The organism is Bowmanella denitrificans (assembly GCF_039522935.1).
Taxonomy (GTDB): domain Bacteria; phylum Pseudomonadota; class Gammaproteobacteria; order Enterobacterales; family Alteromonadaceae; genus Bowmanella; species Bowmanella denitrificans.
Genome location: NZ_BAAAEI010000010.1, coordinates 103,187 through 160,857 on the forward strand (window position 1 = coordinate 103,187; position 57,671 = coordinate 160,857).

Annotated in this window: 49 protein-coding genes and 2 pseudogenes (1 of these 51 cut by a window edge); 29 read left to right on the top strand and 22 right to left on the bottom strand. The window is 50.1% G+C overall.

The features are described 5' to 3' along the window. Nucleotides 1-9: 9 nt before the first annotated feature. Both ABD028_RS10015 and ABD028_RS10020 read right to left on the bottom strand, forming a co-directional pair. Nucleotides 10-501: a TIGR00645 family protein gene (locus ABD028_RS10015; RefSeq protein WP_102795541.1), complete on the bottom strand. Its 492-nt coding sequence runs from the start codon at nucleotides 499-501 to the stop codon at nucleotides 10-12. A gap of 192 nt (nucleotides 502-693) precedes the next feature. Continuing rightward, on the bottom strand, nucleotides 694-3,237 hold the full coding sequence (locus tag ABD028_RS10020; RefSeq protein ID WP_343844613.1) for an EAL domain-containing protein: 2,544 nt from the start codon (nucleotides 3,235-3,237) through the stop codon (nucleotides 694-696). A 252-nt stretch (nucleotides 3,238-3,489) separates the two neighbouring features. Between ABD028_RS10020 and ABD028_RS10025 the strand changes: the two genes are divergently transcribed. From ABD028_RS10025 to ABD028_RS10040, 4 genes are all read left to right on the top strand, one after another. After that, entirely contained in the window at nucleotides 3,490-5,898 is a 2,409-nt protein-coding gene (locus ABD028_RS10025; protein ID WP_343844615.1) for a TonB-dependent receptor, read from the top strand. Nucleotides 5,899-5,924: 26 nt separating this feature from the next. Next, a complete protein-coding gene (locus ABD028_RS10030) occupies nucleotides 5,925-7,262 on the top strand; it encodes a YncE family protein (protein ID WP_343844617.1) in 1,338 nt (445 codons plus the stop codon). 82 nt (nucleotides 7,263-7,344) lie between these two features. Next, complete coding sequence (locus tag ABD028_RS10035; protein ID WP_343844619.1) at nucleotides 7,345-8,361, top strand: CobW family GTP-binding protein; 1,017 nt, start codon at nucleotides 7,345-7,347, stop codon at nucleotides 8,359-8,361. Further along, nucleotides 8,361-8,606, top strand: a complete 246-nt coding sequence (locus ABD028_RS10040; RefSeq protein ID WP_102795536.1) for a DUF3955 domain-containing protein — start codon at nucleotides 8,361-8,363, stop codon at nucleotides 8,604-8,606. Before ABD028_RS10035 ends, ABD028_RS10040 begins: the two co-directional genes overlap by 1 nt. On the opposite strand, the pseudogene ABD028_RS23260 reads toward ABD028_RS10040, so the two are convergent. Next, nucleotides 8,569-8,753: pseudogene (locus tag ABD028_RS23260) on the bottom strand (hypothetical protein); the annotation flags it as partial. The gene ABD028_RS10040 and the pseudogene ABD028_RS23260 overlap by 38 nt on opposite strands. 25 nt (nucleotides 8,754-8,778) lie before the next feature. After that, nucleotides 8,779-9,297, bottom strand: coding sequence for an SRPBCC family protein (locus ABD028_RS10045; RefSeq protein WP_343844623.1), 519 nt, complete (start codon nucleotides 9,295-9,297; stop codon nucleotides 8,779-8,781). Nucleotides 9,298-9,486: 189 nt separating this feature from the next. Between ABD028_RS10045 and ABD028_RS10050 the strand changes: the two genes are divergently transcribed. Further along, the gene (locus ABD028_RS10050; RefSeq protein ID WP_343844625.1) at nucleotides 9,487-11,874 is read left to right on the top strand and encodes a Lon protease family protein; all 2,388 of its coding nucleotides are present in this window, start codon (nucleotides 9,487-9,489) and stop codon (nucleotides 11,872-11,874) included. On the opposite strand, the gene ABD028_RS10055 is transcribed toward ABD028_RS10050, so the two are convergent. The 4 genes from ABD028_RS10055 to ABD028_RS10070 all read right to left on the bottom strand — a co-directional run bounded on the left by ABD028_RS10055 (nucleotide 11,852) and on the right by ABD028_RS10070 (nucleotide 16,750). Further along, the gene (locus tag ABD028_RS10055) at nucleotides 11,852-12,688 is read right to left on the bottom strand and encodes a hypothetical protein (protein WP_343844627.1); all 837 of its coding nucleotides are present in this window, start codon (nucleotides 12,686-12,688) and stop codon (nucleotides 11,852-11,854) included. The two genes, ABD028_RS10050 and ABD028_RS10055, sit on opposite strands and share 23 nt — an antisense overlap. A 4-nt stretch (nucleotides 12,689-12,692) precedes the next feature. Further along, entirely contained in the window at nucleotides 12,693-14,408 is a 1,716-nt protein-coding gene (locus tag ABD028_RS10060) for an amidohydrolase (protein ID WP_343844629.1), read from the bottom strand. Nucleotides 14,409-14,498: 90 nt separating this feature from the next. Beyond that, nucleotides 14,499-15,131 carry an HvfX family Cu-binding RiPP maturation protein gene (locus tag ABD028_RS10065; RefSeq protein WP_343844631.1) on the bottom strand — a complete coding sequence of 211 codons (633 nt, stop codon included), beginning with the start codon at nucleotides 15,129-15,131 and terminating at the stop codon, nucleotides 14,499-14,501. 98 nt (nucleotides 15,132-15,229) lie between these two features. Then, complete coding sequence (locus tag ABD028_RS10070) at nucleotides 15,230-16,750, bottom strand: SpoVR family protein (RefSeq protein ID WP_102795531.1); 1,521 nt, start codon at nucleotides 16,748-16,750, stop codon at nucleotides 15,230-15,232. A gap of 211 nt (nucleotides 16,751-16,961) precedes the next feature. Here ABD028_RS10070 and ABD028_RS10075 point away from each other — a divergent pair, with 211 nt between their 5' ends. From ABD028_RS10075 to ABD028_RS10095, 5 genes are all read left to right on the top strand, one after another. Further along, complete coding sequence (locus ABD028_RS10075; RefSeq protein ID WP_343844634.1) at nucleotides 16,962-17,876, top strand: pirin family protein; 915 nt, start codon at nucleotides 16,962-16,964, stop codon at nucleotides 17,874-17,876. Nucleotides 17,877-17,940: 64 nt separating this feature from the next. Next, a complete protein-coding gene (locus ABD028_RS10080) occupies nucleotides 17,941-19,677 on the top strand; it encodes a DUF4153 domain-containing protein (protein ID WP_343844636.1) in 1,737 nt (578 codons plus the stop codon). Nucleotides 19,678-19,769: 92 nt separating this feature from the next. Further along, nucleotides 19,770-21,848, top strand: coding sequence for a M13 family metallopeptidase (locus ABD028_RS10085; RefSeq protein WP_343844638.1), 2,079 nt, complete (start codon nucleotides 19,770-19,772; stop codon nucleotides 21,846-21,848). Nucleotides 21,849-21,987: 139 nt separating this feature from the next. Then, complete coding sequence (gene ushA / locus ABD028_RS10090; RefSeq protein WP_343844640.1) at nucleotides 21,988-23,568, top strand: bifunctional UDP-sugar hydrolase/5'-nucleotidase UshA; 1,581 nt, start codon at nucleotides 21,988-21,990, stop codon at nucleotides 23,566-23,568. 129 nt (nucleotides 23,569-23,697) lie between these two features. After that, nucleotides 23,698-24,267: a YkvA family protein gene (locus ABD028_RS10095; protein ID WP_343844642.1), complete on the top strand. Its 570-nt coding sequence runs from the start codon at nucleotides 23,698-23,700 to the stop codon at nucleotides 24,265-24,267. Between the two features lie 63 nt (nucleotides 24,268-24,330). On the opposite strand, the gene ABD028_RS10100 is transcribed toward ABD028_RS10095, so the two are convergent. From ABD028_RS10100 to ABD028_RS10110, 3 genes are all read right to left on the bottom strand, one after another. Further along, nucleotides 24,331-24,597 carry a putative periplasmic lipoprotein gene (locus tag ABD028_RS10100; protein ID WP_102795525.1) on the bottom strand — a complete coding sequence of 89 codons (267 nt, stop codon included), beginning with the start codon at nucleotides 24,595-24,597 and terminating at the stop codon, nucleotides 24,331-24,333. A 127-nt stretch (nucleotides 24,598-24,724) separates the two neighbouring features. Then, on the bottom strand, nucleotides 24,725-25,993 hold the full coding sequence (locus ABD028_RS10105) for a YeaH/YhbH family protein (RefSeq protein WP_102795524.1): 1,269 nt from the start codon (nucleotides 25,991-25,993) through the stop codon (nucleotides 24,725-24,727). A 16-nt stretch (nucleotides 25,994-26,009) separates the two neighbouring features. Then, nucleotides 26,010-27,932, bottom strand: coding sequence for a PrkA family serine protein kinase (locus tag ABD028_RS10110; protein ID WP_102795523.1), 1,923 nt, complete (start codon nucleotides 27,930-27,932; stop codon nucleotides 26,010-26,012). A gap of 303 nt (nucleotides 27,933-28,235) precedes the next feature. Between ABD028_RS10110 and ABD028_RS10115 the strand changes: the two genes are divergently transcribed. Further along, nucleotides 28,236-30,416: a M3 family metallopeptidase gene (locus ABD028_RS10115; RefSeq protein WP_343844644.1), complete on the top strand. Its 2,181-nt coding sequence runs from the start codon at nucleotides 28,236-28,238 to the stop codon at nucleotides 30,414-30,416. A gap of 74 nt (nucleotides 30,417-30,490) precedes the next feature. Here the strand turns inward: ABD028_RS10115 and ABD028_RS10120 are convergent, their stop codons facing one another. Next, a complete protein-coding gene (locus ABD028_RS10120) occupies nucleotides 30,491-30,829 on the bottom strand; it encodes a DUF805 domain-containing protein (protein ID WP_343844646.1) in 339 nt (112 codons plus the stop codon). A 79-nt stretch (nucleotides 30,830-30,908) separates the two neighbouring features. Between ABD028_RS10120 and zapE the strand changes: the two genes are divergently transcribed. The 10 genes from zapE to ABD028_RS10170 all read left to right on the top strand — a co-directional run bounded on the left by zapE (nucleotide 30,909) and on the right by ABD028_RS10170 (nucleotide 39,912). Further along, nucleotides 30,909-32,045 carry a cell division protein ZapE gene (gene zapE / locus ABD028_RS10125; RefSeq protein ID WP_343844648.1) on the top strand — a complete coding sequence of 379 codons (1,137 nt, stop codon included), beginning with the start codon at nucleotides 30,909-30,911 and terminating at the stop codon, nucleotides 32,043-32,045. Nucleotides 32,046-32,100: 55 nt separating this feature from the next. Then, nucleotides 32,101-32,763 (top strand): glutathione S-transferase family protein, encoded by a 663-nt coding sequence (locus ABD028_RS10130; RefSeq protein WP_343844650.1) that lies wholly within the window; start codon nucleotides 32,101-32,103, stop codon nucleotides 32,761-32,763. A gap of 785 nt (nucleotides 32,764-33,548) precedes the next feature. Next, nucleotides 33,549-33,821 carry a hypothetical protein gene (locus ABD028_RS10135; protein WP_343844652.1) on the top strand — a complete coding sequence of 91 codons (273 nt, stop codon included), beginning with the start codon at nucleotides 33,549-33,551 and terminating at the stop codon, nucleotides 33,819-33,821. A gap of 98 nt (nucleotides 33,822-33,919) precedes the next feature. Beyond that, on the top strand, nucleotides 33,920-34,438 hold the full coding sequence (locus tag ABD028_RS10140) for a hypothetical protein (RefSeq protein ID WP_343844654.1): 519 nt from the start codon (nucleotides 33,920-33,922) through the stop codon (nucleotides 34,436-34,438). 125 nt (nucleotides 34,439-34,563) lie between these two features. Then, the gene (locus ABD028_RS10145) at nucleotides 34,564-34,962 is read left to right on the top strand and encodes a GNAT family N-acetyltransferase (RefSeq protein ID WP_343844656.1); all 399 of its coding nucleotides are present in this window, start codon (nucleotides 34,564-34,566) and stop codon (nucleotides 34,960-34,962) included. Between the two features lie 97 nt (nucleotides 34,963-35,059). After that, nucleotides 35,060-36,082: a DUF2971 domain-containing protein gene (locus ABD028_RS10150; RefSeq protein ID WP_343844658.1), complete on the top strand. Its 1,023-nt coding sequence runs from the start codon at nucleotides 35,060-35,062 to the stop codon at nucleotides 36,080-36,082. Nucleotides 36,083-37,094: 1,012 nt separating this feature from the next. Next, entirely contained in the window at nucleotides 37,095-37,487 is a 393-nt protein-coding gene (locus tag ABD028_RS10155; protein ID WP_343844659.1) for a hypothetical protein, read from the top strand. 102 nt (nucleotides 37,488-37,589) lie between these two features. After that, nucleotides 37,590-37,976, top strand: a complete 387-nt coding sequence (locus tag ABD028_RS10160; protein ID WP_343844661.1) for a hypothetical protein — start codon at nucleotides 37,590-37,592, stop codon at nucleotides 37,974-37,976. 557 nt (nucleotides 37,977-38,533) lie between these two features. Continuing rightward, the gene (locus tag ABD028_RS10165) at nucleotides 38,534-39,559 is read left to right on the top strand and encodes a hypothetical protein (protein ID WP_343844663.1); all 1,026 of its coding nucleotides are present in this window, start codon (nucleotides 38,534-38,536) and stop codon (nucleotides 39,557-39,559) included. Between the two features lie 2 nt (nucleotides 39,560-39,561). Beyond that, a complete protein-coding gene (locus ABD028_RS10170) occupies nucleotides 39,562-39,912 on the top strand; it encodes a hypothetical protein (protein ID WP_343844665.1) in 351 nt (116 codons plus the stop codon). Nucleotides 39,913-40,115: 203 nt separating this feature from the next. On the opposite strand, the pseudogene ABD028_RS10175 reads toward ABD028_RS10170, so the two are convergent. Beyond that, a pseudogene (locus tag ABD028_RS10175) lies at nucleotides 40,116-40,199 on the bottom strand (GNAT family N-acetyltransferase); the annotation flags it as partial. Between the two features lie 704 nt (nucleotides 40,200-40,903). Between ABD028_RS10175 and ABD028_RS10180 the strand changes: the two are divergent. Continuing rightward, complete coding sequence (locus ABD028_RS10180; RefSeq protein WP_343844666.1) at nucleotides 40,904-41,953, top strand: serine hydrolase domain-containing protein; 1,050 nt, start codon at nucleotides 40,904-40,906, stop codon at nucleotides 41,951-41,953. A 165-nt stretch (nucleotides 41,954-42,118) separates the two neighbouring features. On the opposite strand, the gene ABD028_RS10185 is transcribed toward ABD028_RS10180, so the two are convergent. Then, nucleotides 42,119-43,558 (bottom strand): aminotransferase-like domain-containing protein, encoded by a 1,440-nt coding sequence (locus ABD028_RS10185; protein WP_343844667.1) that lies wholly within the window; start codon nucleotides 43,556-43,558, stop codon nucleotides 42,119-42,121. A 91-nt stretch (nucleotides 43,559-43,649) separates the two neighbouring features. Between ABD028_RS10185 and ABD028_RS10190 the strand changes: the two genes are divergently transcribed. Beyond that, nucleotides 43,650-44,573: a DMT family transporter gene (locus ABD028_RS10190; protein ID WP_343844668.1), complete on the top strand. Its 924-nt coding sequence runs from the start codon at nucleotides 43,650-43,652 to the stop codon at nucleotides 44,571-44,573. Here ABD028_RS10190 and ABD028_RS10195 read toward each other — a convergent pair whose 3' ends face one another. Both ABD028_RS10195 and ABD028_RS10200 read right to left on the bottom strand, forming a co-directional pair. Continuing rightward, a complete protein-coding gene (locus ABD028_RS10195; protein WP_102798401.1) occupies nucleotides 44,574-45,254 on the bottom strand; it encodes a Fe2+-dependent dioxygenase in 681 nt (226 codons plus the stop codon). A gap of 66 nt (nucleotides 45,255-45,320) precedes the next feature. Then, nucleotides 45,321-47,474 (bottom strand): TonB-dependent receptor, encoded by a 2,154-nt coding sequence (locus tag ABD028_RS10200; RefSeq protein WP_343844670.1) that lies wholly within the window; start codon nucleotides 47,472-47,474, stop codon nucleotides 45,321-45,323. A 215-nt stretch (nucleotides 47,475-47,689) separates the two neighbouring features. Here ABD028_RS10200 and ABD028_RS10205 point away from each other — a divergent pair, with 215 nt between their 5' ends. The 6 genes from ABD028_RS10205 to ABD028_RS10230 are packed head-to-tail and all read left to right on the top strand — an operon-like array spanning nucleotide 47,690 to nucleotide 52,491. Further along, nucleotides 47,690-48,409, top strand: coding sequence for a DUF3450 family protein (locus ABD028_RS10205; protein WP_343844671.1), 720 nt, complete (start codon nucleotides 47,690-47,692; stop codon nucleotides 48,407-48,409). Beyond that, the gene (locus ABD028_RS10210; protein WP_343844672.1) at nucleotides 48,406-49,710 is read left to right on the top strand and encodes a MotA/TolQ/ExbB proton channel family protein; all 1,305 of its coding nucleotides are present in this window, start codon (nucleotides 48,406-48,408) and stop codon (nucleotides 49,708-49,710) included. The genes ABD028_RS10205 and ABD028_RS10210 overlap by 4 nt, the downstream gene beginning before the upstream one ends. After that, entirely contained in the window at nucleotides 49,707-50,081 is a 375-nt protein-coding gene (locus ABD028_RS10215) for a MotA/TolQ/ExbB proton channel family protein (protein WP_102798405.1), read from the top strand. Before ABD028_RS10210 ends, ABD028_RS10215 begins: the two co-directional genes overlap by 4 nt. Before the next feature lie 2 nt (nucleotides 50,082-50,083). Beyond that, nucleotides 50,084-50,488: an ExbD/TolR family protein gene (locus ABD028_RS10220; RefSeq protein WP_102798406.1), complete on the top strand. Its 405-nt coding sequence runs from the start codon at nucleotides 50,084-50,086 to the stop codon at nucleotides 50,486-50,488. A 2-nt stretch (nucleotides 50,489-50,490) separates the two neighbouring features. Beyond that, on the top strand, nucleotides 50,491-51,123 hold the full coding sequence (locus ABD028_RS10225; RefSeq protein WP_343844674.1) for an energy transducer TonB: 633 nt from the start codon (nucleotides 50,491-50,493) through the stop codon (nucleotides 51,121-51,123). Beyond that, nucleotides 51,124-52,491, top strand: coding sequence for a tetratricopeptide repeat protein (locus ABD028_RS10230; protein WP_343844675.1), 1,368 nt, complete (start codon nucleotides 51,124-51,126; stop codon nucleotides 52,489-52,491). 22 nt (nucleotides 52,492-52,513) lie between these two features. Here the strand turns inward: ABD028_RS10230 and ABD028_RS10235 are convergent, their stop codons facing one another. From ABD028_RS10235 to miaB, 6 genes are all read right to left on the bottom strand, one after another. Continuing rightward, a complete protein-coding gene (locus ABD028_RS10235; protein ID WP_343844677.1) occupies nucleotides 52,514-53,143 on the bottom strand; it encodes a DUF2490 domain-containing protein in 630 nt (209 codons plus the stop codon). A 106-nt stretch (nucleotides 53,144-53,249) separates the two neighbouring features. After that, nucleotides 53,250-54,806, bottom strand: coding sequence for an apolipoprotein N-acyltransferase (lnt, locus tag ABD028_RS10240; protein ID WP_343844679.1), 1,557 nt, complete (start codon nucleotides 54,804-54,806; stop codon nucleotides 53,250-53,252). Next, nucleotides 54,781-55,659: a CNNM family magnesium/cobalt transport protein CorC gene (gene corC / locus ABD028_RS10245; RefSeq protein WP_102798411.1), complete on the bottom strand. Its 879-nt coding sequence runs from the start codon at nucleotides 55,657-55,659 to the stop codon at nucleotides 54,781-54,783. Before corC ends, lnt begins: the two co-directional genes overlap by 26 nt. A gap of 32 nt (nucleotides 55,660-55,691) precedes the next feature. Beyond that, entirely contained in the window at nucleotides 55,692-56,153 is a 462-nt protein-coding gene (gene ybeY, locus ABD028_RS10250) for an rRNA maturation RNase YbeY (RefSeq protein ID WP_343844681.1), read from the bottom strand. Then, nucleotides 56,150-57,196: a PhoH family protein gene (locus tag ABD028_RS10255; RefSeq protein WP_343844683.1), complete on the bottom strand. Its 1,047-nt coding sequence runs from the start codon at nucleotides 57,194-57,196 to the stop codon at nucleotides 56,150-56,152. Before ABD028_RS10255 ends, ybeY begins: the two co-directional genes overlap by 4 nt. A 14-nt stretch (nucleotides 57,197-57,210) precedes the next feature. Further along, on the bottom strand, nucleotides 57,211-57,671 hold the 3' end of the coding sequence (gene miaB / locus ABD028_RS10260) for a tRNA (N6-isopentenyl adenosine(37)-C2)-methylthiotransferase MiaB (protein ID WP_343844685.1). The gene runs 979 nt beyond the window's last position; the window shows 461 of its 1,440 coding nt (coding positions 980-1,440); its start codon lies off the right edge, out of view — the gene reads right to left on this strand; its stop codon occupies nucleotides 57,211-57,213.

Sequence of the window (57,671 nt, forward strand, 5' to 3'; positions counted from 1 at the left end):
CCTCGCGCACTAAGCTTTGCGTGTGAGTTTGTCCAGATAACCCATGGCAAAGGCCGACAGCACAAAGGTCAGGTGAATAATCACGTACCAAAACAGTTTGTCGTTATGGATATTCTGCGCATTCATAAAAATCTTAAGCAGGTGGATAGAAGAGATAGCGACGATAGAAGCAGCCACTTTGTTTTTTAGCGAACCTGAATCCAGTTTGCCCAACCAGTCCAGTTTCTCTCCGTCACCATCAATATCCAGGCGTGATACAAAGTTTTCATAGCCGGAAAACATCACCATCACGATTAAGCCGCCCACCAATACCAAATCGATCAATGACAGTACCACCAGTATCAGATCGGCTTCTTTCATTGACAGGATAATCGGCAGGATATGCAGCACTTCTTGGAAGAACTTAATGCCAAGCGCCAGCAGCGCCAAACTCAGACCAAGATAAATAGGTGCCATAATCCAGCGCGAAGAGTAGATCAGTTTTTCAACCAGCTTTTCCATGATGCCATCCCGTAACTTAGATGGCGCACATTATGGCGATAGTTTGGCGCATTGCAACGGCTAAGCGCAGCAGCTCTTAATTGATTCAACAAATGCCTGTTCCATAGATGTGCCGAGGTCTGGGCTCAGCGTAAATCCTTCACGGCACACATCGAGGTTTAAAATGCTGTGTCATAACAATGTCGTCTCCTGTCAAAGTGGCTTTTGAAGTGAAATATTGACCAAATCCGGCAACCAATCATTTAACTTATCTGGTGCCAATGCTTCACTATAGAGAAAGCCCTGACCAGTATGGCAGCCAGCTTGTAACAGAAACGCACGCTGCGCCGGGGTTTCTATGCCCTCAGCAATAACCTCCAGCTTTAGAGCCTTGGCCATGGCGATAATGGCCAGAGTAATCTGATTATCCTCGTTGTTGTGGGGTAATTCTCGGATAAAGCTGCGATCTATCTTAAGCGCATTAATAGGTAAACGTCGCAAGTAGGATAAGGATGAATAGCCTGTACCAAAATCATCAATAGACAAGCGAAATCCCAATGATCTCAATTTGGTTAACAGATTCAATGTGGCGTCTGCTTGCTCCGGGATAAGGCAACTTTCGGTTAATTCCAGCTCGATGGACTGCGGGGAAACAGCATACTGTCGCAAGGTGGCCAACAGCTTGTGACTGAAATCCGGTGCGGCTAACTGCAGAGCAGAAATATTGATAGAAACAGGCACCTGCGGCAAGCTACCTTGTTGTATGTCCTGACTGACAGTTTGCAGTACCTGTTCACTGAGGGTACCAATTAAACCGAGTTTTTCAGCCAGCGGAATAAAATCTTTGGGGGATACCTGACCTAATTCAGCATCCCGCCATCTTACCAGCGCTTCAAGACCAATCAGCCGGCCTGATAGCAACTCCACCTTAGGCTGGTAGAACACCTTGAGTACCTGATTTTGCAATGCATGACGCAAACCTTGTTCCAGTCGCAATTCGTCAGCCGTTTGTTGCCCGGCGCTGGCTTGGTAGAAGCAATACTGGTTACGACCAGCACTTTTGGCCTGGTACATGGCCAGATCCGCATGCTTAATCAATTGTTCGCTGCCCTGGCCGTCTTTAGGATAGAGGCTGATACCAATACTGGTGGTCAGGAAAAAATCCTGTCCTTTAATTCGAAAAGGCAAGTCAAACTGTTCAATCAGACGTTTAGCCAGGCATTCCAATGACCCGGCCTGATCCACCTCAGGGATCAGAATAGTGAATTCATCTCCACCAATGCGCGCCACTGACTCGCCTTCTCTGACGGTCGAGGTTAGGCGTCTGGCCACTTCTTTAAGGGCCTGATCACCGGCCTGATGGCCCAGGGTGTCGTTGATCCGTTTAAACAGGTCAAGATCGAGAAACAGCACCGCCATTTTATGATGATGTCGATGGGCATTGGCAATCCCCAGATGCAGCCTGTCCATAAACAATCTTCTGTTGGCCAGGCCGGTCAACTCGTCAATATAGGCAAGCTGATGGATCTGCTTTTCCTGTCGTTTTCGTTCACTGATGTCGCTGAAAATGCCAGCAAACTGGCAGATCTCGCCTTGTTCGCCGCGAATGGCTGTTATAGACAACCACTGCGGATAAATCTCGCCATTTTTACGTTTATTCCAAATTTCCCCTTGCCACAGTCCCTGTGACAATAAGGTTTCCCACATTTCCTGATAGAAACGTTCATCGTGTAGCCCTGAGCTGAGCAAATCGGGCTTCTGGCCCACGGCTTCTTCGGCGCTATAGCCGGTCAGAATGGAAAAGCTTGGATTAACGGATTCTATCACCCCATCCACATTGGTAATCATAATGCCATCCAGAGAGGCATCGATGACCTTTTGCGCCAGTCGCAAATAATCGGTAGAAGTGCGAAGTGCAGCGTCCCTGGCCCGCAGCGCCTGCTTGAGCTGCTCAACATAAGTGTGTTCTACATTCAGTAAAATATCGGAAAAGGATAACAAACCACAGAGTTGTTCCAGCTCATCACATACCGCCAGATGCCTGAAGTTTTGTTTTTTAAGCAGCTCCACGGCCTGCAATAAGGTGCAGCTTTTACTCACGGTTAGTAATGGCTTGGCGGCCACGTTACCCAGATTCAACCCTGTTTTGCCATCCGCAATAATGTGAATCAAATCGCGTTCTGAAACGATGCCGGCCGGCCCATCTGCAAACATAACAATGGCGGCATCCAGGCCTTGCTGGCGCATGGCTGCCACGCCGTCGGCCAGGGGCAGTGCTGCATTCAGTATCAAAGGTGGACGATTCAGACTGGAGCCCACATCCCGCAAGCTCAGATAAAATTCAATACGTTGCTGGCGGACAATATCGGTTTGGGTCAGGATCCCCAATGGGCGCTGCAGTTTGTCCAGGACCAACAGGCGTCGAATACGCTTCTGTAGCATTAAACTCGCCGCGTCGTTCAGCATCATGTCGCAGTTAACCTGAATGACCGGACAACTCATCAGCTCAGCCACAGGTGTTTGGTAAATGCCTGGTGATTGAAAATCAATGACTTTGGCATCTGATTCTGTCCAGATACCGACAATGCGTTCCTCTTCCATGACCAATACACAACTGACGGAGTGGGTTTGCATTAACCTGGCTACGTCGCAAATTGGCGTGTGGGGTGGGCAACTAATGATATTGCGGCTGGCCAGCTCACCCACGGTGGGCTCTGTTTGACCAAGGTTTAGCAATGGGCCGAGTACATCCTGCATAAGCGCTCATCGATACTGCTTTAAACCTTCATACTAACCCATTCTGGTGGATGAGATATTGATCCACCGCAAGCGCAGTCAATGCTGGTGCAGTGACTAAGTGTTGCATTGTTGTAATGATACAATGTATCATTTTGTGGGTTTTATATTTGAGAATCAACAGAGAACCCTTTCTTTATGGCAGAGAACCAGGGATTACATTGGACTCAGATGTGATATTTAATTGGTATGATATAACATTTAGAGGTGAGTATGATAAAGCGGACCTTGGTGGCTGTAAGCCTATCAAGTTTGTTCAGCGCCATGGCCATTGCCCAGTCCTTGCAGGGACAAGTGGTAGACGAGCAGGGACAACCTGTCAGTCACGCCAAAGTGCAGTTGCATGGGCGATATCAGGCCTTGAAAGCCGACGAACAGGGACGATTTCAATATAACGCTTTGCAACAAGGCGAAGTCGAACTGCATGTGTCGGCGCCGGGCTTTGCCCATAAAAGCCTGCATGTGCAGATACCAGAGCAGGGGCTGAACAATCTGCGCATCGTTATGCTAACCACCAGTATTGAAGTGGTGGATGTGACGGCCAGCCCTTTTCATGCCTCGGCCATTGAATCGGCATTGCCGGTGACGGTATTAAGTGGCGACAAATTGCGTAACGTCCAGGCTGCCACCCTGGGCGATACATTAGCCAAAGAAGTCGGCGTGCACAGTAATTCCCATGGTGGGGTGGCCAGTACCCCTATTATCCGCGGTCTGGATGGCCCCAGAGTGTTGATTAGCCAAAATGGTCTGGATGCAGGGGATGCATCCAGAGTCGGGCCGGATCATGCTGTTTCTGCTGAAGCCAGCACGGCCACACAAATTGAAGTATTGCGCGGTCCGGCCACCTTGTTCTACGGCAGTGGTGCCATAGGTGGGGTGGTCAACGTGGTGGATAATCGCGTGCCAACAGATAACCAAACCCGCGGTGAATGGACACTGGAACATGCGTCGGTAAATAACCAGAAGCTGGCGTCGTTTAACTTTAACGGCGGTTTGGAGCGTGTCGCGTTGCATCTGGATGGCTACTGGCGGGAAAGCGATGATTATAAAGTACCAGGGCTGGCGGACCCGGATGACGAGGATAGTGTCGACAAGGTCAAGAGCTCCTTCGCCGAATCTCAGGGCGTTACTCTGGGCAGCAGTTACTTGCTCGACAACGGCTATATCGGTATCAGCTACGGACGTTTAAACCGGGAATACGGTATTCCCGGCCACAGTCATGGGGATGAGGATATTGCCGTCACGGCAGATATGCAGCAGGACAGAGTGCAGCTACTCAGCGAACTGCGCTTTGAGCAGGGTTTTATCAGCGCGCTAAACACGAAGCTGTCCTATACCGATTATGAACATTCTGAAATCGAGTTGGGACAGGTTGGCACCACTTTTAGCAACGAAAGCAAAGAAGCCCGTATGGAGTTTTTGCACAACGAAGTGCTGGGCTGGCACGGTGGACTGAGTCTGCATTACAAGCGTAGTGACTTTGCTGCAGTGGGGCAAGAAGCCTTTACCCCGCCTTCTGTGACCGACAGTCTGGCACTGGCCTTGATGGAAGAGCGGCATTTTGGCCCGGTACTGGCCCAGCTTGGTGCGCGCATCGAACGGGTGACCCTGAAGGCCGATAATCTGTTGTTCCCTGATTCAGCGGTGCATGGTCATGACGACCACGACCACGACCACGACCACGACCACGACCACGACCACGACCACGACCATGGGGATCAGGTGACCCGGCGTTTTAGTGCCGAGCATGAATTTGAGCCATACAGTCTGTCGGCTGGGTTGGTCTGGGATTTTACCCTGGGCTACAACCTGGGGATCTCTGTGTCCCACTCCCAGCGCGCACCTTCGGCTGCTGAGTTGTTGTCTTTTGGTCCGCACATTGGCACCGGCAGTTTTGAAGTGGGAGCCTTGTTTAAACTGTATCAGGATGCCCACGGCGATGCCTATCTGGGATTGACCGACCAGGCCATCGATTTGGAGTCGGCCAATAATCTGGACCTGACCCTGCGCAAATTCAGCGGCAATCTGGGCTTTATCCTCAATGCTTTCTACAACCGGGTGGACAACTACTACTACCAGCAGAATACCGGCTTATTTGCTGAATCTGGACACGACCATGATCACGGCGACGAACATCAGCATGGTGACGAGCACGCTCACGACCACGGGGAATTACCTGTTTATCTGTTTGCTCAGGATGATGTGGTATTGCATGGTTTTGAATCTCAGCTGTTCTGGCAGTTTATGCCGCAGTGGAAGCTCACCTTGCAGGGGGATTATGTGCGCGCCAGACTGCAGGACGGTGGCGATCTACCGCGCACCCCACCTTTGCGCCTGGGCGCCAACCTGGCTTATGAAGATCAGAGCATCAGCGCTGATCTGGGTTTAACCCGCTACTTCGAGCAGGACCGCACGGCTGTCCTTGAGAGTGAGAGCGCGGGTTATACCTTGCTCGATCTTAACCTGGCTTACCACCTGGGGTTAGGCGGACATGAGCTGGCATTTTATCTCAAAGGTCACAACCTGACCGACGAGGAAGCCCGGCCACACACTTCATTTCTTAAACATTTAGCTCCTTTACCCGGCCGCTCTGTCGCGGTGGGGATCCGCGGCTACTTCTGATACAAGATACACAACAAGGATTCACTATGACTTTGCAAACTCAATTAAAACACCTGAGCCTGATTATCGGTGCCACTATGCTGGCTGCTTGTGGCGATGCCACCACACAGATTATTGAGAAAGAGCCCATTGTGGTGCCCGGGGATGGTGATGATCACGATCATGGTGACGTGAGCAGCGCAGGGCGACTGCTGGTTACCAGTAAAGGCAGCAACCAGGTCACTCTGTTTGAGCTCGAAGATAACAGCCTGTTGGCCAGTATCGGTCTGACCTTTGAACCCGCTTATCTGTATGCCTCTCCGTCCAAGCGCTATGCCATGCTGGTGCAGCGCAATGACAATCAAGTGGAGTTTATTGATGGCGGTTTGTGGCAGGAAGATCATGGCGATCATTTACACCCCTACCAACAAGCACCGGCTTTGATGGATTTCAGCTTAAACGGTAGTCGTCCCACTCATGTCACTGTGGGGGCCAGTCAGGTGGCGGTATTCTTTGATGGCGATGGTCAAAACGGTGTCAACGCCTCTGCGGCCATGTTTGACGAGATGCATATTGGCAGCGACAACAATGACTATCCCATCCAGGAGTTTGACACCCATATGCACGGCGCGGCCCAAGCCCGCGGTGAGAACCTGTTCGCGACCCTGAGGGATGCAAACAGCGCTACGACATTGCCTGATCGCATTGCCCGTTTTCATGCCCACGGTGACCACTTCCATCAGGAAGAAACCTATGAAGTGATTTGTCCTGTGCTACACGGCAGTGCCCAAAATCACGATGCTGTTGCCTTTGCCTGCGGCGACGGTGTCGTGGTGATTGAGGAGCAGGATGGTCAGTTCAGTGCCAGTAAAATAGTCAACAGCGCAGATTTTACTGAAGGTATGCGTATTGGTAGCTTACGCGCCCATCTTGCAGGGGAGCAGTTTTTTGGCATTGCCGGCAGTCAGGTGTTTGTTATCAATCCTGAGGCCGGTGAGATGGAAAAGCTTGACTGGCAGCCTCATGAAGGGGCCGCTTTACTGGCGATGGAACTGAGTCTGGATGGCGAAACCTTAGTGATCCTGGACAGTCAGGGCTATTTGTCGCTGTTACAGGCCCATGCCCATGACAATGAACTGCACTGGGAATTAGCGCATAAGCTGGACATCAGCGAAGCAGACGTGGCAGATATGCCCGAGGGCAGTCGCTTTGAAATGACCTTATCCGGCGAACAGGTGTTTGTCGCCAGCCCCATTGAAAAGCATATTCTGAGTGTGGATTTACACGACGCTACCATCAGCACTGAACTGGAACTGGACTTTGTGCCACAAAAGTTAACCTGGCTGGGGATTGTTGGTGAGGTGGCTGACGCCCACGACCATTGATACAGCAGGGATTCAGTTTCATGCTGTAATATTGACATTCAGCCCGCTGTTGCGGGCTTTTTATTACCAGGAAAGGGCCACAATGCACTTTAAAGCCGCCATACCCACCAACATCATTACCGGTTTTCTCGGTGTGGGAAAGACCACCGCCATAAGCTATCTGCTTAAACATAAGCCTGCCGATGAAACCTGGGCGGTGCTGGTCAATGAGTTTGGTGAAGTGGGCATTGATGGCGCGCTGCTCGGGGCTAATAAGCAGAAGGTCGTTATTCGCGAGGTAGCAGGGGGGTGTATGTGCTGTGCATCCGGCCTGCCCATGCAAATTGCCCTGAATATGCTGATTGCACGCAGCAAGCCCGACCGATTATTAATAGAGCCTACCGGGCTTGGTCATCCGGTGGAGGTATTAGCTGCGTTGTCATCAGAACATTATCGCGGTGTGTTATCTTTGCGCGCTACATTGACACTGGTGGATGCCCGCAAGGTCAAGGAGCAGCGTTACCGTGAACATGATATTTTTCGCCAGCAATTACAGGTGGCGGACCGGATCCTGGCAAACAAGGCGGATTTATACGAAGAATATGACGTGCCGGTGCTGGAGAGCTTCTTATGTCATCTTGGGCTTGGTACCAAGATTGACACTGTCCAGCATGGACAGATCGACCCAGCATGGCTGGACGGTGAAAGTGCCTGCAGAACGTCTTTAGTGCAGACCGGCCGCGAAATACAGGGCCAGGACACAGGTCCATTGCCGACGCCGCAAAGTGGTTTTGTGCGTAAAGAAAATCAAGGGGACGGGTTCAGCAGTTGTGGCTGGGTGTTTGCCGCCGGGCATTGCTTTGTGGCGCACAAACTAACGTCTTTGTTGATGGGCCTTGAAATGGACAGAGTCAAGGCCATTATGTCCACTGAACGGGGCTGGATATTGTTTAACAAAGCCGATGGCATATTAACCAGCAGTGAACTTAACGAAGCCCCTGACAGTCGAATGGAATGTATCAGCAGCATGCCACAGGATTGGACAGCACTCGAAACTGCATTGTTGTCTACGCGCTATGAAGCTGATTTGATTGCAAGCAAAGAAAAGAAGGAATTGTGATGAAAAAATCCACGGTCTGGTTGTTTATTAGCTTTAGTTTTTTGCTGCTCGGTGGCGTGATGCTGGCGTTGGAGCACCATTTTTATCAATATGTCGATACGCAGGGAGTGCTGCATGAAAGCCTGTTTCTGCCATTGGGGGTGCTGAGTATGATTTTAGGTGGCAGCCTGCTGAGTGTGACCTTGATGTACAGGCTGCTTAGCAGCTTTAAGAGCGGCGCGAGTCGGCCGGGCATGCAGGGCTGACTGGCACATCGATATCGAAATGCCATACAGACTCCTTGACGCCCGGTTTGCTGTATAAGGCTATTGCCGGTTTATCTTCCCAGCTTGTACATAAATGAAGTAAGCACCACGCTCGCTGGCTGTTTGCTGCAAATTCTTGAGTAACGCTATGCCGAATTCATTTATACCAGGCCTACTTATGGCCACTATTCAGATAGTCTGCCAGTCCGCCTAATTGCAGGCTTTGCACATGGTCCACAATCGGCGCAAGCTCAGCAAAACCCTTGGCACTGGTACCATGCACCTTGTAGCTGAGGATTATCTCAGTGCCCTTATCATTGGTGTTAAACTGCCAGTCCAGCGCGCCGTATAGGCCCATGCCCTGCAATGGCCCCAACCCGCCGGTCATACGCAACAGTTTACCCGGCTCGACAAACACGACCTGCATATGCATGGCTTGCTTATCGCCTGCAATTTCGCAAAAACAGCCGCCTGCCTTAGCCTCAATGCTGAGGTTGCTGGCTTGACCCCACCAGGTGTGATCCTGTGGCCACCAATTTCCCACATTCTCTATCATAAGCTGCCAGCTTTTGTCTGCCGAGGTGCTGACCTGTACGCGATTTTCCAGAATAAACCCGGTATCAGATAAATACTGTACTTTGGCGTTGGCAAACTGACTCAATAGCATTAAAGAGAATAACCAGAATTTCATTGCGTTACCTGCATGTTGGAAAGCTGTCACCAGCATAGTGGGCACAACGTAGTTTGCCAACTAGTGCCTCAGCCTGCCAGGCTAAAGTTCAAAAAAACATCGGATACTCAGGCTTTTACGCTACAGGGTTTGACAGCTTGCAGGATTCGGGTTTCACTTGTGCAAGACAGTTTAAACTCCGCCTGATTCATGCACAAAGCCACGCAACTTAACGCCTTACAACTGACTGCCAAACCCAGCCGACGTCTGATCAATCAGGCTTTAAAGGAAGAGCAGGCCTTAAACGCCACCTTTATTGGTCAGCAGCGTGCCCGCGAAGCACTGAACTTTGGCTTAGGCATTGATGCCAAAGGCTATAATTTGTATGTGATGGGGGAGGCGGCCACAGGGCGATTCACCCTGGTGCACGAATATATCGCCAAACATGTCAGTAGCGTGCCCACACCGGATGATTGGTGCTACATCAATAACTTTGATGATGAGCGTGAGCCCTTTACCTTGCGTCTTCCAGCAGGCGAGAGTCGTAAACTGGCGGCCGACCTTGACAGTCTGATAGACGAATTGCTGGATACTTTTCCTGCCGCATTTGACAACCCAGGCTACCAGCGAAAAAAGGCCAATATCAAGCGGGAGTTTGATCAGCGCTACGACAAGGCCATCGCCGAGGTGGAGCTGTTTGCGCAGCGCAATAATGTGGCACTGTATGAAGAAAAAGGCACCATCAGTTTTTCGCCTATCGTTAATGGCAAACCTATTACCGATGAAGAGTTTGCCGGGGCGTCAGAGCAGGAGCGCCAGCACTTTTACGATCTCATCAGCCAACTGGAAGAAAAACTCAGCGAACAACTGCTGGAATTGCCGCAGTGGAAGCGTGAGTCGTCTGAACACGCCCGCAAGCTGACCCGCGAAACTGCCGAGCAGGGCATAAAGCCGCTGCTAAAGGAACTGGAGCATAAGTATGCCGGGGATTTAGGCATTCTTAAATTTTTGCGCCAGCTTAAACCGCATTTGGTGGAAACCGTGATTGAGGTGCTGGGGGAAGAAAATAAAGAAGAAAAGCAGGATGATTTTGATCGCCGCACTGTGCTTGAAGAACAATATCTGCCCAATATTCTGGTCAGCCATGAATTAAATGGTGGCGCGCCGGTTATTTATGAACCCAATCCAACCTACCAGAATCTGTTTGGCCGGGTGGAATATACCAATGTGCAGGGCTCGGTATTTACCAATTACCGCATGATTCGCCCCGGCGCTTTGCATAAAGCCAACGGCGGTTACTTGCTGCTGGACGCGGATAAAATGATCCAACAGCCCTATGTGTGGGATGCGTTAAAACTGGTGCTAAAACGTGGCGAACTGAAAATGGACATTCAGCAGCATGATATCGGTATGGTGAATTCGGTCACGCTGAACCCACAATCAGTGCCGATCAAAGTGAAAGTGGTGTTGTTGGGCTCAAGGGATCTTTACTACACCCTGCAGGAATATGAAGACGAGTTTCATGAACTGTTCCGGGTGCTGGTGGACTTTGACCATGAGATCCCCCTGGATAAAACCACCTTGTATGATTTTGTTGGCCGGGTTCGCTGCCAGGTCAAAGAAATGGGCTTACAAGGTATTTCTGCCAAAGCCATGTACCGGCTGGTGGAATACAGCCTGCGTCTGGCCGAGCATCAACACAGATTGTCGGCGCGCTTTGCAGACGTGATCGAGCTGTTGCATGAAGCGCAATTTTTCTGTGCCCAGCAGCAAAGTGACGAGCTGGATGTGACTCATATTGAAACCGCCCTGGATGCTAAAACCCAGCGCAGTGGCCGTATCAGCCAGGCGCTGCTGGACGATATCAAAGAAGGACAGATTCTGATTGAAACCGATGGTGAAGCCATTGGTAAAGTGAACGGTCTGACAGTACTGGAAATTGGCGATAGCCTGTTTGGTACGCCAGCGCGGATTACCTCAACAGTTTACGCCGGTGCCAACGGCGTGGTGGATATCGAGCGGGAAGTCGAGCTGGGCCGGCCGATTCACTCAAAAGGGGTGATGTTATTAACCGGTTATCTGGGGCACAAATACGCCCAGCTGTTCCCGCTGACCTTGTCGGCCAATATCGCCATTGAGCAATCCTATGGGCAGATCGACGGTGACAGCGCGTCGTTGGCAGAACTGGTGGCACTGTTGTCAGCCTTAACCCTGATCCCGGTACAACAAGGACTGGCAGTGACCGGCTCCATTAACCAATATGGTCAGGTACAAAGTATTGGGGGCGTGAACGAAAAAATTGAAGGGTTCTTCAAGCTGTGTGCCCACCGGGGTCTGACCGGTCAGCAGGGGGTGGTGATCCCCAAATCCAATGAAGTCAATCTGATGCTGGATAAGGAAGTGGTGCAGGCGGTGAAAGCCGGCCGCTTCCATATTTATTCCGTGGAAACTGTCGATCAGGCGGCCGAAATTCTGATGGGACGCGAAGCGGGTCTGCTAAGCAGCCGTGCCCGTTTCCCCAAAGGCAGCATTAACAGTTTAGCGGTCAGTCGCCTGAGCCAGATTGCCCGCATCGTTAACGGGGCGGATGAGGAGTAGCATTTTTCAATAAAGTCAGGGCTGTCTGTTCAGCCCGGCTAATATCATCTGCGCTGGCGGTGCCTAGCAGCCGCTGTTCCTGCCACTGATATCTGTCGGCAAACTCAGGTTCCAAGTGCCTAAGCACTTGCAGATAAGCCAGGGCCTTGGCGGTGGAATCCTCGCCCATGCGCTGTCCCATTGCATCTCGAAGCAGCAATTTAATGGCATTCACGTGACCTGTTTGTGCCGCGTTTTCCAACAATGTCTGCTGGTGCTTAAGGTAGGCTTGTCTGGCCGCGACATAGGCATCGCGCTCCAGCTTATCTTGCCCGGTAGCCTGCAAATAAAGTTTTGCCGACACTGTGCCAATCTCTGCGGCTGCCTCAGGGTGGCCTGCCACAGCAGCTTGCATTAATAAATCTGCGAAACGGTTTTTGTCGGCGCGACTAATGCCGCGGCAGTAGCTATATCTGTCATAGTTATTGGCGAATGAGGCACTGGAATCACCGGTCTGGCGCAGCTCATCAAGCTTTTGCTGGTGCGCCACATCGTTGTCTGCACTGTAATAGCAAAAATACAGATTACGGCCCAGCTGATATTGGGCCATGGGATCCTGCTGCCGGGCTTTCTCATTCAGGCGATTAAATTCTGTCAGCAAAGGCTGAGGCAGGCGCCAATCATCTACGTTGGGAACTGACTCGGCATTATCTGCTATTGCAGCAGACTGTGGCTCTGGCTTGTGGGCTAAGGAGACTTGATTCGATTGCTGCTGTGGCCAGTACCACCAAGTCAGTAACGCCATCAGGCTGATGGCAGCGAGGTATTTTTGCATAGAGTTAGTTGTTATTCAGTTTGTCTGCGCTGGCATTATACAGGATGTTGCCGTCGATCAGGGTCATCTGCACACTGACCTGTGCCAAAGCTGCTGCACTGATTGCACTGTCCAGCGAACGGTCCAGGATAATTAAATCAGCGTTCATCCCGGCCTTTAGCTGGCCTATACGACTGTCCATGCCCAGTAAGCGGGCAGATTGCTGCGTATAGGCATTCAATAATACCGGCAAAGGCAGTCGTTCCTTGGCGTTTAATGTGCCCCGCTCGGGTTCCTGCAGATTTTGTCTGCTGATAGCCACGGCCATGGCGGCAAAGGGATTGTAATCCGATACATTCCAGTCACTGCCACCGGCAATTGCCGCACCGGCCCGCCATAAACTGGCTGCGGGGTAAATTTGCCCGTGACGGGCTTTGCCCAAATAAGGTTGCAGTGCGTCGACACTGTACTCATCTGGTTGTGCCCACAGCAATTGCATCGAGGCTAACACGTCCAGTTGGGCAAAGCGTGGAAGATCGTTGCTGGCGATAAGCTGCAAATGGGTAATGGAAAAGCGTACCGGTTTATCAGGCCGCTGTGCTCTTGCCCTGGCAAAAGCATCCAGACTCTCGCCAATGGCAGCATCACCAATGGCATGAATATGCACGCTGAATCCCCGCTGCTGGGCCATCAGCACAAAATCCTGCAGTTGTGGTGGCGGAATATAAAGCTTTCCTGCCCAGTCAGGACCGTGTTCCTCATTATGCAGATAGGGTGAGTGCAGGGCGGCCGATTGGGTAGGGTATTCCATCACACCATCGGCATAAAGTTTAATTGTGTCAGCCATCAGCCCGCAGGACTCGGCTTTCGCCCTAAGTGCCAGCAGGCGGGTAAATTCCTGTTCGCTGGCCTGGCCTTTACTGCCAAGGGCCAGATTCACTTTCGCCTGCAAGCGCCCCTCGGCACTTAGCGCGCAAAAGGTCTCGATACTGCTGTCATTGCTGTTGGCTTCCAAAAATGCCGTGATGCCTGCCTGATAGAAGCCTTGCAGTGCCTTTACCAGAGCGCTCTTGCGCTGGTGCAGAGAAGGTTTGGGAATATGTTGGCTGATTAAGGCTGTGGCCCCATCAATCAACATGCCAGTCGGCTGCTGATTGGCATCTTTTACAATGCGTCCATCATTGGGGGCCGTGGTTTGGCTGTCGATACCGGCCAATGACAATGCCAGACTGTTGGCCCAACCCGTATGGCCATCGGTACTGATAATAAATAACGGCCGCTGAGGCAGAATACGGTCCAGTTGCCAGCGATCCACATCCACCCCAACACTTGGCAGATTCAGGACTTCCAGCCATTCACCTGGATAGTCTTTGTCACACTGAAGAATATGCTCGGCCAGCGCTGATAATGTCATTGCCTGGTCTTGCAGATTACAGGCCTGCAATGCCAATGCGCCCTCAATGCTGTGGATATGACTGTCTATAATACCGGGTAATAGGGTTTGGCCCTTGAGCCGGGTAACCTTAGTCTGCGGACCTATCAGGGGCTCGAGCTCTGCATCCTTACCAACCAGCAGAATCTTACCGCCCTTTATTGCCAGCGCGGTGGCAAGTGGCTGTGCCGGGTCCTGAGTCAGAATATGGCCACCCTGAATGACCCAATCAGCGCTGATCGTTTGCGTCGTTGAATGGCTGGCACAGCCTGCCAGTAACAGTGAAAGCGACAGATACACCAACTTCATCTTTTAAGCTTTCCATTAATTGATACAACCAAACCCTGCCTGGCTATTGTTAGTCCGGCAAGCCTGATTTGGCAATAGCGATAACAGCGCTTATTGATGTGTGGGTATTTTGCTTGCTGACTGCAAACGACGAGTGTTCCTGGCGAACCAGTAATCCATACTGATGAAGCGACCGGCACCGGCAAAAAACAACACCAACAGCATCACAAAATAGGTAATGGAAAATTCAATGCCGTTGTTGAGAATAACGAAGTTACCGCTGCTGGTTAGCCACTCGTAGTGACCATGCTCCTGTAAAATCGTTTTGGCCCGGGCCAGTTTGTCAGCGGAGTCCAGAACTTGCTGATTGGCAAACAGACCACTAGGGTCGGCAATGGCCTGCCAGCCGTTTTGCCAATGTGCACTGAATGCGGCAACCAACATAGTGATCATCAGCGGGATACTGATATAACGAACGGCAAAACCCAGCAGTAAAAGCACTGCGCCCAGTATTTCGGTCCAGGTCGCCAGTAGTGCGAGTAAGTAAGGAAATGGTAAAGCCAGTCCCCAATCTTCATTGCCAAACCACTGCACCACATTGTCAAAACCTTCTAGCTTATTCACACCGGCCATCCAGAACACCGGCACCAGATAGAATCTCAGGGCCAGAGGCGCCAGAAAATCCAGTGCACGGGTTTTATCAAACTGTAAATGCAGGCGGGTAAAGAACTGAAATAACGGCATTTGGGGTCCTGAAGCAATTAAGTTACTGCTATCAAGGACCCGACAGACTAAGAAATCTATTCAATGTTCAGCACAGCCATGTATCGCAGGCGCTGCTGTCAGACTTCCTCCAGTTGCTCTGGGCAATGCTCTATTTCGCTGAATTCGCCGTCTTCGTCTTCCATTTCCAGAATGACATTAAAGCCCCATAATCTGTGCAGATGCTTCATCACTTCCTTGCGACTCTCAGCCAGAGGGATGCGGTTGTGGGGAATGTAACGCAGGGTTAAGGCCCGATCACCACGAACATTCACGTTATACACCTGGATATTCGGTTCCAGATTACTCAGATTGTATTGGGCTGAGAGTTTTTCACGCAGCAATTGATAACCCTCGGCGTTGTGAATGGCCGCCACCTGTAAATGGCTGTCCCGGTCATCGTCATGAATGGCAAACAAACGAAAATCACGCATCAGTTTGGGGGACAAGAACTGGCTGATAAAACTCTCGTCCTTGAAGTTTTCCATGGCGAACTGCAGGGTTTTCTGCCAATCGGAGCCAGCAATTTCTGGAAACCACTGTTTGTCTTCCGCGCTGGGGTGCTGACAGATACGTTTGATATCCATAAACATATTAAAGCCCAATGCATAGGGGTTAATGCCTGAGTAATAGGGGCTGTTGTAATCGGGCTGCGCGACGACATTGGTGTGACTGTGCAGAAACTCCATCATAAAGCGATCCGTCACCCGACCTTCATCATACAGGTGATGCAAAATATGATAGTGCCAGAAGCAGGCCCAGCCTTCGTTCATCACCTGAGTTTGTTTTTGTGGGTAAAAATACTGAGAGATTTTGCGCACTATGCGTACCAGCTCACGTTGCCAGGGTTCCAGCAGTGGCGCGTTTTTCTCGATAAAATAGAGCAGGTTTTCCTGTGGTTCAATGGGAAAACGTTTACGTTTAGGATCGGCCTCGGTTTCCTGCTTTTGTGGCAGGGTTCGCCATAATTCATTGACCTGAGACTGCAGGTACTTTTCCCGACTCTGCTGACGTTCCTGTTCTTCGCGCAATGACAATTTTTGTGGGCGTTTATATCTGTCTACACCAAAATTTGCCAGGGCATGGCAAGAATCCAGAATAACTTCCACTTCGGCAATCCCGTATTTTTCTTCACAGCGGGCGATGTAGTTTTTGGCAAACACCAGATAGTCGATAATGGAACTGGCATCCGTCCAGGTCTTAAACAGGTAATTGTTTTTGAAAAAACTGTTATGCCCATAACAGGCATGTGCCATTACCAGCGCCTGCATGGTGATGGTGTTTTCTTCCATAAGATAAGCAATACAAGGGTCAGAATTAATCACGATCTCATAGGCCAGTCCCATCTGACCGCGTTTGTAGCCCTGTTCGGTTTGAATAAATTTCTTACCATAGGACCAATGGGTGTAATTGATGGGCATGCCGATACTGGCATAGGCGTCCATCATTTGCTCAGCGGTAATAATTTCAATCTGGTTTGGATAGGTATCCAGGTGATAATGTCTGGCAACCCGGTCAATGTCTGCCAGGTACTGGTCAAGAAGCTCGAAAGTCCAGTCTGGTCCATCGGATAAGGGTTTGCCTCTACGTCTTTTGCTCACTTCAGCCCCTCCTTTAACTTGCCGGAACCTGCAGCCTGTTCTATGTACCTGCAGTACCAGATATGGCAACAAATAGTGGTGTTATGCTTGCAGTATAGTTCATCCTGGCTGGCTGCAAGTGATTGTGAGATGGTTGAAAATCACCCTTGGCGCTTTACAGGTCGTGCGATAGCGGTCATAACTAAGCAACCAATTCAGCACAGGAACCGCGATGACAAATCTGATGAAAGCCGATGGCGAATGTCTTGATCAGCAAAAGCCCTGCGCGGGCGTAGATATGATCGTCACGCCCAAAGATAAAGATATCGGTGGCTTTTTTGTACGGCGTTGCCTGCCTGTGGCCAAACTGCGCTCTGTGGGGCCCTGGATTTTCTTCGACCATATGGGGCCTGCACAATTTGCAGCGGGGCAGGGCATTGATGTGCGTCCCCACCCGCATATTAATCTGGCAACGGTTACCTATTTATTTGAAGGTGAGATTTTACATCGGGATTCCCTGGGGAGCCTGCAAGCAATAAAGCCAGGCGATATTAATTTGATGGTAGCCGGTTCTGGCATTGTGCATTCCGAGCGTGAGCGTCCTGAAGTCAGAGAGACCGCGCATAGCCTGCATGGTTTGCAACTTTGGCATGCGCTTCCCGCTCAGTACGAGGAAATCCCCCCTGCTTTCTATCATTATGGCGTGGATGACATTCCCAGCCTGAAGATTGGTGATGTATCGGTCAGAGTCATGATGGGCAGAGCTTATGGCGTAGTGTCACCGGTGAAAACCTTCTGCGACACCCTGTATCTGGAAGCGTTTTTACAGCCAGGTCAACGCCTTGAGTTACCCCAGGCACAGGAGCGGGCCATTTATATTGCCAGCGGTGAGGTTGAGGTGAATGGCAACAAAGTGGCGCAGCACAATCTGGCATCGTTATCAGCCGATTGCAAAATTGACGTCTGCGCCACTGCTGTCACCCGCCTGGCCATGATTGGTGGCGAACCTTTGGGGGAACGCTTTATGTACTGGAACTTCGCTTCCAGCCGAAAAGAGCGGATACAGCTGGCAATGCAAGACTGGCAGGAACAACGTTTTGCCAAGGTGCTGGGAGACGAACAGGAATTCATTCCATTACCCGAATGACATTGACGGCTGGTCTGGGCTAGCATAGCAGCCATCTTATCAAGGGGCATCCCTGGTGATGTGCATGGAGCAGATCTTGAATCAAACCGCTATTCCTTCGAAATTACTGATCTTAATTGCGCTCTTGCAGGGCCTGGCGTTGTTAGGATTGCACCAGACAATCGAATTGGACATCTGGCCGTACCACCATCCTGACTGGCTATTTGCCTTGTATGCAGTGGTGATCGGCGGGCCGTTGGTGTTGCTGCTGGGTTTGAACGATACCAATTTAAAACCGCTGTTTGCCTGGACCGGGGCCTACAGCCTGATTCTGGCTGGGTTGGGGTTTTACGTGGGGCGTCAGGCTCAACCAATTGCCGATGTTGGTGAACAGGTGCTGTTACCCGGTCTGGCAATTACCCTGGCGATTGCCAGTTTTAAGGCATTAATGTATCTGCAGCAAGGTCTGGCTCAGGGCAGTTTTCGACATCTGCAGTATCCTGCATTGTTTTTGCATTCCTGGCGCAACTTTCTGACGCTGGGTTTGGCCCTCGGATTCACGTTGAGCGTCTGGCTGGTATTGATGCTATGGGCTGCGCTGTTCGATGCGGTAGGGATTAAATTCTTCGAAGCGCTTTTCACTTCCCACTGGTTTTATTATCCCATACTGGCTATGGCACTGGGATTGGGGATAAGTCTGCTCAGACGTCAATCCACCATTATTGATACCATTGTGCATATTCAGCAACTGCTGGTGAAGTGGCTGCTGGTAATGCTGGTGCTGGTTAGTGCGCTGTTTTTAGTCACACTCCCTTTTACGGGGCTGGAGCCACTTTGGCAATCAGGCGGCAGTACGCTGATTCTATGGATGTTGGCGCTGATGCTGTTTTTTGTGAACAGTGTTTATCAGGCCGAGACAGAGGCGACGGTGTATCCACGCTGGTTGCATCGCCTAATCTATTCAGGCTTGGCGCTGATGCCACTGTACAGTCTGGTTAGCGCCTATGGATTGTATCTGCGTGTCGAACAATACGGTTGGTCGGTATCCCGCTGCTGGGCGGTTTTGATCTGGCTGCTATTGAGTTTGTTCTCTCTGGGCTATTTCTGGCAGATCCTGCGCAGGCGTGACCACTGGCTTATCGGCTTATGCAAGGTCAACGTCCCGATGGGTAAAATAGTGCTGTTAGCCATGTTGCTGGTCAATTCGCCGTTGCTGAATTTTTTGCAAATCTCTGCTGACAGCCAAATGGCCAGGTTAGAACAGGGTAAAGTGACCATATCCGATTTTGACTTTAGCTACTTTCGTCACCAACTGGCAGGACCTGGCTACCAGGCTTTGCAACAGATTAAGGCCGACTACGCTGATAGCCACCCGGAGGTGGTAGTACGGATCGACGCCCTGTACCAGTTGCATCAGGACGAGACCGTAGTGCCAAGCGCGGTACAGCTAAGCCAGGTGATTAAAGGTGTGGAAAACACAGTGCCTGAGGCGTTGATGACGGCCATTGTCGCACATCTGCAAGCTGATACATGGCGTTTAGCGCAAAATAGCGGGTACTACCTCAAAACGCTGGACTTAGATGGTGATGGCCAGCAGGATTACCTGCTAATCGAAGAGAATGACTATTCGCCGGCCTTTACGCTGTTTTATTTTGACCAGGGGGTTTGGCTGAAACAGCCTCTTGATTGGCATAACCGTCATCAGCAATCTTCCGGGCAAGATCTGATTGAAGCGATAAAAGCGTCAGACTTTGAGTTGATTTTGCCCAGATGGAAGCAGATACGTGTTAAGGACTTGACACTGTATAGCACACCGGAATAACAGCAGCATCTGGCATCCATTGGTGAATTGCCTTAAGGTCAGACTGCACGACACGAAAACAACCGATAACGAGAATATAAAAAGAGGAAACCATGAAAAAATCTCTTCTGGCAACCCTGATTGCCTCAACTTTTGTGCTGGGTGCTTGTGGTGACAATACTTCGTCACAGCAGGCTGCTGCACCTGCCGTTGCAGAGCAAAGCCAGACCGGTAAAGCGGAGCTGGGGAGCTTCGGTGTAGACTTAAGCGCCCGCAATGAATCAGTGAAACCCGGCGATGACTTTTTTATGTATGCCAGTGGTACCTGGTACGACAATTATGTGATGCCGGCTGATAAGACCCGTTACGGCGCTTTTACTGCCCTGGCTGACAAAAGTGAAGAGCAGGTCAAAGCCATCATTGACGAACTGGCCACTGCCGGGAATTTAACTGGCGAGAAAAAGCTGATTGCAGATTTTTATCGTGCCTATATGGATACCGACAGTATTAATGCCAAGGGAATCAGCCCCATTCAGCCCATGCTAGCGGATATTGCCGCGATTGATTCGGTCAGCGCCTTGACCCAGGCTTTTGGTAACGCCTGGCTGACTGGCACCAACACGCCCATTTATGCCGGATTATGGTACAACCGTCTGGATCCCGATAAATATGAAGTAAGTGTGGGCGTAGGCGGCTTGGGCCTGCCGGATCGTGACTATTATCTGGAAGATTCCCAGCGTTTTGCCGATATCCGTAAGGCTTATCAGGCTCATATGGCCGAGATGCTGGCGTTTGCCAAGGTTGACGATGCCGAAAACAAGGCTGCCCAGATCCTGGCTTTGGAAACCCGTATTGCTGAAGTTCAATGGCCGCGTGAAAAGCGACGTGACCGCGATTTGACCTTGAACCAGGTGGAACGTGCAGCACTTTCCGATCTTTACCCAAATTTTGACTGGAGTGCGTATTTTGCGCCCAGCGGCTTACAGGTGCCTAACCTGAATATCAGCCACCCCGAGCCGGTGAAAGCCGTTATCGGGATAATCAACGATACGCCTCTGCAGGTTTGGAAGGACTATCTGACTTACCATGCCATCAGCGGCAATGCGGGTTATCTGGCCGAAGAGATATACCAGGCCAATTTCAACTTTTACGGCAAAACCTTAAGTGGCCAGCAGGAGCCACGTCCGCGCTGGAAGCGGGCGGTGGATGAGATGTCTGATATTGAATCGCTCGGTTTTGCCATTGGTAAGGTTTATGTCGATAAATACTTCCCGGAAAGTTCTAAACAGCAGATGTCTGAACTGGTGAAAAACCTGCGCACTGCCTTGGGTGAAAGGATTAAAAATCTGGATTGGATGGGCGAAGAGACTAAGGTGAATGCCTTGGCGAAACTGGAAGCCTTCAGACCGAAAATCGGCTATCCGGATCAGTGGCAGTCTTTTGAAGGCCTGAGTATCAGCCAGGATGACTTGTTGGGCAACGTGCACAACCTGCGCAAGTTCTTTAATGCCCAGGACATTGAACGCGAACTGAAGCCAACAGATCGTGAACGTTGGGGTATGCCACCACAGCAAGTGAATGCCTATTACAACAGCTCATTTAACGAAATCGTTTTTCCTGCAGCCATCCTGCAGGCTCCTTTCTTTGATCCGAACGCTGACCCAGCGGTTAACTATGGTGCCATTGGTGCGGTAATTGGCCATGAAATGGGCCACGGTTTTGACGACCAGGGCTCAAAATCTGATGCCCACGGCGTACAAACTAACTGGTGGACAGATGCAGACCGCACTGCATTTGAACAAAAAGCCGATATGCTGGCGGCCCAATACAGTGCATATGAACCCATCGAAGGCAATTTTGTTAATGGTCGCAACAGCCTTGGCGAGAATATAGGCGATGTGGGTGGTCTTTCTATGGCTTACCATGCTTATAAACTGAGTCTTAATGGCAAAGAGGCCCCGGTGATTGACGGCCTGACCGGTGATCAACGTTTCTTCCTGGCCTGGGCTCAGGTGTGGAAGGAAAAACGCACCGAACAGAGTATGTTGAACCAGTTACGCGCCGGCACGCATGCGCCTGGTCGCTACAGAGCACTGGCACCCAGAAACCACGATGCCTGGTATAAAGCCTTTAACGTGCAGCCTGGCGATGCGTTGTATCTGGCGCCAGAAGAGCGTGTTCGTATCTGGTAATCTGGCCCGACAGCCATACAAAGCCGCCAATCTCTGGCGGCTTTTTGTCCAGGGATGGACGCTACTGATGTATCAGACTCCACCCGGCACTTTTGCCTGAATAACAATCTATACTTTTGTTTTTTGGATACCCCATTCCATGCAATTAGCTCGTCTTCGCCTGCTTCTGCTGCCTTTTTTTGCAGTTTATTTGTTTGCCTGTGCTGCCCCCCAGATTGATCCACCTAAGCAGATTACGATTCTGCACACCAATGACCATCATGGGCGCTTCTGGCGCAATGAGCAGGGCGAATATGGCATGGCGGCGCGTAAAACCCTGATTGACGCTATCAGGCAGGAAGTGGCGGCAAACGGCGGTGAGCTATTGCTGCTTTCTGGCGGTGACATTAACACCGGTGTGCCTGAATCAGACCTGCAGCAGGCCGAGCCGGATTTTCTGGGCATGCGAATGCTGGGCTATGACGCCATGGCCTTGGGTAATCATGAGTTTGACAATCCCCTGGCGGTAATAGAAGAGCAGCGTCAGTGGGCAGGCTTTCCTATGCTATCTGCCAATATTTATGACAAGCGCACCGGTAAGCGCAAATATCAGGCCTATCAGATGTTTGAGCGTTTGGGGCTGCGTATTGCCGTGCTGGGCCTGACCACTGAGGATACCGCCAAAATAGGCAATCCGGCCTTTATTGGTGAACTGGAGTTTCGCGATCCCAAGGCCGAAGCCGCGAAACTGGTGGCCGAGATTCAAACTAAGGAGCAACCTGATTTAATCATTGCAGTGACCCATATGGGCCACTACGACGATGCCAACAGTGGCGTTAATGCGCCTGGTGATGTGGCTTTAGCCAGGGCATTACCCAAAGGAAGCCTGGCCATGGTCATCGGTGGTCATTCGCAGGAGCCGCTGTGTATGGAAAAACCCAACCACAATCGTACGGATTACCAACCAGGACAGGCCTGCCAGCCAGACAAGCAAAATGGTACCTGGATTATGCAGGCCCATGAATGGGGTAAATACGTAGGCCGGGCCGACTTTACTTACCAGCAGGGCAAACTCAGTTTACGTCGTTATCAGTTATTACCGGTTAATTTGCAGGGCATGCCTGAACCGGCTATCAGTGAAAATACCCAGATGCTGCAATTACTTCGCCCTTATCAGGAAAAAGGTCAGGCTAAATTATCGGTGAAAATCGGCGAAACCCATGGGGGGTTCGAAGGTAACAGAGATAAAGTGAGGTTTGTGCAGACCAACCTTGGCCAGTTAATTGGTGCAGCGCAAATGCACAAGGTGGGGGCCGATTTGGCAATCATCAGTGGTGGCGGCATCCGTGATTCCATTGCCAGTGGAGACATCAGTTATAAACAAGTGTTAAAGGTACAGCCCTTCGGCAATACCCTTGCGTATGTGGATATGAAGGGCGAAACTTTGAGAGCATATCTGCTGAATGTGGCTGCCAAATCCCCGGATTCAGGTGCCTATGCACAGCTTTATAATGTGAAGGTCAGTGGCAAAGATGGGGTGATAGAGATTGCCGGTATGCCCTTGCAGTTAGAGCGACTTTATCGTCTTGCCCTGAACAGCTTTAATGCTTCGGGTGGTGATGGTTACCCCGTATTGCTTAAGTATCCTGGTTATGTGGATACCGGCTTTGTGGATGCCGAGGTTTTACGTGAGTTTATTACCCTTAACAGTCCGCTGGATGCGCAAACCTTCGCCCCTTAGGCCTGATTGCTGGATGAAAAGGTTAATTTGCTGTTGCACTTGTATTAAAGCGATGGCCATAATCTGCCATTACAACCCGACTTGCATCGGGACATACTAACTACAAATTTAGCAACAGGGAGCAACCACATGGCATTGACTATTAACTTTGATCTTCAGGAACAGGACCTGGATTATTATCGCCAGATGATGCAAAAAACGCAGGATGCGGTGCGTGATCTGGACCGCACCGAGGTACTGACCGCGGCTCGCAAGCTGGCTACCGAAGTGCGTGATGAAGTTCCAGAGTTTGTTGCCAGCCGTCTGCTGCAGCTCGAACAGCTGGTCAATATGGTAGAAGACAGTGACTGGGATCTGACCGAAGAAGAGAAGCTGGATGTGCTAAGTGCACTGGCTTATTTTGCCAAGGCCGAGGACTTAATTGATGACAGATTGCCTGTACTGGGCTTTTTGGATGACGCCATTATGATTGAGTTGGTGGCCCGTGAGCTGGCTGACGACCTGAAGGCCTACGAAGAGTTTTGCGTATATCGTCACAATGAAATTGAGCGTCGTGGTGAGCAGGCTCACACGACTAAAGCCGACTGGCTGGAAGCCAAACGTAAGGAGCTGCATGCATGGATGCGCCGTCGTCGCTCCGAAAAACGCAGTGGCAGTGGCTCGGCGGGATTCCGCTCGTTCTTCTCGTTCCGCGGCTAATTGTCGTAGGGCATAAATTAAAAAGCCGCCTGGTTGGCGGCTTGTTTCAAGTGCTAACTGATCTTAGCGTTTGTCAGTACCGGTAGCACCGGTAATACTGGAATGAATCGTATGCATGGTATTGCGGGCTTCTTCCCGCTCTGCATCAATCTGTGCCTGTGTTTTGCACTTTTTCATCTTTAACATGCTGCCAGTAGTGCGTTCAGCTCGGCAAATCATATCGTCGCGTTCGGCACTCTGATTATTCGCGGCAACCTGGCCATCTGACTTGTTTCCTGCACAGCCTCCTATGGCAAGTGCCACAGCAGCGACAATAAGTAGCTTTTTCATAGGTTTAGTTTCCCTGTTTATAGTGAATTATTGAAGTCCTTTGGCTTCAAGTATAACGCTACACCAAAGATGCAACGAACAACAAGTAAACAAATGTAACCAAGATGTTACCGGGTGGCCTGGCGCGTTATGCAACCTGCTTTTTAAACAGCTCGCGAAATACCGGGTATATATCCTCCACCGAGCGAATATGTTTCATGGCAAAGTTATCGTGCAAGGTGGCCAGGGCTTCATACTCCCGCCACAAACTTTGATGCTGTCGCTGGGTGATTTCGATGTAGGCATAGTAGCGAACCAAGGGCAACAGGCGCTCGTCCAGTAAGCTTGCACATTGTGGCGAATCGTCTGCCCAGTTGTCTCCATCTGAGGCTTGTGCGGCATAGATATTCCATTCTCCCCTTGGATAGCGGGCCTGAACGATTTCGTCCATTAACTTAAGGGCGCTGGATACAATAGTGCCACCGGTTTCCTGTGAATAGAAAAATTCCTGTTCGTCTACTTCCTTAGCCTGGGTATGGTGGCGAATATAGACCACGTCGACATTTTTGTAAGTGCGGGTTAAGAACAGGTAGAGCAGAATATAGAATCGCTTAGCCATGTCCTTGGTGGCCTGGTCCATAGAGCCGGACACATCCATCAGGCAAAACATCACGGCTTTACTGGTGGGCAAGGGGCGTTTTTCAAAGTTGCGAAAACGCAGATCAATGGTATCCAGAAACGGCACTCTGGCAATGCGCGACTTAAGCTCTGCAATCTGCTTTTCCAGCTCGATAATGTCCAGCTCATGGTCGTGTTTGTCGTTCTTTAGGGCCTGAAGCTCAGCTTCCAGCTCACGCAGTGCCTTGCGTTTACCACCGGTCAGGGCGATTCGCCGGGCCATGGAGCCGCGCAGTGAACGGACAATATCCAGATTACTGGGCACCCCGTCGGTTTTAAACCCTGCCCGGTAGGTTTTGTATTCCACCAATTTGTCCAACTGGTTTTTTTTCAGATTGGGCAAGGCCAGGTCTTCGAACAGCAAATCCAGATATTCGTCTTTGGATATCTGAAAAACAAAATCATCCTGCCCTTCGCCACTGTCAGAGGCATTGCCTTTGCCCGCACCACCGCCTTGTCCGCCCAGTGGGCGTTGAATACGGTCACCCTGACTGAACTGATCATTACCAGGGTGAACCATATCCCTAACGCCACCTTTGCCGGTGTGGAATATGGGCTCTTTGATATCCCGGGTGGGGATATTAACACTTTCCCCGGTGTCTATATCGGTGACACTGCGTCTGGACACCGCATCTGACACCGCCTTCTTGATTTGTTGCTTGTAACGGCGGATAAAGCGCTGCCGGTTGACAGTGCTTTTACCCTTACTGTTTGCTCTGCGGTCAATAAAATGCGCCATACCACTACCTCGCGCTTTAGGATGACTTACGCACGCGTAGATACCATTCACACAGCAGCCTTACCTGTTTCTTGGTGTAGCCTTTTTCCGTCATGCGCTTAACAAAGTCGTCATGTTTTTTCTGATCTTCGGCGCTGCTTTTGGCGTTGAAGGAAATCACCGGCAGCAGATCTTCGGTATTAGAGAACATTTTTTTCTCTATAACGGTGCGCAGTTTTTCATAACTGGTCCAGGCCGGGTTTTTCCCTTTGTTGTTGGCTCGGGCACGCAACACAAAGTTAACGATTTCATTTCTGAAGTCTTTGGGATTACTGATACCCGCAGGTTTTTCGATTTTTTCCAGTTCGGCATTTAATGCTTCACGGTCAAATAACTGACCGGTCTCTGGATCCCGGTATTCCTGATCCTGGATCCAGAAATCCGCATAAGTCACATAACGGTCGAACAGGTTCTGGCCATATTCTGAATAAGATTCCAGATAAGCGGTCTGAATCTCTTTGCCGATAAACTCCACATATTTGGGTACCAGGTAGCCCTTTAAAAACTCTTTGTAGCGCTCGGTGGTGTCCTGGGGAAATTGCTCCCGCTCGACCTGGCGTTCCAATACATAAAACAGATGAACCGGGTTGGCTGCCACTTCCTGAGCGTCGAAGTTAAACACCTTGGACAGGATTTTAAAGGCAAAACGGGTAGACAGACCTTCCATGCCTTCGTCCACGCCCGCATAGTCACGATATTCCTGATATGACTTGGCTTTAGGGTCGGTGTCTTTCAGGCTTTCGCCGTCATATACCCGCATTTTGGAGTAAATACTGGAATTCTCAGGTTCTTTGAGCCGTGACAGCACACTGAACTGAGACAGAATTTCCAGCGTACCAGGTGCACAAGGGGCACCGGTTAATTCGCTGCTTTCTATCAGTTTGCGATATATGCGCTGCTCTTCGCTGACCCGCAGGCAATAGGGCACTTTGACAATATACACCCGGTCGAGAAAGGCCTCGTTATTGCGGTTATTACGAAAACTCATCCACTCTGATTCATTGGAGTGCGCCAGAATAATGCCGTCGAAGGGCAGGGCAGAGAAGCCTTCGGTGGGATTGTAGTTGCCTTCCTGCGTGGCCGTAAGCAAAGGATGCAGCACTTTGATCGGGGCCTTGAACATTTCCACAAATTCCATCAGGCCCTGATTGGCCTTGCACAGTGCCCCCGAATAACTGTAAGCGTCCGGGTCATTCTGGGCAAAGGTCTCCAGTTTACGGATATCCACTTTACCCACCAGAGACGAGATGTCCTGATTGTTGTCATCACCGGGCTCGGTTTTGGCCACGGCGATTTGATCCAATACCGAGGGGTGCATTTTCACCACCCGGAACTTGGAAATATCGCCATTGAATTCATGCAGGCGTTTTCTGGCCCAGGGCGACATAATGGTTTTCAGGTAGCGCTTAGGAATGCCGTATTCTTTTTCCAGGATCTCGCCGTCTTCTGAGACATTAAACAATGACAGGGGATGGTCATTCACCGGTGAACCTTTCAGGCAATACACTGGTACTTTTTGCATCAGTTCTTTGAGTTTCTCGGCCAGCGATGACTTACCGCCGCCCACCGGACCAAGCAAATAGAGTATTTGTTTTTTCTCTTCCAGGCCCTGAGCCGAATGTTTCAGGTAGGAGACAATCTGCTCGATGGATTCTTCCATGCCGAAAAAGTCAGAGAAAGACGGGTACCTGGCAATGGTGCGGTTGGAAAAGATACGGCTAAGTGCCGGTTCCTGGGAGGTATCCACCATTTCCGGCTCGCCAATGGCCAATAACAGACGTTCAGCGGCATTCGCATAGGCTGTTTTGTCCTGCTTACACAGGTCAAGAAATTCGCTGATACTGTATTCTTCTTCTTTGTGAGCTTCATATCGTTGTTGGTAGTGCTCGAAAATACCCATAGCCACCTCCGGGATAATCAACTGAAATCACGCGATTGAGAAAAGAGCAGGTACTTGATGACCCTACCTAAAGGTTAGACCCTATTTTCTGCCTCTGTGTTGCAATTTGCAGATTTCATTGCAAAAAATTGTATTGAGGTCCTGACAGGCGGCACGTCAATGCCGACTCGCTAAAGGGACGGCTTACTGCGATGGAAACAATTTTTAACCAAAAGACACTGGACCTGACTGACACGGGCATGGGCTTCTTGTTCTACTGTGGGTAAACTGCGTTTTTTCACCTGCCGCGAGAAGCCTAAACACATGAAAAAATTCTCTTACCCTATCGTTAAAATCGCCGTGGCAGCGGCATTACTTGGCCCCCTGGCGGCTTGCCAGCAAACACCGCCAGAGTCAGTCAGTGCTGCGCAAGCACAAGTTCAATCCGCCAATGCGTTGTTGGCTGAGTGGTCCGGTCCTTATGGTGGTGTGCCGGCATTTGACAAAATGCAGCTATCTCAGGTAAAGCCCGCACTGGAAACGGCCATGGCGGCGCAGTTAACAGAGCTTGACAAGATTGCCAACAATCCGGCCCCGCCCAGCTTTGAAAATACCATTGTTGCTTATGAGCGCACCGGTAAAGAACTGGACAGAGTATTTACCTATTACGGAATCCTCAGTTCCAACCTGTCCAGCCCAGAGTTTCGCGCCATCCAAAAAGACATGGCACCCAAACTGTCAGCCTTTAATTCCCGTATCGTGCAAAACGACAAGCTATTTGCCCGGATTAAAGCGGTGTATGAAAGTGATGATTTAAGCACATTACGTCCCGATCAGCAGCGCCTGGCGTACCTGATCTATGACAGCTTCGCCAGTAATGGCGCAACCCTGGATGATGAGGCAAAGGCGCGTTACGCGGCCATTAATCTGGAATTGTCCAAGCTGCATACCCAGTTTGCCAATAACGTCCTGGCGGACGAGGAAAATTACGTATTATTCCTGGATAAGGCCCAACTGAGTGGCTTACCTGAATCACTGGTTAACGCGGCTGCGCAGGCAGCCAAAGACAGAGGCCAGCCGGGTAAATACGCCATCACTAATACCCGCTCATCCATGGATCCATTTCTGACCTTCTCTGATCAACGTGACTTGCGCGAGAAGGTGTGGCGTACCTATTACAACCGAGGTGATAACGGCGACAGTTATGACAATAACGCCATTATTGCCGACATTCTTAAATTGCGGCATGAACGGGTGCAATTGCTGGGGTATGACAATTATGCCCAGTGGCGATTGTCTAACCGCATGGCCAAAACGCCGGAAAATGCCATGCAATTGATGCAAGCGGTTTGGCCGGCAGCCATTGCCCGGGTGAAAGAAGAAGTCAAGGATATGCAGGCGGTGGCCGATGCTGAAGGGGCTAACATCAAGATTCAGCCATGGGATTATCGTTATTACGCGGAAAAAGTGCGTAAAGCTAAATATGATCTGGACTCAGATGAAGTGAAGCAGTATCTGCAACTGGATAAGTTGCGCCAGGCCATGTTCTATGTGGCAGGACGTTTGTTTAACTTCGACTTTACGCCCGTTCCGCAAGGTAGTGTGCCGGTATTCCATCCTGATGTGCAAGTGTTTGAAGTGAAGGACAAAACCAGTGGTGAACTGGTAGGATTGTGGTATCTGGATCCTTTTGCCCGCCAGGGCAAACGCAGTGGTGCCTGGGCTAACAGCTATCGCAGCCACACCAGTTTTGATGGTGCGAAAACCGTGCTGTCTTCCAACAATTCCAATTTTGTTAAAGGCGCACCGGGCGAAGCCGTGCTGATTTCCTGGGACGATGCCACTACGTTCTTCCACGAATTCGGCCATGCGCTGCATGCCTTGTCGTCCAAGGTTGCCTATCCTACCTTGAACAGCGGGGTAAGGGACTACACCGAGTTTCAGTCACAATTGTTAGAGCGCTGGCTGCTGACGGACGAGGTCATTAATAACTATCTGGTCCACCATCGCACCGGCCAGCCTATTCCTGCCGAATTGGTGAGCAAAATTAAAAAAGCCGCCACCTTTAACGAAGGGTTTAAAACCACAGAGTATCTGGCTTCAGCCTTAGTGGATCTGAAACTGCATATGACAGACCCTACCAATATTGATGCCGACGCTTTTGAGCGGGATACCCTGAATGCGCTGGGCATGCCCAAAGAGCTGGTGATGCGGCATCGAACGCCGCAATTTGGCCATGTGTTTTCCGGCGAAGGCTATTCTGCCGGTTACTATGGCTATATGTGGGCAGAAGTGCTGACCTCGGATGCCGCGCAGGCATTTGCCGAAGCACCGGGCGGTTTTTACGACCAAGAGATGGCTGATAAACTGGTTAAGCACCTGTTCTCAATCAGAAATGCTCAGGATCCGGCGGAAGCGTACCGGGATTTTCGTGGCCGGGATGCCAAGGTGGAAGCGCTAATGCAAGACCGTGGCTTTCCATTAGGTAAAAGCGTAAAAATGTAACATGGATGGATAGCAATAAGGCCGCAACAGCGGCCTTATGTTTAACTGGCGTAGCCTATTTTGAATTTCAAGCGTTAATCGGCTAAACCGGCTTTGGGGTTGGGGCCCCACTGGTTTTCTTCTGGCTGGCTGTCCTGAATCAGGAACAACAGCAACACCAGGAATCCCAACAGCGGAATAAGCATTAACAATGCCCACCAACCGCTTTTACCGGTGTCATGCAGGCGGCGCACCATAATTGCCAGGCTGGGGATCATAATAACCAGCGAGTAGATAAGACCAGGTATGCCGCCGAGCAGGCTCAGAACCAAAGAGACAACAAAGTTGATAAGAAATACCATCCAGTATTCTTCACGTCTTGAGCGGGTTGAAAAGGTGAAGTAGTCACTGAAGAACTTTTTATACCACTGCATATATTAAACCACTGCATATGATTTCCGTATTTAAGGTGTTGATTTTATAACAAATTTGGCTGAAAGGAACAATTCCAGGGTGGGTATATCAATTAATAAGTTTGGATTGGCTGGCAGACTTGACCCGGCCATACAGCTGGATGCCAGCCAACTGCAGGTGCACAACAAGCTAACCGAGTTAGCCAGGGATATTGTCACCCATCAACGGGCAACAGCCCAAGGCCTGTATATCTGGGGTAAGGTGGGGCGCGGTAAAACCATGCTGATGGATGCCTTTGCACGCCAGTTGCCAACGGAGCTGGTTCGGCGTCAGCATTTTCATGAATTTATGCAGGACCTGCATCAGCAACTGATCCCATTGACCGGTAAAAGCGATCCGCTGCTACATGTCGCCAGACAGTTGGCCAAACAATGCAAAGTCATTTGCTTTGATGAGTTTTTCGTCTCGGATATTGGGGATGCCATGCTGCTGGGCACCTTATTTGGCCATCTGTTCAGAGCCGGGCTGATGCTGGTGGCAACCAGTAATTGTGCACCAGCGCAACTGTATCGCAACGGCCTGCAACGACAGCGTTTTCTGCCAGCCATTGCCGATATTGAACACTATTGTGAGGTAATAGAGCTCAGCGGTGACACAGACTATCGGCTGCGTAGTCTAACTCAGGCGCCTTGCTATTTTGTTGCGCAAGGGCCAAAGCCAATGGCAGCATTAAACCGGCAGTTGCTGCAAAAGTATCTGGGCGATTTTGTGCCTTGTACGGTGGAAGTTAATGGCCGGGTGCTGAATTGTGTGGGGCGGCAGCAACAGTGTATCGCCTTTCACTTTGCTGCGTTATGTGAAGGCCCGCGCAGTCATCTGGACTATATTGCCCTGGCACAACAGTTCAGCACCGTGCTGGTGTTGAATGTGCCCGAGCTGTCGGCAGCGCCGCAGGAACAGATTAAAGCCAGGGGCACAGAGGACAGCGTCGCCGGCTCAGGCCCGACCGGTGAACGGCAGGTCACGCTTGGGCAGATGGACGATGCGACGCGGCGCTTTATTGCGCTGATAGACCAGTGCTACAGCAGCGGTACCCGGGTCGTGATCTCGGCCAGTGTCGCGCTGGATAGCCTGTATACCAATGGCACCTTATTATTTGAATTTGAGCGGTTGAAAAGCCGACTGGCCGAGATGGGGTCTTTACAGTATCAGCAGGGTAAGTGGCAGAGAATATGATCCAATCAGCTTGCTTTACGTACACAGCGTTTAGAAAAAATCCAAGGTATTATTCATGTTAACGTTGCATCATCTGAACAACAGCCGCTCCCAGCGCATTTTATGGTTACTGGAGGAGCTGGCGTTACCCTACCAGATCAAAACCTACCAGCGCGACAGCAAAACTATGCTGGCCCCGGCGGCATTAAAAGCGGTTCACCCTTTGGGCAAATCCCCGGTGATCACGGATGGTGAGCTGGTACTGGCTGAATCCGGTGCCATTATTCAGTATTTGTGTGAACAATACGGCCCGGAGTGGATACCGCCTGGCGACACGGACGAGTATCGTCATTATCACTACTGGCTGCACTTTGCCGAAGGCAGCCTGATGCCGCCGATGCTGCTGAAACTGGTACTGGATAAGATTAAAGCTAATGCGCCCTGGCTGATCAAACCTATTGCCTCAGGCATCGTTGCTAAGGTTAATCGTGCCTTTGTCGGGCCGAATCTGACCAATAATCTGGCCTTTGTGGAAGGGCAACTGGCTGGTAAGGACTGGTTGCTGGGTGACAAGCCAAGTGGCGCCGACGTGCAGATGAGCTTTCCATTGGAAGCCTCACTGGCCCGTGGCCTGGTAACGGACAAACATCCTAATATCCGCGCTTATGTTAAACGCATCCATGCCCGTCCGGCTTATCAGCGTGCACTGGAAAAGAGTGGGGAATATCAATACGCCTGAGGCTTGATGTTTACCACGAACGACACGAAAAGATTTCTCGCTGTGACGCTAAGTTCCCAGTAATGCTTTCCAATACTCTGTGTTCTTCGTGCCTCTGTGGTTATTTACGATTTTTTTGGAAAGAATTTTTCACCACAGAGGCACAGAGGGCACGGAGAAGAGCTTGGGCTATTTGGATGTCTCTTTGGTGAGAGGTTTTGTGTTTTTTCGTGTGGTTCGTGGTCAAAGTGCATTTAAAAGCTATATCACCATGAAAAACACGAACGACACGAAAAGGTTCTCGCTGTGACGCTAAGTTCCCAGTAGTGCTTTCCAATACTCTGTGTTCTTTGTGCCTCTGTGGTTATTTTTGATTTTTTGGAAAGAATTTTTCACCACAAAGTCACAGAGAAGAGCCTGGGCTATTTGGATGTCTCTGCGGCGAAGAAGTATCGCAAACTGAAAAACCATGTGTATCGATACAGGTGTAATAGATAGTGTTAGAATCAGCCTGTTTTGACGAAGTTTATCGAGAATGTGCGCTCACTTTTCCCAAGCGCCAGACACCCAACCCTTTGTAAAGCTTGAAGAAGGTGAAAATGTTGCGTGTTTACTGAGACCTCGCTTACACTGCATTCTTACTTTCCCCGCAAATGTACCAAGCATGAAGTTGCGAAATATTGAGTTAACTACTTGAAAATAAGGGATTACTGTGAAGATGGCAGGGCAATGTTACCGATGCAGATGCGAACATTATTGCGACTTCAATATAATAAGCTGTTAGGTGTCACGGAATGATTCGGACAATGCGTACTTACATGCTGGGTGGTTTTATCCTTGGAATATTGATGCTTTTGTTGGGCGCAGCGAGTTCATGGGGATATTACTCCACAAATGAAAATACGGTAATTGCTACAGTTGTTCTTAACTTGCCAGTTTTCGCTGCGGTCAAGTTTTCGGAATTCACTGGCGGCTTAATCCCTGATTTTGTTACATTGCCATTTGTATATTTAGTACATTTTGTGTGGTGGATATTTGTATATTCTCTTTTTAGAAAGTGGGCTAAACGTTTTGCGTAAAGTAACACCTAACAAGTTAAACCATCGGAAAACCACTCACTGCGCTCGCGTTTTCCGCTGTTTAAAGCGTTAGGCAACATCGGAAGCATAGGTGAAAAATGGAACAACTGACGTGGGGATTTATTGGAACAATAGTTGGTGCATTAGTTGGAGCATCTGCCAGTATTGTGACTACAGTTTTAAATACTAAAAATACCCATTCATTGCAGAAAAAACTAGATTTAGCCAAAAAAGAGGAGCGTCACAAAGAGTTTCAGTGTAACAATTTAATGCTGCTTCAAGATGAACTGTCCTCAAATATGAGGCTTTTTTTTCGAGTTCATCTTTCGGATATTGCTTATTACAGACAAAACCCTGCTCCAAATAAAAGGCCGCTAATTCCCGAAGACTTAGACGTAAGTATCAGAGAATCTAACCAAAAGCTTTCAATTCTTACTGAACGAGTTGAAGATGATACATTGAGAGCGGATATTGATAATTGTCGCAATCTTTTAACTAAAGTTAGCTTGGCTACTTCTGAAAGTGAAAGTAGCTACGCTATAAGCGAGGCAACTCAAATCTTGTCTAAGCTTATGGAGAATTTAGGTGTGCATATTCGCAATCTGTATAAGGTGTAAATGTTGCCTAACAAACAACTCATGTGGGACAGAAAAAGCTTGGCTCAGTTCCGCTTCGCTACACATTTTAGCCAAGCTTTTTCAGCCCCATAGTTGGGCGTTAGCCGTACATGAAGGCACCGAAAATGAATATAAAAATTATTGAAAACCCGCCAGTCAGAGAGCTTAATAAAGTACAAGAACAGCTTTCTTTTGAGCAAGGTTTGGGCATCGTAGATATTTGGTGCTCTTTGAATCCAAGCTATCTGTTAGCGGTTGAGTCTGGAGAAAATGCAGGGATCTTATCGCTTTCTGTAGGCGATGAGATGGCGGAGGTTTACAAACTTTATGTGCCCAAAGCGCACCGTCGCAAGGGAGTCGGGAGAGCCTTGTTCAATCATGCTGTTTCATTGTTACGGGAGCAAGGAATTAAAGAGATTGGAATTGAGGCAGTCGGAGACTCGGGTTTATTTTGGAATGAAATTATCTCCGACTACCGGTATCAAATGTTTCCCGAGCAAAACAAGTGCATTGTCACAATTTAGGTAGGCTAACAATGCCATGCACGCGACAAGCGCGTGATGGTGGGAAACCTCGCTACCGCTCGCCGTTTAGCGGGGCGTTGGTTCTGAGGATGGATAATTGATACTTTACAAATACTACGGATTTTCTGCTGGGCTATCAGCATTGAAGAGTTCTCAACTTGGATTTCGAGAACCAATATCTTTTAATGATCCTTTTGAGCTTTCATTCTTAGACAATGCGCAGGGGCCAGGCGTTAAGCTCACTGATTTGGAAAACAAATTAAACGAATTAAAAAAATCGGTAGCAATTCTATCGTTAACAAGAAGCCCATGTAATCCTTTAATGTGGGCTCATTATGGAGAAAATCATACTGGTTTTGTAATTGGCTATGATGTAAATACTCCTTTCCTAACAAGTGATGAATACAATCTGATACCTGTGGAACGTGGAGATGTCGTATATACAAACACCAAGACTATTCACAATCTCACCCCTCGATCAAGAGATCTACTTCATAAGGTGTATCTTGCATCCCAGGGACTAGGTCATGATGATTTAAATAAGTCTGAATTTGAAAATTTAGCTAGGAAAATATTTCTAACCAAACATGCGAGTTGGGTCTATGAAGAAGAAGTAAGGGTGGTTAAATCCTTCCTTTCTATGTTTGAAACAACAGATGACTATTATTCAGATCCTATGAGGTGCTGGAGTACCATCAGCAAGAGAGTTGCCCCATCGATGGGATTAGAGCAAGTACCTGGTTTGAAAATCTATAACCATAAAGTTGATATTAAAGAGGTGTATTTAGGAGTTAGAAATCCTCTGGTACAACGTAAAAGTGAAGTATCCACCGATATTGACGCTACAATTTCGAATAAGGCGGAAACAGAAAAGTGGAAGATATATTCTTTAAGAATGGCAAATGGATCTTGGAACTTAGAAAGTGATAATCAAATAGCCTGTATTTTTGACCTGAAGAAAAAGACGACTGGACTACTGAATAATTTCTCTATGTCAGGCAAAGAAGCTTTGTTCTTGAAAGATAAATTGGCAAGGGTTGAAATTGATTGTCAGGATAATGTTGAAATAACAAACTGGAACAACGAACTATTTTTTCAAAAGAATAGCGAGTTTGAATAAACATAACAAAAAAAGGCAGTCGGATGCTTCGCACCGCTGCTTTTGGCGTTGGTATGACTCCCTTTGTCAACACTGAGCGAGTCTATCCCTGGCACTCTTTCAGCCCATAATCAGTTTCTTTTTTTACCCAATTAAATTGAGCTAACGCACTGGATGAGGCAGTAATGTCGTCGGTTGTCATGCTGGTATCCGTAGGTTACTTATTCGATGAATAAGCAGAGCTGACCTTACTCGTTCCGCCGTAGCACCTTCTCATCAGTCTATGTTCGTGGATCAATAACTGTCAGATTACTGCCATCATAACGCCGTCGTAGGTTGTGCCACATTCCGCGGCCTGATCCGAATGCGTTGGATCAAAGGGGTCATGATCAAAGGGGTCAGATCAAAGGGGTCAGGTTCATTGATACTGGCAATAGTTCAAAGCGGCTTTGCCCCAAGCGGCCCGAGCCGCTTTGGTCCCGCTAAAAAATTCCCGGTCGGTGCAGGGTGCTGCTAAAAGGTGGGCAATTTGCTGGGAGCCAATTGAGTGGAAAGCTTGTCTTGGATGGCTTCGCTCAGATTCAGAAGTTTATTGTTCCGAGCCTGATACCAAAAAGCCAACCCCGGTTTTCTCAAGTCATTCTTTTTCTACCACAAAGGGCACGAAGAACACGAAGAGTGGACAATCTCTATTGTCCTTCGTGCACTTCGCGCCCTTCGTGGTGAAGAATATTTTGAGAAAAAGTCTGGTATGGAACCAGATTAAACAGCTTTAGCTGGCACGCAGGGCAACAGGCAGGACACTTGTTGTAAATGGGGCTGGCCCGCCATATAAGACATTGAGGTCATGATATTCAAACCTTGCCACGACAGTCTCCACCATGGATACTAAAACTCTGTTTGGCTAAATCAATGCCATATATAGTTGACATCAGACATGGACAGTTCTCCTCAATAGTTGCCAGTTAAGCGTGGCAGAACCCCAGGAAGGGGGAGTCCATATCATTCGTTATAGCAAGCAAGGAATTCGTGCGTGGGCAAGAAGCTTATTTATTCATTTCTGTTTTTATTGCTGTTTTGCGTTTTGGCTGGCGGGGCCATTTATTTCTATGGCACCAATATTTATTGGAAGCCTCTGAATGCCATTGACTCACCAAATAGCCAGTTTTATGCAGCTAGCTATAGCTACGGGTCTGACGGAAATCGGCATGCACCATACGGCACATACATATTTCTGAATGAAAGTATTGGTGCTATGAATCCAATAAACGGTTATGTTGTATTTGCAGGTTACTGTGAAAATGAGCCTACCTTATCTTGGAAAAATGACACACAGTTAAATATTGGGTGCAAATTACAAAGTAACCATATTCGTACACTTGTAAGTCAAGCGTACGGTATATCAGTTGTTTTTGAGAAAAAATAAACGGCTGTAACAAAGCGGTCAAACATCGTTCTGCTTCGCTCCACTGGACAGAACTTAAGTCGTTTACAGTGGCGTTATACAAAGTTGGTATTTGAGGTTAGGATGAATTTTTTTTCTACTCTATTAATTGCTGTGTTTTCCGTAAATTCGTTTGCTTCAGAAGATTTAAACGGATTGTGGATATGGGACAACAACAGCGATAAGCACACCTTTTCAATTACTCTCGAACAAACTGAAGACGGATATCGAGCTTCATATTGTGCAATCGGTTTGAGCGGGCGCCGTATTGATTGTGCAACGAAATACAAAACGTATTTCACCACGCAATTATTGGGCGAAGATATTACGTTTAAAACTCACTACAGCAACGCATCGGGCAAGGCCAAATTAAAAATTATGAATGGTAAATTAAAATGGGATATTACTGAACCGCCAAGAGGTGAGCATTACGCTCCTGGGCAAGCGGTTCTTGTAAAAGCTGGCAAATAACAAGTGACTGTGTCCCCAGGCCAATATGATAAAGGGGGCAATGTTGTTGAAGAATCGATAATGGGTCACTGAGCCAAAGCTTTGCCCCCAAGCGGCCCAAGCCGCTTTGGTCCCGCTAAAAATTCCCGGTCGGTGCAGGGCGCTGTTTAAAGGTGGGCAATTTGCTGGGAGCCAATTGAGTAAAAAGCTTGTCTCGGATGGCTTCGCTCAGATGCAGAAGTTTATTGTTGCGTGCCTGATACCAAAAGCCAACCCCGGTTTTCTCAAGTCATTCTTTTTCTACCACAAAGGGCACGAAGAACACGAAGAGTGGACAATCTCTATTGTCCTTCGTGCACTTCGCGCCCTTTGTGGTGATGACGGGAATAAGATTAAATAGAGTTAGCTGGCCCGCAGAGCAACAGGCAGGACGCTTGTTGTAAATGGGACTGGCATTATCATTGGACCGCAGCGCATATCTGGTGGCCTTATTAATTTGAGCTTTGCGATATTTAGGCTACTGTCTATTTAGCAGCATAGGAATGTACTGACACAAATAGCTATCATGGAGGGTAACAATGCCGCTGGAGATCCGCATTTGCTATAACGAACAGCTTGAGTTTACTGAGTGTCAAGACGAGCAGGTACGTCATCAGTTTCAGGCTGATAACCCGCATCTTAAAGGGCAAACCTTGACCCCAGGTACTGCTTACCTCAGGCGCCCGGATTATTCTTTACCTTATTTTGAACCTGTCCCCGCCGACCAGCAGCAAGTGGTTAATCAACTGCAATTGCTTAGCATGGAAGAAAAACGGCATATCGGCGAGTTAAACAATCTGCTGGGTTCAGAAGCTATGCTGGCCATGGCGGAATTTTATCAGGAGCAATTACAGCCGATATTGGCCAATGAAGCCACGGGGTTTAGCGGCGCAGCAGCCACTGCTATCGAAACCCGAAGCGGCAAGTTTGTGCAAGCCGCGACAAAATATCAAAATGCCTTACTGCGGGTTCGCGAAGCGGTAAAAAGCGGTTTACCCCGACATCAGGTGCATGCGTTGGAGCAATTGGCTAAGCAGCATTTTATTTATATGAACGAGAAATTCCGGGCAGAGCTGGAGCGCTATATGAAAGTGCAGCAAGCCAGCCCCAGAGGCACTATCTGGTCCAGCCCCCAGCGTGCGATCCATCTGGCCCATAGCGCTAGAACCGACAAGCCCATCCGCCTGGCGACTTCGGCACAGTTTAATAAGATTCGCCTGTTTGAACAATCAGCCAGAATTGCCGGGAAAACGCTAATTGGCCTGGACGCGTTTCAGCGAGGCAGGGCTGTCTATCAGGATTATCAGCGTGGCAATGACTGGCATAGAAGGTTGGCGACTGAGTTGACTGGGTTTGGTTTTGGGGCGTTTACCGGTATCGTGGTTGGTACTTATGTGACTAACCAATTGACGCTGCTTCTCGCCTTCACTCCTGTAGGTTGGATAGCTGTTTTATTGATAGGCATCAGTGCTGGATACCTGGCTTCCAAATTTTTTGATGCAAAAGCTAAGAGCCTGAGTGGTGCGATATATGATTGGAGATTACGTGAGACAGGAATATTCTAGCTATGGATAATTCGCTGTTTGCCAGTACAGAAATGATCTTATTGTTGATTGCATTTTCTTTTGCATTTGTTTCTTTTATCTCAGTACTCTTGTTTACCAATATCACACTAAAATATATTGAAAGTAAGATGGCTGAAGAGGGCAAGAAACCACCCGAATGGGATAAAGGTATCGGGGCCAGAATTATAATTTATGCTTCAGCCATTGTATGGAAAAGCCACGCTAAAACACCATTAGCCGATGGGGAAACCGTAAGAAAGTATGCTAGGCCAATAGATAGAAAAATTTCAATCGTAATGCATTTGTCCTTTGCATTGTTTTTCCTACTGACAATAGCCTCTGAGTTTGTTTGATCTGCCAACAGCCAACTCACCAGTACTTCCCAGCCAGCGACCCAAGGATTAATGGGAGCAATAGGAGCAACGGTGTCAGTGACATTGCTCTCTAAATGTTCACTTTCTGACTCAAGTCTAATCACTCTAAGAAGCCCAAATCGCTTTGATGTAGCTGAGGTTTCATAGTTGGTGTGGGGCGTTAGTTAGACACTAGCAGCTAACTAACCCAGGCTGGCTCTAACATCAGCCATGGTGATAAAAAGTTTGTTCTTTGTATCCTGGAAGGCCTGGAATCCATAGCGTTCAATTGTTGTATCATTTTGGCACACAGGCCAGAAGTGCAGAAACAACCAATAAGACAAGCAAGCCAATTTTCCTGATCCTTGCTACTAAAGCCTCCACCATGGATACTAAAACTCAGTTTGGCTAAATCAATGCCATATATAGTTGACATCAGACATGGATGGTTCTCCTCAATAGTTGCCAGTTAAGCGTGGCAGCGATCAAAGGGGTCAGGTTCATTGATACTGGCAATAGTTCAAAGCGGCTTTGCCCCAAGCGGCCCGAGCCGCTTTGGTCCCGCTTAAAAATTCCCGGTCGGTTCAGGGCGCTGCTAAAAGGTGGGCAATTTGCTGGGAGCCAATTGAGTGGAAGACGCGTCTGGAACGTCGTTTTCACGACCGCCTTTTAGTAGTGCCCTGGACTGACGTTGTTGGGAATCCTGCGGGCGCGCTTTCTTTGCGTCTCGTTTCTTTACCGCGAAGTAAAGAAATGGGACTGGCGCGCGAGGGAACGCGTGTCATATCCAACTGGGAAGTTAAGCAATCTCTGCCTTGCCACGACAGTCTCCACCATGGATACTAAAACTCCGTTTGGCTAAATCAATGCCATATATAGTTGACATCAGACATGGACAGTTCTCCTCAATAGTTGTCAGTTGAGCGTGGCAAAACGCTGGGAAGAGGGAAATCCATACCATTCGTTAGGCGGCATGCAAAGGTAATCGCAAATGCAAAAGAAGAAACCTGTAGTTCGATTACTGAGAATCATCATGCCTATTGTGGCGATAATCTGCATCGTGATGTTCCCACCTTGGGAGGGAATATGGGCATGGATAACACCATTACCAGATACGGTGCAGGAGCAGCTCGATGATGCTATTGATTCTGGGCTGGATGGCATGATCGTTTATGTCGACCAGGCCAATCAGCCACCCGCTCTTTATGCAGCGGGATGGAAAGATCGGGCGGCGCAGATACCAGCTGACCCGCAAGCCTTGTTTAAGATTGCCAGCATCAGCAAGTTGTATATCGCTACGGCCGTTGCCAAGTTGGTCAATAAACAAAATTTGTTTCTGGATGACACGCTGGCAGATTACCTACCTGAACTTGTGGGCAGAATTGAATATGCCGATCAGATCACCCTGAAGATGATGGTGCAGCATCGCAGCGGTATTCCCAATTACGTCGACGAAGAGGAATTCGATTGGGGGAACCCGTTGATGGAGATCAGCGAGAATCTGGCGCTGGTTCTGGATGAGCCGGCAGATTTTGAACCTGACACCGACTATCGTTACTCCAATACCAATTATTTGTTGATTGGCAGTATTCTGGACAAGGTGTTGGGATACAGCCACCAACAGTACATCAAAAGTGAGATCATTGCCCCTCTGGGGCTAACCAATACTTATGGGCTGCTTAGCGATGTAAATCTCGAAGATGTAGCCAGTGGTTACTACACTAAATACGATGGTGATCTGAAGACGCTGGATTATGTTGTTCCCGGTGGTTCAATGGTTGCCACCGCACAGGATGTCGGCGTGTTCTTGCGTGCTTTGAATGATGGGGCATTGCTAAATGATGATGAACAGGCTATCTACTCCGCAATTTACAAGTATGAACATAAAGGCTGGGTGCTGGGATACCATAGCATCGCGCGCTATTACAAAGATATCGATGCAGTGGTTATTCAGTTTGTGAATACAACCGGTGGAGATATGGAATTGTTATCGAATGTTGTTTACGGCCGTATTGTTCGAATCTTGCGCAGGGAACAGTGAGAAACGAAGGCCCCGAATTGTTCAGAGATTTAGAGACTCCTCGTAGCGCCGCCTAACCAATCAAGCTGGCAAAGAGGGCGCCTTGCTTCGTCATTTTCGCGTCAACGTTATGCGCTATCGGCACTATCTTCTATGCGGCATCCCTCTAAGGGGTCAACAGCCAACTCACCAATACTCCCAGGCCAGCCGCCCCAGGCGCTCAATAGCCAGTTCAACCTCCTCGGTCCAGGGCACGCCATAGCTAAGTCTGATGCAGTGCCGGTATTTATCGGTGGGTGAGAATAACGTGCCGGGCATAATACTGATGCCTTGCTCCAGGGCATGCTGAAAGAGCTGGGCACCATCTGCCTTGCGGGCAAGCTCCAGCCACAGCACCGCGCCGCCATGGGGGCTGCTGACCCGGGTTTGGTTGGGAAAAGCGGATTCCACTTTGGCTTTCATGCGCTGCATATTGATTTTTAGAACGTCACGAAGATGCCGGATATAGCGCTCATACTCGCCCGATGCCATATATTCAGACAAGGTCCATTGGTTAAGCAGTGATGATGTGCAGGAAAGCGCGCGTTTTAATCTTGCTGCCTGCGCGGCAAAACGGGGGCTCAGCAGCCAGCCGATACGATGGCTGGGGGCCGCGGTTTTGGAAAAAGACGAGCAGGTGATCACCAGCCCTTTTTTAGCGTAAATCTGGGCCGGCAGGCCACGGCGTTCACCAAAGTACAGATCGCCGTAAACATCATCTTCAATCAGGCCAATATCTCTGGATTCCAGCAATGCCACAATGGCTTGCTTGTTGGTTTCAGTCAGCATAGCACCGAGGGGATTGGTGATGCTGGTGGAGAAAATACAGGCCTTGATGGGCTGAGTGTTTATGGCACGTTTAACATCGTCAACGCATAAACCGTCATCGGGACAGATGGGAATTTCGTATACCAGCATGCCGAGGCTTTCAATCAGTTCCAGAATGCCGAAATAGCAGGGGGATTCCACCGCTATCACATCACCGGGTTTGGCCAACAGCAGCAGGGCTATGGTCAGGGCCTCCTGGGCTCCATTGGTGATCACCAGTTGTTCCGGGTCGGCCTGCACGCCTAAATCCAGATAACGAAACGCCAACTGGCGGCGCAGCGGCAGAAAACCGTTAAGTGGGCCATAGCCAAGCGCCTGTTCATTGGCCAGTGAAATAACCCTGCGCATATTGCGCGCCAGGGCTTTATGCGGGGGCAGGGCAGAAACGGGATTACAAATAGCCAGGGGCAGGGCGTTGTGCTGGTGCACATTGGCATGTACCTGCTCAATCATTTCCTGACGGCCAACAGGCACCGCCCGAGTCGACTGTCTGGGTTTGCGGGGGGTATTCATTCTGGCCTGACTGGCACGCAGGAAGTAGCCGGATTTAGGTCTGGCTTCCACCAAACCCAATCGTTCTAACTCAAGGTAACCCTGTTTAACCGTGGGCACACTGATATCCAGCCGCTCGGCTAATTGCCGCAGCGATGGAATGCGATCGCCTGGGCGCAAGGTGCCTTTTTGCTGCATATCGCTAATCAGGTCAACCACCTGATGATAGAGAAAACGCTCCGATGGCTGGCCGGCAGAAAATTCCATCTGTATAGGTCGCTTTTTTAAAAAACTGTATATGTTAAGTATACAGATAGGGTCTATCATTGCTAGCTGAATCACCGGGAAGATGGCCAACATGAAAAACCTATTGCTGTATATCGTCACTGTCCTGATTTGGGGCTCAACCTGGCTGGCCATCGAATTTCAACTTGGCGTGGTTGAACCCGAAGTGTCCTTGGTTTATCGCTTTGCCATGGCTGCGCTGCTGATGTGGGGTTATTGCCTGTATCGGAAATTACCGATGCGCTTTAACCTGGTGCAACATGGTTTTTTTATTCTGTTGGCCCTGTGTAATTTTGGCTTTAATTATCTGGTGCTTTACTGGGCGCAGGCCTACCTGACCTCAGCATTGGCGTCTATCGCTTTCTCCACCATGCTGCTGATGAATATCATCAATACAAGGTTGTTTTTTGGTCAACCTATTGCCGGGCGCACCTATATTGGCGCATTGCTGGGCATTCTGGGGATTTTGTTATTGTTCTGGCAGGACCTGCAACAACTGGATATGTCCAATACCGTGTTGGTGGGACTGTTAATGGCGCTGGGCGGTACCTTAATTGCCTCGTTTGGCAATATGGTCAGTGTACGCAATTCCAGACGTCAGGTCGGCGTGCTGCAGGGCAATGCCTGGGGCATGCTGTATGGCACCCTGATACTGACCCTGGTCTCGATATTCAGCGGGGCCAGCTTCAGCTTTGATGCCAGGGCACCTTATGTGCTGAGCCTGATATATCTGGCGGTATTTGGCACGGTTGTGGCGTTTGCCTGCTATTTTGCGCTGTTAAAAAACATCGGCCCGCAGCAGGCCAGTTATGTGATTGTGCTGTTTCCTTTGGTGGCGGTGGTACTAAGCAGCTGGTTCGAGGATTTTCACTGGCACAGTGAAACGATTTGGGGATTTTCCCTGGTGTTGGCGGGCAATGCTCTGGTATTGACCCCATTTTCCAGGATTAAAAAGTGGTTGGGTGTGACAAAGCCTGCCACACCAGAGGCTGTATAATCAGGTCTGTGCCCACTGGCGCAGCAGATTATGATAAACGCCTGTCAGTTGCACGATCTCCGGGCTGTCCTGTACCTGTTTGCGTAGCGACTGAATCGCCATATCCATATCGAACAGGATGGCGCGTTTCTCGTCGCTGGCCACCATACTTTGCAGCCAGAAAAACGATGCCAGCCGCCGACCTCGGGTCACCGGGGTTACTCTGTGCAGACTGGTGGAGGGATAGAGCACCATATCACCGGCCGCCAGTTTGACCCGCTGCGAACCATAGGTATCTTCCATCACCAGTTCACCGCCATCGTATTCATCCGGTTCACTGAAAAACAGCGTCATAGACAAATCTGTTCGCACTTTCACCGGTGTGCCGGGCACCTGGCGAATGGCATTGTCCACATGCACGCCGAAAGACTGCCCGCCCTGATAGCAGTTAAACAAGGGGGGAAAGATTTTCAGCGGCAGGGCGGCTGACATAAACAACGCATGCTGGCCCAATGCCGCCAGTATCTGATCGCCTAATTGCCTGGCTTGTGCTGAGTTGTCAGGCAATTGCAGGTTGTTTTTGCTTTGCGATGACTGATAGCCCGCGGTGACATTACCGTCTATCCATTCGGCAGCTTCCAGCACGGTACGCATTTGCCTGACCTGTGCTTTGCTGAGTACGGCGGGGATCTTTAACAACATGGTGAATCTTCCAGAATAAAAGGCCCGCAATCGCGGGCCTGAACAACAAGCTTAACGCCATTCTAACTAGAAACTATAGTGGGCGCCCAGGGTAAAGTAGCGACCCACGCCGGGAATAGCATGGCCACCGCCCAGTTGCTCCAGATACTCTTCGTCGGTCAGGTTCTCACCGTTGAATTGCAGTCTGAGCTGTTCATTGACGCGGTAAGACAGCATTACATCCAACAATACATAGTCATCACCAGTGCGACGATTTTCAGAGCTGTTGTTATAGCGTTTGCCAACATACTGGGCACCGAAGCCGCCGTTTAGCGCATCATTGAATTGATACGTAGTCCAAAGGCTGAAGGACTGCTTAGGCGTATTTGGCAGCTCGTTACCGGTACTGACGTCTTCGCTGTCCTGATAGCTGAATGAACCGATAATGTTCCACTGCTTGCTGATAACGCCGGTGGCACTTAACTCAATGCCTTGCACCTTATGCTCGCCATTCAGTTCATACATGCTGTCGTCATTTAACAGGCGGGCATTATTTTTTACCGAGCGGAACAAGGCCGCGCTGGTCAGTAGTTTGTCATCCAGCAGGTTCCATTTGGTGCCGAGCTCGATACTGCGGGTTTGCTCGGGGTCCAACTCTGCCTCGTTGCGGCGTGTGGAAACGGCTATCCCTTCTGCGGATGGGTTATAAGAGTTGCCCGCTGCCAGATAAATACTGCCATTATCGGCCGGCTTGAACACTGCAGAGAGGTTCCAGGCCAGCATATTGTCATCGGTATTGATCACTTTAGACGGGTCGGAATAGTCGTATTGGTAGTCGCTGTCGAAAGACTCCCAGCGCAAACCGCCGGTGACCTGCCACTGCGGATTAATGGTTACCGTGTCAAAGGCATAGATGGCCAGGGTGTCAGCATCGGCTTCGATACTGGTGCCATCGCGCTCATAACGACCGGTAAAGGGTAAGTGAGGGTTTGGATGATACAGGTCATTCAGGGCCGGGCCGCTGTCCAGATTGTCATCTACCACGTCGGTCATGTTCCAGCGCTTGAAGGTTTCCCGTGCCAGCTCCACGCCGACCACCAGGTCATGACGGATACCACCACTTTGCAGATTGGCAATCCAGTCGGCCTGCAGAGCCTTCAGGCTGTTTTTACTGTCGCGGGTTTTCTCATCGCTCAGGCGCACATCGGTACTTTCCGCCAGCTTATAAAAGCGCGGCGCGGTGACTATGGTCTGACGTTTTACTTCGCCGGCGCGGGCCTGAATTCTCAACAGACTGTGTGCCGACAAATCCTGCTCGTAGCGCAGGGTGACAGACTGGGACTTAATGTCTTCCTGATCCCGGTTCACATTGCCGTAGAAGTTGTCGAAATCCACTGGTGGGGCCTGGTTGACATAATCTGCCAGCTCAGCCACGGGGTTGGTTCCTACCCATGGCAGACCGTAATCGGGCAGATTATCCTGCTTTTGATATTCCAGATTGGCGTTAAAACGTTTATCGGTGCCAAGCCCGGCGGCGTAGGACAAGGCTCCGGCATAGGTGGCATTTTCCACTTCGTCGCGACCCGCCAGTTCACCATCCTGCGCCAGTAAATTAACCCGCAATGCACTGGTGTCACCAACCTGCATATTGGTATCAACGGTGGCCCGATAATCCTGCTCTGAGCCACCGCGGGCACTGACATCGGTGAATTGATCCAGACGTGCGGTTTTGCTTTGCAGGTTAATGCTTCCCCCTGTGGCGCCACGCCCCGTTACCGCAGACCCCGGGCCTTTGGCCACTTCAACCGATTCCAGGTTATAGGTATCTCGGTAATAACCGGCGATATCCCGAATGCCGTCAACAAAAATATCATTGCTGGCGCTGAAGCCCCGAATTGCCATGCTATCGCCAGAAGGTGCTCCGCCTTCACCGGCCGCCAGGGAAATACCCGATACGCTACGAAGGGCATCGCGCAGGCTGTCTACACCGCGGTCTTTCATCACTGACTCGGGGATCACTGTGATGGACTTGGCGGTATCCAGCAGTGGTTGGGTAAATTTAACCGAGCTGGAGCGGGTGACCTGGTAACTGTCTTGTTGTTGCACCGTGGCCTGGGCGGTTGGCAGTTCTTTAATTTCAGACTGATCTGCAGCCAGGGTTTGAGAAGAAAAAGCGGCTGCAACGCTTAGGGCAAGCAAGCTGGTTGCTGACCCATAAGGAGTGTGTGTTCTGTTAGACATAAAATCCCTATGAAAAAAAGTATCGGAAAAAACGATTGTTGTGGGTGAGAATCGTTCTTTTTTATGTCAGAGTATCATAGCAAAAGTGATGCTAGTGTAAATAGGAATGATTATTAACATTTGCAGTATTTTTGTCAGGAACAGATAATAGCGACGTTTTTTCACAGGTAGGGCTGCACTTGTTCAGGTCGAGATTCATTGTATTAGCCGTCAGCATGTCGGCATTGGCGCTGCCAGCTTGGGCAGATAAAGCGCAAAGTCGTGATAAGCTGGTTCAGCAGTGGCTGAGCCTGGAACAACAAAAAGCCGCATTGCAAAGTGACTGGCAGCAACAAAAACCTGTGCTGGCGCAGCGTATGACATTGCTTGAAGCTGAGAAGCAGCAACTGCAAACTTTGTTAGCCAACAGTCAGCAGGGCAGTTCACAAGTGCAGGTGAAGCGTGCTGAAATGCTTGCCCAGCAAAGTGAACTTGAGCAGCAACAAGTCAGTGCCAGGCTGCAGGTGAAGCAGCTCAATGCGCAACTGGACGGCTTGACAAGCCGCTTACCGCCGCCACTACAAACAGCCTGGGCTCAGGAGCAGGAGGGCTTGTCAGACGATGCCGATACCTCCGCATTACTGCAGGTGGCCCTGGCCAAACTGGAAAAGCTTTATACGTTTGACAGCCGGGTCAGCTTGTATGAAATGCCGGTCACCACACCCACTGGTCAGCAAGTGCTGGTTAAACAACTGTATCTGGGGATCACCACGGCCTGGTTTGTCAGTCCGGATGGTGCAATAAGTGGTCAGGGCCGCTCTGAAGACGATGGCTGGCAATGGCATTTTGGGGACCAAGGACAGGCGATTCTCAGGGCTGTTGAGGTGTTTGAGAAAAAACGCCAAGCCGAGTTAGTACCAATGCCTGTGCTGCTTTCCACCGGAGCTGGCCGATGAGATTAATGAATATCGCTCTGCTTTGTATGGGCTTAGTCACACCTGTGGCTATGGCTGCTGACGCGGTGGAAACATCACTGCTAAAAGATATTCAGCAGGCTCAGCAGAGTCTGCAGCAGTATCAGCAGAAAACAGATAAAGAGCGCACTCATATAGCAGCCAGCTTGCGTAAGCTGGAGTCAGAGGTAGCAGACTTGCGGGAAAGAACCGCAGTAACGCGGCGGCTGAACGATGAAAATACGCTGGGGCTGAGCCAATTGCAGGAGCGGCTCGACAGTTGGCAGCAACAGCAACAATACCAGTCCAACCTGCTGAAGCGTTTTTTACATCAGCAGCAAATTCTACCCACCTCAAGCCGCGCAGATTTGCTTCAGGGCCTGACGCTGCTTAACACCGAATTGCAAAGTATTCGTCTGCATCCGCAGTGGCAGGAACAGCAACTGGTGATGCCTGATGGTACCTTGCAGCAAGCCCAGGTTTTACGTATTGGCCCGGTGCATTGGTGGCTGGGCGAAGATAACGGCGGATTCGCACTGCCAGAAGATGGCTTGCTAAAGGCCGGTCCCGGATTGCCCGCAGATGGTTTAAAACACCTGCAACAAAGTGGCCAGGGTGAGTTGCCACTGGACCCAAGTCTGAATCACAGCAGACTAGTGGCACAAAACAGTGAAAGTGCTTTTGAACATATCGCCAAAGGCGGACTTTGGGCGCTACCCATTATTTTCTTTGCGTTATTTGCGCTGGCCATTGCGCTGCTAAAAGCCGTGCAGTTATGGCGACTTCCCCGGGTGACCGCGCTGACCAGAAGCCAGGTTTATAGCAGTAATGAAAGCGCGTCGTTGATGAGCGGCATGTCAGTGCACCAGCAAGAACTGCTGAGTATTGCCCGTCAGGAAGCAAATCCAGAATACCGTGATGATCTGTTGTTTGCGGCACTGCAAAGGCAAAAGCATCAACTGGAACGCTATCTTGGCGCCATTGCGATTACTGCCTCAGTGTCGCCGCTGCTGGGATTGCTGGGTACGGTATCAGGCATGATTGAAACCTTTAAAATGATGACATTATTCGGCTCTGGCGATCCGCAGGTGGTGTCCGGCGGTATCGCGCAAGCGCTGATTACCACTGAGTTGGGGTTAGTGGTGGCGATTCCGGCGTTAATTCTGAATGCGTTACTGTCCAGAAAAGCCCGTGCTTACTTCCATGAACTGGAGGATTTCGCCATTAAGCTAAGTCAGTCAGAGCAACCCGCCAACGCAGCAGTCAAACCTGCACCGCACATACTCAAGGAAGTTAAGGCATGATGGCGCAACTGCTTTCCAATTGGGTGTGCTGGGCCATAGTACTGACCGCTTTATATTGTTATCAGCATCTTGCCCTGCAACTGTTGCAATTAAGGGGGTTGGATGAACAGCTTGAACAGCGGGATGCGCAATTCAGCCAGTTGCTGATTGGCACAATGCCATTGCTGGGGTTACTTGGCACGATAATCGGCTTGCTGGATTGTTTTATGGCCATGTCAGAGCAGGGCAACAGTGGCTATCAGCTTAGCCAGGGGATCGGGGATGCTTTGCTGACCACCGAATTGGGATTGGTGTGTGCGATCCCTGGTTGGCTGTTGCAGGGCTATTTACGCCATCGTCAGCATAGTGCCGTTTTGATGCAGCAGGGCTGACGATGCAATCCAGACTTAAACAGAAGCTCGAACAGCAGCAACAGCAAGGCATCGATATGTCGCCCTTGCTGGATGTGGTATTTATCCTGTTGATCTTTTTTATTGTCACCACGGTGTTTGTGCGTGAAACCGGGGTTGAGGTAGACAAGCCTCAGTCCATATCCGCACAACAACTGGAGCAGACCGTTATTTTGCTGGCTATTACCGATACAGGCGAGGTCTTTTATGATGGCAGCCAGATAGGCGTGGCTGGTGTGCGGGGCACGCTGGAGCAGTTGCTGCGTACTCAGGCGCGGCCGGTAGTGATTCAGGCCGACAAAACCGTTGCCACTCAGTTGCTGGTTGAGGTGCTTGATGAGGCCAAACTGGCCGGTGCTAAAACCGTTAACCTGGCAACCAGAAACTGAGTATGCAGCGCATTACTCAACAGGCCAAGGCCATGCTGGTGAGTCTGAGTATTCTCAGTATCGCCCTGGCTCTGCTTTGGTTGGGGCAGGGCTGGCAGGCCAATGAAGCCGAACAACTGACCATTCGCGAGGTGTCGGTTGCCATGCTACCGCCACCACCACCGCCACCGCCGACCCCAGTTCAGCAGGTCATGGCAGACGCGCCGATTAATCTGCAGGTAAGCGGTTCGGGCCCCAGTATTCAATTAACTAAGCCGGATGTTCGCCAGCTAACCGCCATTCAGCCCCCTGCACCCGTTATGCACATGGCCAGGACTGACTGGCAAAGTCTGGAGGTGGATTGGCAGGCATTCAGCCTGGATGAGCTGGATGGTTTGCCAACCTTACTGACGCCACTGAGTATCAGATTGCCAGCCAGTTTAAGCCGCCAGGGCATTAAGCAGGTGTTGATCAAGCTGGAAATCCTGGTGGATGAGCAGGGGCAGGTGACCCTGTTGGACGTGGTGGAAAACCCACACCCGGAACTAAAGCCGGAGATCCTTAAGATGGTTCGCAGCAGCCGTTTTTCTGCACCGAGCAAAGGCAACGAAACAGTCCGGGCCAAATTTATCTGGCCCATTAATATTAGCGAGTAAATGCAAGTGAAGAATCCCCCCCTTGCCCTGTGGTTGTTATTATCCCTGTTTGCCGGTAAAGCGGTGGCAGGAGCAACAGTACAAGTTCAATTCAGTGAGCCTAAGTGGCAATTCTTGTTGAATAATCAGCCGCTGGCACAAACTGAAGCACAACTGGCGCCAACAGAGAGAAACTTTGCCCGCAGTATTCAGCCCAGCTTAGCCAGCCAGGATTACCAGGCGGTGTGGCAGGCGTTTGCCGATCGTCCCCTGGCCCAGGACAGCGCCGCATTGCAGGTTCTGCGTGGTCAGGTGGCTTTGACCCTTAAACATTATGATCAGGCTGTATCGGCATTTCGCGCGGCGCTGAGCGCCATGCCTGAGCTGACACTGGCCCAGCAGGGCCTCAGTATGGTGTATATGCTGAAGCAGGATTACGCCAGCGCGCAGCCGCTGCTGGCAAAAAGCATTGCTGCAGGTCGGGCTGATGCGCAAACTTATGGGCAACTGGCGTACGTTAATTTGCAACTCAAGGATGCCGGAAGTGCGATCGCCGGTTATCAGCAGGCACTGTTTCTGGAGCCGGACAATTTGCAGTGGCGTCAGGGACTGTTGTATGCATTGATGCAATCCCGCGCGTTTGCCCAGGCAGCCGGTCTACTGGAAGGTATGCTGGAAAAAAATGGCGATGATCCGCAACTATGGCTGACCCGTGGCCAGTTGGCATTGCAGCAAGGCCAGCATGAACTGGCGCTGAGTAGTTTGGAAGTGGCCTTGCGTCTTGGCGAGAAAAGCGCTGCTAATCTGGCTCTCGCCGCGCAGCTTCATGTTCAGCAGGGCAGTATGCAAAGGGCGGTGGAATTGCTGGAAACTGGGTTGAAGCTTGCCGATATTCAACCCCTGGTGACCACGCTGGAGCAAACGAGCGCATGGCTGGCCCATCAGCAGCAGTGGCCATTACTGGACAAACTGTTCGCTAACCTGGATAAGCATATGGCCGCGCTACCTAAGGTTACTCAAGCCAGAATCAAAGTGGTTAAAGCCTCACAAGCAACGCAGGCGGGCCGTCAGGAACAGGCTCAGCGCTGGTTAAACGAAGCCATTGAGGCCGATCCGGCCAACAGCGAAGCCGCGCTTAACCTGGCAACGCTGTTACATGAGAAAAAACAGTGGCAACGGGCTCGCAGCTTCTATGTCCGAGCCAAGGCCCTGGCTGACACATCTGAGCGGGCCATATTGGGGCTGGCACAGCTGGAAATCGATCAGGGCCGTTATCAGGATGCGCTGACATTGTTAAACGAGATCCTGCGCAAACAACCTGGCAGATCTGATATAGCAGCCAATATTCGAGCGCTGGAAACCCTGGTGCGGCAGCAAGGAAGGAGCTAACAGGGCGTATGACGCCCTATGGCTAAAATGTGTAGCTGAATTCACTGCCCAGAATATGCACATCATCGCCCGTGCCATCCAATAACATCAGATAAGCCCCCACTTTCAGATTGTTATCGATGGCTAGCTCCGCACCCAGCGCACTGCGGCTTTGGTTGTATTTACCCTTAGTGGCGTTAAAGAAATATTCATAACTGGCGTACAGGCCAATGTTGTCAATTTTCTTGCTGAGTTTGCCGCGCACTCTGGGACGCAGCGAATAATCACCGTCGAACCAACGATTCTCTAAGCGCACCCGAATGTCTGCGCTGTAATCTGACAGGCGCAGCTTGTAACTGGCAAAGGGGGTCAGGCGCTGTTCATCCCGGTATTGGTCTTCTACCGGGTCGCTGTTCTCCACTCTGAATTCCAGACCGGCACTCAGCGCGTCGGTAAGCTTGGTGCTGGCACCGAGTTTAACATTGAAGTGGTATAAACGGCTCTCGTCTTCCAGCATGCGTTGGTCACTGCCCAGAAACACCGCATAGTTACCCAATTGGGTATCCAGCTTCACACCATTCCACCACTGGTCCAGCGCGTGGGCATTAGCGGACAGCATAAACAAAAAAGCCAGCATCATTGGCCGGCCCCTGGCAATAGTCATCGAATGCATCAAAACTCCACCTGTCACAAAAATGACTTAAAAATGTCACAAAAATGTCACGGGCGGATTATACGGAGGGCTAAAAGAATAGCAACGGGAAGTTCAGTCGACGATACTATTCCACCATCAAAGAGGAGGAGGTGATAGTGCCAGCGCGTCTGGGTAGCCAGATGGCCAGCAACAGACCGACGCTTGCAATCAGCCAGGCCCAAAGGTCGCCGAATCTGGCATAAGGTGTTTGGCCGCGGTAACGTGGTACATCGCTGACCAGCACCCCTTGTTCAAACTGCGGAAGGTCAGCCAGCACCTGGCCATTGGCATCAATAATGGCGGTAATGCCGTTGTTGGTGGCGCGCAGTACGGGTATGCCAAATTCCCTGGCCCTGACCTGAGCAATTTCCAGGTGTTGATGCGGACCATGAGAATGACCAAACCAGGCGTCGTTACTCACGGTCAGAATAAAGTCGGTATCGGCATGCAGATTGGCACGAATTTGTGCCGGAAAGGCTATTTCAAAGCAAATGGCCGGGGCTAGGCGCAGATTGTTGGCCAGCAGGTTGGTTTGCTGGTAATCACCGCGGCTAAAAGATGACATGGGCAGATCAAATAACGGTGCAATACCGCGCAGCCAGTCTTCGAAAGGGATAAATTCACCGATAGGCAGCAGATGGTGCTTGGCATAGCGATTTGCATGGGGGTAACGATAATGCCCTTGCGGCTCGCCATGCTGACTGCCCAGCACAATTAGGTTGTTAAAGGCGTCACGGCTTTCAAAATTGTAGTTAACGATACCGGTAATCAGTGCGGTGCTATGCGCAGCGGCCTCTTCGTCCAGTTCATGCAGGTAGTTAAGGGCCAGCGGTTCCAGTTTAGGGATAGCAGCCTCCGGCCAGATAATCAGATCCGCGTCCCAATGGCTCTGAGTCAAACGTCGATACAGGTTCATGGTTGGCAGGTCCTGTTCTGGCACCCAGCGCAGGGATTGCTGGATATTGCCCTGCACCATCACCAGTTTGCTGGTGTCACTGCGCTTTTCAGTCCAGCTTTGCTGGCCAAGTACATATCCGGCAATCACCAGAATACCAATGAGTGACAAGGCCGGCAGATATTGACGTTTTGGCAACATTAAGCCCAGCGCACAGGCCAGGGTAATCAGCAGCACGGATACGCCGGTTTCGCCAATCACAGGCAGAAAGCCGCCCAAGGGACCATGAAGCTGGCTATAGCCTATAGACAGCCAGGGAAACCCGGTCAGCATCCAGCTTCTGAGCCATTCACATAGCAGCCATAGAAAACCAATAGCCAAAGGCCAGTAAGGCATGGCGATACAACGTACCAGTAACTTGATTGCCAGGGCAGGGTACAAGGCCAGATAGGCGCACAGTAACAGCATCAGGCCGATAGAGGCGATAAGTGGTAAGCCGCCGAAGTCGGCAATACTGACATGTACCCAACTGATGCCGGCGCCAAACCATCCCAAACCGAAACAGAAACCCTGTAAAAAGGCAAACTCACGGCCTTTATGCTGCAATTGCCAGAACAATAATGACAACAGCAATGGCGCGAAAAACCAGTGTCCAAACGGGGCATAAGAAAGGGTTAAACCTGCCCCCAGCATCAGGCTGAAAAGACAGGTGGGCAGGCGTTTAGCCGCCTTGTTCTTCGGCGTCATCCTTTTTCGGCAGGCTTACTTTTAATTGGATTAGACGTCGTTTGTCCGCATTGGTAACACGAAACTCAATACCATTTATTTCTACAAACTCGTCACGCATGGGCATATGGCCAAACGCACGTAGCACAATACCGCCAATAGTATCGGCTTCTTCTTCGTCAAAGCCGGTATTGAAGTAGTCGTTGAAATCCTCAACCGAGGTCAGCGCCTTGACCGAGAAAGTACATTTGTTTAATGGGCGAATGTCGTCGGTTTCGTTTTCTTCAACGTCATGTTCGTCTTCGATTTCGCCAACAATCAGTTCAAGAATATCTTCAATGGTGGCAAGACCAGACACACCGCCGTACTCATCCACCACAATGGCCATATGGTAACGTTCCTGGCGAAATTCGCGCAGCAACACATCCACGCGCTTACTTTCCGGCACGATAATCGCCGGGCGCAGAATATCCTTAAGCTTGAATTCTTTCTCGGGATTAAAACCGTATTCAAGCAAATCCTTGGCCAGCAGAATACCTTCGATATGGTCTTTGTCTTCGTTGATAACGGGGAAGCGAGAATGGGCTGATTCCAACACCACTGGCAGGAATTCCGCCACAGTTTGATCAATGCCGATAGTGACGATCTGTGCTCTTGGGATCATAATGTCCCGCACCCGCATCTCACTGATTTCCAGCACCCCTTCGATCATATCGCGGGTGGCGTTGTCTATTACGTCACGTTGCTGGGCTTCGTTGATAACTTCAACCAACTGATCCCTGTTTTGCGGTTCTCCCGACAGGCTCTGGACTATTTTTTCCAACCAGCCTTTATTGGAAGAACCGTTGCTAGAGTGGGGACTGTCGTCGCTCATAGGCTCCAATCTTGTATTTCAATGAGGGGCTATCATTCCCGATCCTGGTAAGGATCGTCAATGCTTAATTTGGCCAGGATGCGGATTTCTAAACTTTCCATCTCCTCGGCGTCAATGTCCTCTATATGGTCATACCCCAGCAAATGCAAGGCGCCATGAATGCACATATGTGCCCAATGATGCAAAAGAGGCTTGTGTTGCTCTGCGGCTTCCCGGCTGACCACGCCAGCACAAATCACCAGATCGCCCAGCAAATCCAGCTCCATACCCGGAGGGGCTTCAAAAGGAAAAGACAACACATTGGTAGCGTAATCCTTGCCGCGGTACTGGTGATTCAGCTCGCGACTTTCCACTTCGTCCACCAGACGGACAGTGATCTCGCCTTGTTCCAGTTTGACTTCATTGAGCACCGCATCCAACCATGCCTGAATCAGGTGCTCGGGCGGCAGATCTTGTGCGTCACTGGCAATTTGCAGGTCTAATTGGGCGCTCACGGCTTATGTTCACCCTTATCTTGCTGGCTGCGCTGTTGCGTTTCGGCACGTTTTAATTCTTCCTGCTGCCGTTCATGCTCTTCGTACGCCAGTACGATCCGACTGACCACCGGGTGGCGAACCACATCGGTGGCATCAAAGAAGTTAAAGGAAATATCGTTAACATCCTTTAGCACTTCAATAGCATGACGCAGGCCACTGCGTGCGCCGCGGGGCAGGTCAACCTGGGTGATATCACCGGTAATCACAGCCTTGGAATTAAAACCAATACGGGTCAGGAACATTTTCATCTGTTCCACCGTGGTATTCTGGCTTTCATCCAGAATGATAAAGGAATCATTCAGGGTGCGGCCGCGCATATAGGCTAGTGGCGCGACTTCGATCACATTGCGCTCCAGCAGCTTTTCCACCTTTTCAAAGCCGAGCATTTCAAACAGGGCGTCGTACAGGGGGCGCAGGTATGGATCGACCTTTTGCGATAAGTCGCCAGGCAAAAAACCTAGTTTTTCACCGGCTTCCACCGCGGGGCGGGTCAGCAAAATGCGGCGGATTTCCTGTCGCTCCAGCGCATCAACCGCGCTGGCCACCGCCAGGTAAGTTTTGCCGGTACCGGCCGGGCCAATCCCGAAGCTGATATCGTGATTAACGATATTCTGTACATATTGCGACTGGTGCGGATTACGCGGCTTAATCACGCCGCGTTTGGTCTTAATATGCACTTCTTTGCCGTATTTGCCCGCTTCGGCCTGCTCAATGCATTTGGCTTCCTGAATGGCCAGATGCACCTTCTGTGCATCCAGATCAGGGATTTGGCCTTTGACCGGCTGGGTTTCAATATACAGGAGTTTCAGCAGCTCCGCGGTGGCCATGGTTTGCTGTGCCTTGCCCATGACCTTAAACAAATTGTCGCGATAACTGATTTCCACCCCAAGGCGGCGTTCGATTTGCTTGATATTGTCATCAAAGGGACCACAGAGGCTGGAAAGGCGCTTGTGGTCGTTGGGTTCCAGTACAAGTTCGTTACTGACCAGTTGATTGGGCAAAGATACTCTCCTGCTTAATGCATACTGATGGGAATATATTGACCGACACCCAGATTGTCGGGCTGTTCGGCCTGTTTCTGAATAATGCTCTGTGGTGCAACACTGACCCGCAGCCCCATATCGGCTTCACGGCGCACAACTTCACCACGCAGAGAATTGGCGAATACATCGACAATCTGTACATCAACAAACTCACCAATCATATCGTCGCTGCCAACGAAATTGACAACCCGGTTGTTCTCGGTACGACCACACAGCTCACCGGCGTCTTTCCTGGATGGGCCTTCCACCAGAATACGTTGCTCGGTACCTACCATCTTACGGGCGATGTCCATGGCCTGCTGGTTGATACGTTGCTGCAGCAAATATAAGCGCTGCTTTTTGGTTTCTTCGCTGACATCATCCGGCAAATCTGCCGCTGGCGTGCCAGGACGTGCACTGTAGATAAAGCTGAAACTTAAATCGAAACCTATGG

Bases quoted from the DNA above. Each gene is read 5' to 3' on its own strand.
- ABD028_RS10145 (WP_343844656.1), top strand. From the start codon at position 34,564: ATGAATATAAAAATTATTGAAAACCCGCCAGTCAGAGAGCTTAATAAA.
- ABD028_RS10015 (WP_102795541.1), bottom strand. From the start codon at position 501: ATGGAAAAGCTGGTTGAAAAACTGATCTACTCTTCGCGCTGGATTATG.
- ABD028_RS10110 (WP_102795523.1), bottom strand. From the start codon at position 27,932: ATGGGTATTTTCGAGCACTACCAACAACGATATGAAGCTCACAAAGAA.
- ABD028_RS10120 (WP_343844646.1), bottom strand. From the start codon at position 30,829: ATGCAGTGGTATAAAAAGTTCTTCAGTGACTACTTCACCTTTTCAACC.
- lnt (WP_343844679.1), bottom strand. From the start codon at position 54,806: ATGACGCCGAAGAACAAGGCGGCTAAACGCCTGCCCACCTGTCTTTTC.
- ABD028_RS10160 (WP_343844661.1), top strand. From the start codon at position 37,590: ATGAATTTTTTTTCTACTCTATTAATTGCTGTGTTTTCCGTAAATTCG.
- ABD028_RS10020 (WP_343844613.1), bottom strand. From the start codon at position 3,237: ATGCAGGATGTACTCGGCCCATTGCTAAACCTTGGTCAAACAGAGCCC.
- ABD028_RS10045 (WP_343844623.1), bottom strand. From the start codon at position 9,297: ATGAAATTCTGGTTATTCTCTTTAATGCTATTGAGTCAGTTTGCCAAC.
- ABD028_RS10205 (WP_343844671.1), top strand. From the start codon at position 47,690: ATGTCGGCATTGGCGCTGCCAGCTTGGGCAGATAAAGCGCAAAGTCGT.
- ABD028_RS10230 (WP_343844675.1), top strand. From the start codon at position 51,124: ATGCAAGTGAAGAATCCCCCCCTTGCCCTGTGGTTGTTATTATCCCTG.
- ABD028_RS10025 (WP_343844615.1), top strand. From the start codon at position 3,490: ATGATAAAGCGGACCTTGGTGGCTGTAAGCCTATCAAGTTTGTTCAGC.
- ABD028_RS10115 (WP_343844644.1), top strand. From the start codon at position 28,236: ATGAAAAAATTCTCTTACCCTATCGTTAAAATCGCCGTGGCAGCGGCA.
- ABD028_RS10165 (WP_343844663.1), top strand. From the start codon at position 38,534: ATGCCGCTGGAGATCCGCATTTGCTATAACGAACAGCTTGAGTTTACT.
- ABD028_RS10040 (WP_102795536.1), top strand. From the start codon at position 8,361: ATGAAAAAATCCACGGTCTGGTTGTTTATTAGCTTTAGTTTTTTGCTG.
- ushA (WP_343844640.1), top strand. From the start codon at position 21,988: ATGCAATTAGCTCGTCTTCGCCTGCTTCTGCTGCCTTTTTTTGCAGTT.
- ABD028_RS10225 (WP_343844674.1), top strand. From the start codon at position 50,491: ATGCAGCGCATTACTCAACAGGCCAAGGCCATGCTGGTGAGTCTGAGT.
- ABD028_RS10210 (WP_343844672.1), top strand. From the start codon at position 48,406: ATGAGATTAATGAATATCGCTCTGCTTTGTATGGGCTTAGTCACACCT.
- ABD028_RS10075 (WP_343844634.1), top strand. From the start codon at position 16,962: ATGACAAATCTGATGAAAGCCGATGGCGAATGTCTTGATCAGCAAAAG.
- ABD028_RS10035 (WP_343844619.1), top strand. From the start codon at position 7,345: ATGCACTTTAAAGCCGCCATACCCACCAACATCATTACCGGTTTTCTC.
- ABD028_RS10095 (WP_343844642.1), top strand. From the start codon at position 23,698: ATGGCATTGACTATTAACTTTGATCTTCAGGAACAGGACCTGGATTAT.
- ABD028_RS10105 (WP_102795524.1), bottom strand. From the start codon at position 25,993: ATGGCGCATTTTATTGACCGCAGAGCAAACAGTAAGGGTAAAAGCACT.
- ABD028_RS10200 (WP_343844670.1), bottom strand. From the start codon at position 47,474: ATGTCTAACAGAACACACACTCCTTATGGGTCAGCAACCAGCTTGCTT.
- ABD028_RS10220 (WP_102798406.1), top strand. From the start codon at position 50,084: ATGCAATCCAGACTTAAACAGAAGCTCGAACAGCAGCAACAGCAAGGC.
- ABD028_RS10190 (WP_343844668.1), top strand. From the start codon at position 43,650: ATGAAAAACCTATTGCTGTATATCGTCACTGTCCTGATTTGGGGCTCA.
- ABD028_RS10140 (WP_343844654.1), top strand. From the start codon at position 33,920: ATGGAACAACTGACGTGGGGATTTATTGGAACAATAGTTGGTGCATTA.
- ABD028_RS10135 (WP_343844652.1), top strand. From the start codon at position 33,549: ATGCGTACTTACATGCTGGGTGGTTTTATCCTTGGAATATTGATGCTT.
- ABD028_RS10060 (WP_343844629.1), bottom strand. From the start codon at position 14,408: ATGAAGTTGGTGTATCTGTCGCTTTCACTGTTACTGGCAGGCTGTGCC.
- ABD028_RS10085 (WP_343844638.1), top strand. From the start codon at position 19,770: ATGAAAAAATCTCTTCTGGCAACCCTGATTGCCTCAACTTTTGTGCTG.
- ABD028_RS10195 (WP_102798401.1), bottom strand. From the start codon at position 45,254: ATGTTGTTAAAGATCCCCGCCGTACTCAGCAAAGCACAGGTCAGGCAA.
- ABD028_RS10215 (WP_102798405.1), top strand. From the start codon at position 49,707: ATGATGGCGCAACTGCTTTCCAATTGGGTGTGCTGGGCCATAGTACTG.
- ABD028_RS10100 (WP_102795525.1), bottom strand. From the start codon at position 24,597: ATGAAAAAGCTACTTATTGTCGCTGCTGTGGCACTTGCCATAGGAGGC.
- ABD028_RS10170 (WP_343844665.1), top strand. From the start codon at position 39,562: ATGGATAATTCGCTGTTTGCCAGTACAGAAATGATCTTATTGTTGATT.
- ABD028_RS10065 (WP_343844631.1), bottom strand. From the start codon at position 15,131: ATGCCGTTATTTCAGTTCTTTACCCGCCTGCATTTACAGTTTGATAAA.
- ABD028_RS10050 (WP_343844625.1), top strand. From the start codon at position 9,487: ATGCACAAAGCCACGCAACTTAACGCCTTACAACTGACTGCCAAACCC.
- ABD028_RS10235 (WP_343844677.1), bottom strand. From the start codon at position 53,143: ATGCATTCGATGACTATTGCCAGGGGCCGGCCAATGATGCTGGCTTTT.
- ABD028_RS10030 (WP_343844617.1), top strand. From the start codon at position 5,925: ATGACTTTGCAAACTCAATTAAAACACCTGAGCCTGATTATCGGTGCC.
- ABD028_RS10185 (WP_343844667.1), bottom strand. From the start codon at position 43,558: ATGGAATTTTCTGCCGGCCAGCCATCGGAGCGTTTTCTCTATCATCAG.
- corC (WP_102798411.1), bottom strand. From the start codon at position 55,659: ATGAGCGACGACAGTCCCCACTCTAGCAACGGTTCTTCCAATAAAGGC.
- ABD028_RS10180 (WP_343844666.1), top strand. From the start codon at position 40,904: ATGCAAAAGAAGAAACCTGTAGTTCGATTACTGAGAATCATCATGCCT.
- ABD028_RS10080 (WP_343844636.1), top strand. From the start codon at position 17,941: ATGGAGCAGATCTTGAATCAAACCGCTATTCCTTCGAAATTACTGATC.
- ABD028_RS10055 (WP_343844627.1), bottom strand. From the start codon at position 12,688: ATGCAAAAATACCTCGCTGCCATCAGCCTGATGGCGTTACTGACTTGG.
- ABD028_RS10130 (WP_343844650.1), top strand. From the start codon at position 32,101: ATGTTAACGTTGCATCATCTGAACAACAGCCGCTCCCAGCGCATTTTA.